Origin of the sequence: Sanguibacteroides justesenii (genome assembly GCF_003204205.1) — a bacterium.
GTDB classification, from domain to species: domain Bacteria; phylum Bacteroidota; class Bacteroidia; order Bacteroidales; family Marinifilaceae; genus Gabonibacter; species Gabonibacter massiliensis.
In genome coordinates, this window is sequence record NZ_QJPL01000009.1 from 57,672 (window position 1) to 113,205 (window position 55,534).

The following is a 55,534-nucleotide window of genomic DNA, read 5'->3' on the forward strand; positions in this document are numbered from 1 at the left end:
GACGCAGTCAAAGCGCTTTCTCCGAAGGAGGTCTTCCTATCGGAGCCAGCTTGGAAGATTTAGGGAAAGGACTTCGCAGCCAGGTAGGAACCATGTTCGGTACGCGAGCCAAAGGAACCCGTTATTTAGAAATGGCTGAAGGATACGTTACCCGCATGGGATTAGACGAAGAAGGTGAGGTCATCGGCTACGAGTTCATCCATCTCGGAAAATTCACCGATATGTTGAAGAAAGGTATCGAACCCAAAGAGGCACTCGAAAAAGCAAAAGGATCATACGGTCGTTTCGCCGAAGCCGCTAAATACATCGATCCGAGACACGAATAAAAACGATTAATCGATTATGAGATTAAGTAATTGCAAATTACAACAAATCACAGAATCAGGTAATCACAAAATCACAGAATAATAAAAATCAACATGGCTTTATTTGAAAGTTACGACCGCCGGATTAATCAGATTAACGCGGTTTTAAACCATTATAACATAAAAAACATCGAAGAAGCGAAAGCGATATGCGACGCGAGAGGAATCGATCCTTACAAAATGTGTAAAGAAATTCAACCTATTGCTTTCGAAAATGCAGCGTGGGCCTACGTGGTAGGAGCGGCCATTGCCATTAAGAAAGGTTGCACAAAGGCGGCAGAAGCGGCAGAAGCCATCGGAGAAGGCTTGCAGGCATTCTGTATCCCCGGTTCCGTCGCCGCCGACAGAAAAGTAGGATTAGGACACGGAAATCTGGCAGCCATGCTGCTTCGGGAAGAGACAAAATGTTTTGCTTTCTTGGCCGGACACGAATCTTTTGCTGCCGCAGAAGGAGCCATCGGGATCGCAAAATCGGCCAATAAGGTACGCAAGCAACCGTTGAAAGTCATCCTCAATGGCTTGGGAAAAGACGCCGCTATGATCATCTCCCGTATCAATGGATTCACCTATGTTCAAACGGAATTCGATTACTATTCCGGAGCATTGAAAATCGTGAAAGAAAAAGCCTATTCCAAAGGGGAACGAGCCCAGGTAAGATGTTACGGGGCAGACGACGTCCGAGAAGGAGTAGCCATTATGCGTCACGAGGGAGTGGACGTTTCCATTACAGGCAACTCAACCAATCCGACACGATTCCAACACCCGGTAGCCGGAACCTACAAAAAAGAGTGTATGGAAACCGGGAAAAAATATTTTTCAGTAGCCTCCGGAGGCGGTACCGGACGTACCCTCCATCCCGATAATATGGCAGCAGGCCCTGCCAGTTACGGTTTTACCGATACGCTTGGCCGTATGCACGGAGATGCCCAATTTGCGGGATCCTCGTCCGTACCCGCTCACGTGGAGATGATGGGATTCCTCGGCATGGGCAACAACCCCATGGTCGGTGCAACAGTCGCCGTCGCTGTCGCTATCGAAGAAACAAAATAATTTACAATTAAACTATTCAGCCTGCCACAGCAGGTATTTTGTGGCAGGCTGAATCTCAAGTAAAAAACCGGTTTACTTCTTTTTACCGGTCTCTACCCGGAAAACCTTTTTACCTTCTTTGGTTGCCGACATGTTTATGGATTCGATTCGATCGTAAGAGAGTTGTATTTCTTCTTCCTTATTTGTTAACCCTTTCATAATTTTGACTCATTTATCTCAAATACAACTAAAACTTTTAGTTTGCGAACTAATTTATTTAGTAAAAAAACTAAAAAAGATTATTTAACGATAAGATAGACTTTTATATTTTATAATAAAAAAAGATCGTGATTGGTCGAATTACGATCTTTCCTATAAAAGCGAACGCACGTTTTAAATCCTACTTCATTTGCTTTGAGGGACCGTTATTTTCCGCTCCTTGCGTTCCATTCTTAATTCTAATAAAAAAGCGGCCAATAATCCTATACCACCGAACAAAAGGACAGAGGCACTATAAATGACAGTTTCTATTTTCATGTTTAAAAAACTGTCATTACCCGGAGCATACAAGTCAAAACCTAAGGAACAGATCAAAAAAGCAATAAAGATACCCAACCCCAAACCGATCAACAAGCAGCCTCCTTTTAGGGCACTAAACGAGAAACTGGAAAAACCCGGCAATTGAAGTTTTTTGCCTGACCATTCAGCTTCACCAAGCACTTCAACCTTATCAAGCACCAATAAGCGTTCGCGTCTTTTGGCATACAACTCGAACAATTTATAGATCAACAGAAAGAACGAAAGGGCGTAAATAGTGAACGGCGAGTTTCGGAACGCCCACCCGACGGATTGTTTGAGCGTAGCGAGTCCCGGAGGGTAGTGAACGAAACTCGACTACACGATCGGTGAGAACGTCCCCGCCCCGAGAGGTTGTCCCCCGTCGCGATTGTAGATTGACGATTTAAAATTGTAGATTAATCAGTAATCAATTTAAAATTTACAATCTACAATTTAAAATTAGACGGATTAGGAAATTGGGAGTAGACTTACGATTTTATGACTTCATCTCTATGAACTTTGGCTCTACGGACTTTCCAAAATATTTCCATTCTTTTCCGTCATTTTTAATATCTTTGCCGAGTCTGATAACATATACCAAAAGACAATCTGTTGTAAAACAAAGAACATGACAGGAATAAAAAGCTTAGCAAAAGATACGGCGATCTACGGAATGAGCAGTATTATCGGAAGATTTCTGAATTGGTGTCTGGTACCCCTTTACACGTATAAACTGGCAACCGGAGAATTTGGAGATGTAACCAATCTTTACGCGTGGATGGCGTTGCTACTGGTCATTTTGATCTATGGTCTGGAAACCGGTTTTTTTCGTTTTGCCAACGACGGCGCAGAAAGAGATCCCAAAACGGTTTATTCAACTTGCCTTTTCTCTTTAGCCACGACTTCCGCTATTTTTATGGGACTTGTCTTTTTGTTTCAATCCCCTATTAGCAGGCTTCTTAAATTATCGGAACATCCGGAGTACATTTTGATTACGGCTGCTATCATCGCCATGGATGCCTTTTGCGCACTCCCCTTTGCCTATCTACGCTATTTGAAACGCCCGATACGCTTTGCCGCCCTGAAACTTCTGTTTATCGCTTTAAATATCATCCTCAACCTGTTTTTCCTTGTCGTATGTCCTTGGATATGGAAACATGCCCCGGAATGGATCAATTGGTTCTATGACCCGACCTATGGTGTAGGCTATATATTGATATCCAATCTATTAGGAACATTCATTGTCCTTTTAGCTCTCGCTCCCGAGATCGTACGTATCCCCTGGCGTTTCCGCCCGGATCTATTAAAGCGAATTCTACGTTACTCTTTCCCTCTACTTATCTTAGGTGTTGCCGGAATCATGAATCAGACCCTCGATAAAATCCTATATCCCATGTTGATTTCTGATCCCGTTGCAGCCAAAAGCGGATTAGGAATATACGGGGCCAACTACAAAATAGCCATCGTCATGGTGATGTTCACGCAAGCTTTCCGGTACGCTTACGAACCGTTTATTTTTGCCCAAAACAAAGGAGAAGATAAACGGGTAGCTTATGCCGAGGCCATGAAATATTTTATCATTTTCGGGCTTTTCATATTTTTAGGAGTGATGTTCTACCTGGAAATACTCCGTTACTTTATCGATCCGGACTATTTCTCCGGTTTACAGGTTGTCCCTATCGTGATGATCGCGGAACTCTTTTTCGGTATATTCTTCAACCTCTCTCTCTGGTATAAATTGACGGATAAAACCCAATGGGGAGCTTATTTTTCTCTTTTCGGTTTAGCCATAACCCTGACCATCAATATCGCTTTCGTTCCCCGCTACGGCTATATCGCCTGTGCCTGGGCTGCCTTCACCTGCTATTTTGCAATGATGATCGCTTCCTGGTTTATCGGACAACACTATTATCCGATCCGGTACGATTTAAAAGGAATCGGGAAATACCTTCTGTTAGCCTTGGTTCTATACGTTATCGCTCTGTGGATTCCCATTGAAAATCAGATTTTACGCCTTAGTTTCCGGACTATCCTTCTTGTCTTATACATTTTATACGTGATAAAAAAGGATTTACCGCTCAAACAAATCCCTTACCTCAACCGATGGGCTAAAAAATAAAACTTAACGACCCAAAAGGTTTTGCACGAACTGATGCCACAAAGCAGGTTCTACCAGGATCGGAAAGATAAAACCATAAACAGCCCCGTAAAAGTGAGCATTGTGATTTATATTATCACTATCCCGCTTCGCCATATACTGGCAATAAAAAAGATAGAGGAAACCGAATAATATTCCGGGAATAGGTAAAATAGCAAAGAAATAGATCTTATCCCAAGGGTTTAGGAATATAGCCGCAAAAAGAACAGCGGAAACCGCACCCGATGCCCCGATAGAAGAATAATACGGATTTTTATTATACTTGAACAAATCATAAACAGAAGCAGCAATCATTCCCCCGAAATAAAGCAACAGATAGCTTATCGAACCGAAACCGTTTACCGCAAACCATTGTTCCAAATAAGAACCGAAAGAGTAAAAAGTAAACATATTCACGAACAGGTGTACCCAATCGGCATGCACAAAACCGTGCGTGATCAGACGGTACCACTCTTTAGCTCTTATCACCCGGTAGGCAGAAAAAGCCAGTTTATCAAACAGTTGGTGATTATTAAAACAAGCCATCGAAACCACCACCGTGGCAATAATGATCAATAATGTCAACATAATTCTCTTCGTTTAGGTTACGAATGTACAACATTTTACGTTTTCTCCCATTCTTCCGGCTAAAAAAACAGGGAGAACAATATTTCTCCCTGCCGTAAAAAATGATAATGATACAAAATCTTAACCGAATTTACCTTTCGGTCTATTTACGCTCTTCTATATCAATATACATATCGCCTGAAAAATCGTTTAACAGATATTTGGCAAAATATCCCCGCATCTTATGTTCCAACAATCGGTTCTCTCTCCCATCTATTGCATGTCCGCTTCGAGGGAGAATCAGCATGTCAAAGTTTTTTCCGGCATCTATTAATGATTGTACCATCCGCATCGCGTGAGCCGGATGAACATTATCATCCTGCATTCCGTGAACGAGCAAAAGATGTCCCCGGCAATTCTCAACCAATTGCATATTGGTACGAATTTCCCGAACCTTAAAGTTCGTCCTTTTATCATAGGGTTTATTATCTCGGACTACGCTATCGACGATCTCTTGCACTCCATTGTTTAACTCCACCCAATCAAGAGCATAAATCCGGTTATCATGATTCCCCGATACGGAAACGGCTACCGAATAAAAATCCGGATAGGTTAGTAAAGCAGCCGTAGACATAGCACCTCCCCCGGAATGTCCGTAGATTCCAACCCGAGTAGTATCGATAAACGGATATTGCTTCGCTAAATCTATAATTGCTGCCCGATCATCCGCCAACGGGTAATCTCTCATGTTACCATAACCAAAACGCTGATACTCTTTTCCTCGGATTGGCGTTCCTCCCCGATGGCCGACCTGAATAACCACAAAACCCAACTGAGCCAATTTGGTGGCGTAACTTGAGCTTAAACCAAACGATACCGGTACATATTCTCCCTGCGGTCCGGGATATACTTCCGAGATGATCGGATACTTCCGGTTCGGGTCAAAGTTCATCGGCCGCCACATTACCCCGTAAAGATTTGTAATCGAATCGGCCGCCTTCACCTTAAAACGAATCGGCATATTCCATCCTTTTTTAAGGTAAGGATCTATATCGTGTTTAACCAACTCCAACACAATCCTACCTTTAGCATCCCGAAGAACGCTACGGGGAACCGTGTCGACCCGGGAGAAATTATCAATTATATATTTTCCGACCGGAGACAGCTCTATCTTATGCGTGGCATTCTCCGGAGTAAGGATCTGAAATCCGCCTTTATCAATATTTGTCTTACATAAAACTTTATAATAGGGATCTCTGTCCGGAACAACACCATAAGCATAAAAATAAAGATCCCGTGTCTTTGAATCGATTTCCTGAATATGTCCCGTCACATACTCTCCGGAAGTCAGTACTCGTTTCAATTGTCCCGTCTCCCCGTCATACAAATAAAAATGCCCGAATCCCGTACGCTCCGATCGATAAACGATCTCTTTTCCGTCATTCAAGAAAAAAACCTGAGCCAAAACATAATCGAAAAAAGGTTTATCCACCTCATGAATCAATACCCGTACGCTATCCGTATCCATATCATACACGCACAACTCCTTCTCGTCCCACGTGCGTTTGATACGTTGGAAATAGATCTTTTTTCCATTTTGAGAAGCGTATAAAAACTCGACGTATTGATCTTTCCATTTGGAAACATCCAATTCCCGAATAGCGGGAATCGTCACATCGACCAGCTTCAAACCATATTGACAGGCCAAGCTGTCTCCGGCGACGGCATAGCGATAGGTTCGCAAACTCGGGCGTTTCCAATGAAGGTAATCCGTAAGATACATCTCCCCCAAGCAGCGTCGATCTTCAGATTGGATTACAAAATGAGTCGAATTCGGCAACCAACAACCGTTAGGCCTTACCTCCCGTTCTTCCATTCCTTTAAAATACTGACCGTAAGAGTTGAATCTCGAACCATCATCCGAAAGTCGAACAAGCGTAGAATCACCGCTTTTTTCAGGATTATGCGCCAAAAACAGATTATGATCCCTTACAAACAAAATGTATAAGCTATCCGGAGAATACTCCCAGGCAGAAGGCTGGCCGTAATATTCCCACTCTTCCGCTTCCGATTTCATCACTCCGGTTTTCAAATGATAGGAAAATTTTTCATCACCTATATAGAATGAGATCTTTTTCAACGAACGATCAAAAGTTATCCCGTCCAGCCCCAGATTATCGGGATTTACCTTGTTCCCCGTCAATCGATTTACCTTCGTTGCTATATCCCGGTTATCAAACAACAGCTCTTGTTTTCCTCGTTGCGGATAGACAATATAGTATTTCATACTACCGCCATCTTTGTATCGAAACCAAAAATTATCCGTGCCGTTAATAAAATAAGGAACAATAGAAAATCCACCCCCGAATCCCTTAAACTCTTTTTCAAACCGAAAAACCTGTTCGTAGTCTGCTTGCGCGACAGCCGAAGCCATCACCGCCATACAAGCTAACAAAATAAATACCTTCCTCATCTTACCTTCCGTTAAAATAATAGTTTCCGACACCCAATTTCCAAATAACATCGCGTATCTTTCCGAAGCTCCGAGTCGAACCGTAAACTTTATTGCTGAACTTATACAAGCTACTCATATCCTTACCGTCGTACTGCAATTCGTATATATCAAAGAATCCATCTTTAAATGCGACTCCGATATGATGTTCGAAACTCTTTGCCCCATAACCGAACATGGACTGAGTGGCCATAGAAACGATCTCCTTATCGAACGTCCGGACAATACCGAATTCATATTTATGGAAGGTCTCGTCGACTTCAAAATAATAGATATTCTGTTTATCGCAAACATATACCATATTGCAATTCCGAAAAGTACCGAGTTTTACAAAATCGGTAATTCCGTGTTCCCGCGTCAAATTAATCTTCTGCGAGCTGTATATTTTCACGTGCTTCGCGGAAGAAGGCGCTCCTCCGACAAACAGATGTAACATATATTCCCCTTCCGGACTTTTAGAAACAACTGCACTCCCGGAAACTCCCTCTTCCTTTACCCTAAAATAATCCGATTCCATAACCTCATCCGTTAAATCCGTAAAATGCGCGGCAAACTCCTCTTCTTCATAAACCAACTCCATCTCCGTAAGATTCCGTCTATTACTGTAATAATCGGAATAGATCCCCAAGTACCTCTTTTTTCCGGCAGCATCTTCTTCTATGGCATAAATCGTTCCGGACTCCACGTAATCGCTAAATATAATATTCGATATTTTTCGTTTTCCACCTAAATAAACCACATCTTTGGAAAAATATCCCAAATGATAACCCGTGGCGGGATTACACCTTCGAGTATACAATAAACCGTCTTTATCTAATAAAAAACTATCGAAACAGGTATGAAGCAAATCCACGGGATGGAAAGCAACAGGTAATAACCCGTTACTAAACTCCTCTTCTATAAATGTCTCTTTTTTCAACGACTCTCCATTCAACTCCATAAATTGATTTCTTTCGGGTAGGGCCGTTTTAACAGTAACTTCCCCGAATACCCGATTATAATCGTCGAAAGCGTAATGTTCCCTTAATTGTAAAGGTTTTCCATTTATAGGTTCCCCGTACAAATCACTGTAACAATTGATATAATCCGCTATATACACAACCGTATCATTTGTCCCGGTCTGAGAATTACTCGGAATCCTACCCGCCTTCACAAATCCCAAATCACTATTTTCTCCATTTTCCGTCAATAACAAAAATCCCATTTCATAGAGGGGTTTCACCTCGATCGAAAACTCCTTGTAAAATTTCGCTCCGGTTTTCTCATCCTCCACGGTCAGCAATCCTCGTAAAGAACCCAACTCTTTTGCCAAATGCGTATAGACAGAATCATGTGAAACAACCTTACTCTCTATTTGCCATTCGTATCTTACGCCCGCCGGATTTTTCTCGTCAAAGGTGAGTTCCGGTTTAAAAGTACGCGATTCGTTGACGACCATAGTAACACTATTAGGCAACTTTATCCCTATGGTATAAATTTTACCGTAATCATAATTCCCTTTATCCTCAAAACAGCTCATGCAATTCAAAAGGCAAGCAAGGATAAATATGTATTTTATCGTATTCATAATGTTTATGTTTTAAATGACTAACCTATAACCGGTACTGATATAAATCCACCGTTCTCTTCATCCGGGATAGGCTCCCGATCAGCTAACCAATGCTTAAATCTCAAGGCGGCGATACGTCTCTCGCCGTCGCTCATTTCACTCATATCCGTTATTCCAGTTGCTTCCATGAAAAGCTCAAATTTTCTTTTGGAATAGGTTCCCAAGTAAAACCGTTCGACGACCCTTTCATCCCACCAGGAAGGTCTTATAGCAATATCCGTAACAGAGAGAATCGAATGACTCCAAACGCCTCCTGTAGATAAAAAGATCTCTGATTCCTCCAACTTCAACTTTAAAAATAATTTTTCCGTTCGCAATAACGGATGATTTTTTAATTTTATACTGAACGTATCCGATACAACTCCTCGCCTGAAAACAAATCGCTCCGGTAGTACAAACATATCACTCGCGAGCGTCGATGCTGTATCCACCTTCACGATAAATTCTCTATCTTCCTCAAGAAGGTCACCGGTCAAATTAACAACAACAGGATATTCATACTCTTCGTCTAAGGTAAAGAAAAAGGAAAAATAGAGCGTATCCTTTTCATTCGACTCGAAAGAAAGATACCGGGGAGAATTATAAAGCTCTATTTTCCGCTGTTCGCAAGCCCAAAGCATAAGGGGAAAAATCAACATTCCCATTAATTTATATTTCGTTTTCATCATCCAAATTTTTAATTATTCATTTCGTCTATTTCCGGCGAGGGTAATACAAACTCTTTTTCCAACGTCTTCTCGGTCCAAGCATCTATAACGACAGGCATATGATGACGTTTATAAAAAAAGAACAACTGACCTTCTCCGTACACTTCCCGACGCAAATCTTTCAATATAATATTCTTTATAAACTCCTCTTTCGTGTTATACCCTGCCACACCTGCACGGGAACCTCTTTTACGAACAACATAATACACGTAATCTTCAGCTAATTCCGGATCTTCATCAAAAACGGCTTCGGCAGCAATATAGTACATCTCGCTTAAACGAATCATGGGTATCATTTTACTGCAATACTTCCCTTTACCTTGTGTCAGTTCTTTTAATCTTTTGGGAAGCGGTTGATCTGATCCGTATAGCGGGTGGTCTTCCCACGCTTCATAGCGGTAATCGTATTTTTTATCACTATTAGAAAACAAGCCGTCTACATCTTGCATACATATATAATTGTTCTCCTCGAAGTATCCGGTCGAATAATCCGTCAAATTATTATTGTATAAAGCAAAAAACACATCGTCATAATATTTGAGATTACTTTGAGACTCCACATCGTCTCTCGTTGTAAATTCGATCCAATCCTCTTGTTCATGCAGATCGATCAACTCTTTAGCATAAGCGAATGCACTCTTTTCATCTCCCTTGTACATATAGACACGGGCCAATAAACATTTAACAGCCCAATAATTTAACCGGTATCCCCGGAATTCTAAAAAACGATTGCTTTCAAAACTCGTTAATTCCAATCTCGCTTTAAGTTCCTTTACCCTTTCCAATTTACTCCGATCATACTCTTGTACCAATTCATGCGCTTTTTTCAAATCACTAACAACAGAATCCAAAAAGACGGAACTTTTTACCTTATCCGGAAAATAAACAGGGAACTCGGTTACATAAGGTAAAGCCTTAATTTCACCATCTACTTTTATACTGGGAGCAAACAAACGTAATAAATCGAAATGCACGAGAGCCCTGACCGCATAAGCTTCTCCTAAAATAAGATCCCGTTCTCTCTCTTGCAACGAGAATAGATTAGGATCGGCGATTAGAATATTCTTTATTAACACGTTACAATTGGCAATAATATTATATCCTTCTGTCCAAAAAGTCTTGATTATCGTTTTCACCCGGGTATATTCGTAATTATATTTGGACGCCTCTTCATAAGCATGATTCTTCGTGTTCTCCGTATCATAATATTGTGCCAAGATATCCAAGAATCCCCAAGATAATTCCTGCCCGTACATACCTTGTTCAGCCATCGACTTATAAAGTCCATCCAATTGAGTATAAAATCCTTCTACCCGGGAGAATAGATCTTCTTCTGAAATCTGTTCTTTAGGCTCTATGGTTAACCATGAATTACAAGACATAAATGCCAAGCATATTCCTAAAACACACCATCTATTTAGCATAATTTAAAAATTAATCATTAGGTTGAAATTAAAACTCCGGGCAAAAGGGTAATCCAATCCTCTCTCCCGTTTCACGCTACACAGTTGAAACAATTCTCCGCATCCGATTTCCAAACGCACTCTTTCGAGTCCCAATTTTTCCGAGGAAGATTTACCCAATTCGTATTGCAAAGACATCGAGCTTAATGAAAACATATTATAGTCCTGCATAAAACGGGACGTAGGTCGTGTCTGTTTATATCTCTCCTTAATATCTTTTAACGGAGCTTTATCGCCGGGATTTTGCCACCGTTGGCTCAACACCCGCTTATCCACATTTTCAGTTTCTATATTCGCGTTCTCGACATAATATACCAACGTTTCATTGTACCGCTCGCTACCGAACTCATAAGAAAAATTGGCCGTCAAGGTAAAATTCCGATAGGTTGCATGTAATCCTAAAGACCCCGATCCCAAAGGCTCCGTATCTCCGATAACGACATACTCCTTCGGATCATTTTCAAATACCACGGCCCCTTTTTTATCTAAAAACACCTCTTGTCCGGTAGCCGGATCTATTCCCAAAGAACGCATCCCGTATTTAGCCGTTAAAGAACCTCCCTCGTAAAATTTCGTCCAGATTTTCCGTTCATCCGACTGCTCCCCCAAAGCTTTATCCGAGTTGTCATAATACGCTTCTACTTTCCGATTATAATCTTCCAACGATTTACCGATTTCAAGCATCCTGTTCTTATTCCGGGCGATGTTACCGTTCAGAGCTAATGAGAAATCCCGTCCCTGATACACACTCGCGTAGATATCGAACTCCACTCCTTCGTTCCGAACCTTGCCCAAATTATCTTTATACACGCTAAAACCGGAAGTGGAAGGAATAGTGACATCATTTACCATATCGACGGTTGTTTTATTATAATAAGATAACTTCAGATTGATCTTACCCCTCAAAAAAGAGGCATCTACCCCCACATCTACAGTACTTGTTTTTTCCGGCTTTAAAGAGTGATTCCCCAAATAGGTGATTTTAGTCCCGAAACCCGTCACATACCAATCATCGAACATATTTACAAAATAGTTCCGGGCAGCATAAGCCGGAAAATTAATATTTCCGATCATCCCGTAAGAACCTCTCAACCTCAATCGATCCAACCATTCCGTGTTTTCCAAAAAACTGTATTTATGAATATTAATTCCAAGGCCACAAGCCCAATAAGGAGAACCTTTTTTCTCCGTCCCGAAAACCGAAGAACCCTCGTAACGAAAAGAAAAATCCATCAGGTAAATATCGTTCCAACTATAATTCAAAATACCGTTTATTCCGGCAGAACGGGAGGTTGTTTCTCTCTTACTGGGCTTCCCGTTAACCTCCGACGCATAATTCACGGAAGACAAATGCCCCGAAGGAAAACCGACATAGTGTGTATATACCGAATGACTTTTATTCTCTGTCAACTCTCCGTTAATAGCAATATTAATATCGTGTTTCTCTATCGTTTTATTTAAACTTATCCCCAAACGAACATTGACTCTACTGGAACCTCCGACATCGGTATACAAATCTCCGGCAACCAAATTATCTACCGAAATCTTCCGGGAGCTGTACTTCGAAAGCGGATCTATAAAACGACTGTCATCATTCCATCTTCGAGTCACTCCCAATGATCCCTGAATCATCAAATAATTCGTCACGTTACAACGCAACTGCAAATTATCCATCAGTTCATGTTGAGTCGTTTTCGCAAAACTCTCCAATCGAGCTTCATACATCGGGTTAGGAGAATCCCCCCCCGATGCGAATGTCGTGAGTTCTTTCAACAAGTTCCCGTTCGCATCTTTATACTTTACATAAGGCAATTGATGGGAATAATCCCGAAACGCTCCATAAGGAGAATCGGCCGTTGAAGTATAATGGTAAGAAACAGAATTACGTAAGAATAATTTTCCGTATTTCAAATGAATATTAAACTCGCCTCCCCAAGTATTTCGCTCGGAACCTTTCATTACGCCATCGTTTTGCGAATAGTCCACGATAAGGCTATAACGAATAGCCTTCGAACCACTTTCAATCTGCAAACTATGATCGTGTCGAAAAGCCGTACGCAAAGGCAAAGCCATCCAATCCGTATCTACACCCTCCACATAGACGGCATTCCACCTTTTCATATACAACTCCTGCCCATCATACATGGGAGAGTTTGAATTCGGATCATAATCAAAGACACCGGAACGTTTCTCAGCCTCCAACTTTTCCCTCGCGTTCATCAGATTATATCCGGACAAATCAGGAAATTCCACGGATCCCGTCACGTTATAGCTGACCTGTAACCCACCTTCTTTAGGGGTACGGGTCGTGATAACGACTACCCCGTTTGCAGCCCGCGAACCGTACATGGCCGTTGCTGCGGCATCTTTCAGGAGAGTCACCGACTCTATCCGGTTCGGGTCCAAATCGTAAATCTTACGTATATCCACCTCAAACCCATCTATCACAAACGTGGGAGTATTCGGGTTCGCCTCCAATGAAGATTTCGCAAACGGATTCGCTCCCAACTCATCCAACTCCATTTTACCCAAGCTCGAACGCCCCCGAATCGTTACTTCTGGCAATTTATTCGGATCGGAACCGGCTAAATTATCCTCCGTAATCTTAAACGACGGGTCGAATATCTGCAAGGCTTTTATAATATTCGTTCTCGATACTTTTAACAAATCGTCTCCCCGTATCGTTCTCGCGTTTCCGGTAAAACTTTTGGTATTGATATTTCCATAACCCGTAACCACGACCTCCTCCATCTCTTCAACATCATCCTCCATTTTTACAAGAATAGGCTCTCCGGGCACAACCGCATGTTCTACCTTTTTCATTCCGATAAACGAAAATACCAATACCGGATTTTTCGATTTTTTTAGTGCAAACGTAAACTTACCCTTTGCATCGGTTGTAATTCCCAAAGTCGTCCCTTTCAGTACGATGGTGACTCCCGGAAGCGGCCCCCCCTTGGAATCGGTCACTTCTCCCGTCAAAATCATCTTCTCAACAGCAGGCGATACCGTCTTCTTTTTAATAATAATCGACTGCATTTCAAATTTGTAGGTAAAAGAAGTTTTTTCAAACAATCTGGTCAGAACCGAATCCACCGTCACGTTTTTCAAGTTTAAAGTCACCGATCCGATCTCTTTCAATTGTTCCGCATTATACACGAAATTCAACCGGGTCTGTTTGTTGATCTCTTTAAATACATCCTGTACACCTACCTTTGTCAGATGAATCGTTACTTTTTGCTGTTGAGCCGCTACCACTCCCGGTAGTAAGATCACGGACAACAACAAAATCACTTTAAAAACCCTGGTTTTTCCATTTTTTAAGCATAAAAGCCGTCCAAGACAAAACCATCTTCGATTTTTTTCCATAAATTTGTATATTACTATTTAACACTCGGATGTGTAAACATCCATCTTCTACCGAAAGTTGCTGGAACAACTTTCGGTTTTTTATCTTACTACAATTACATGATTTTCAATATCAAATTTTACAGTAGCCGTCTCTTCGATCAAATGAAGGATATCCCGGACATCCGAAAAACGTTCCATAATACCCGTAAAAGTCCGATACCTTATCTCCTGATTCTCATAGACGACCTCAATGTCATACCAACGACTTAAACGTTTCATGATCTCCTCGACAGTCTCATTCTCAAACACGAACTTACCCTCTTTCCAGGCAGTATAAACAAACGGATCGACTTTTTCTTTGGTGACTAACCGCGTACTTCTACAATACGTTGCCATCTCATCCGGACAAAGTAGGGTCTCTCTATCCGAAAAAACATCCTTTATGCAAACACTTCCATCTACCAGCGTCGTCCGTATGGTATCCCGATCATAACTATTCACGTTAAATCTCGTCCCCAACACCTTCACTTCCATCCCTCCGACATTTACAACAAAAGGATACCGATTATCATACGCCACTTCAAAATAAGCCTCTCCCCTCAAATATACCCTTCTCTCCCTTTCCGTGAATCTCACAGGGTAACGGAGACTCGTTTCCGAATTCAGCCAGACTTTCGTTCCATCCGATAATTCTACCGGGTAAAAACCTCCTTTCGGAACATTCAGCGTATTGTAAATCTCCTCACTGCCCGAGTCAACCTTCACCTCCGCGTAACTCAAACCGTGCAAGGAGTCATTACGAATTCCCGTTGCCGACAAATCTTTACATCCACTCCCCGTTCTACTCAATTGAATCGTTTGACCATCCGCTAATATCAATTCAATTACCGCACCTTCCGGGCGAAATGCTTCGGTTCGTATCGTCGATTTTTCCCCATCCGTTATTTGCAACTCCTTTACAGCCCATATCGCAAAAAATCCCAATAACACGATAGAAGCCGCTATGGAACGATACCAAATCAACCGACGCCTCTTTCGTCGGCCAATGGTTTGTCGCAAGTGAAAGTAAACAGCCGACTTATCCTGTTCGAAATCGACAGTCGAACTCTTTTGCCGGATAGCAACCAGCTCTTTCAATAACTCCACATGTTCGGGGACACTCATCCACCGATCGACCTCCCTGTTTTCTAACTCTTTCCTGCAGGAAAGAATCTTGATAGCAAATCTTATATCTTCCTCGTGATAGCTCATCTTCTCTTATTTTTACATCTAATACCCCTACCCCCCAAAAACGGGTGACACGCAAAACCTACTTTTTTCAAAAAAAATTAAACCCATCCGACAAATAATAAGCAAGCATCAATCAAAAAAGATATAACGCCATGAAAATAAGAGTTTTTATCGGGACAATATGCATTACCTGTAATCAAAAGCATCAACAATATACACTTACTATCTTATTAACAGAAAGTTATAAGCCTACAACAAAAATTTCATTACTTTTTCTTACCTTTGTATAACTCCTGATCATATTATCATTAGCAGAACATAATAATAATCGAAATCCACGTGCAATTAAATCAAAAAAGATATGCAGTATCATAAAGATAAAGACATGAATGAACGTACCACTTTTCTTTATAACAAAATATCCTCATTAATTCAAACTACTCGGGAAAAAGTGGCAACAACTATAAATCTTGCAATGGTATATACTTATTACGAGATTGGAAGATATATTATTGAATATGAACAACAAGGAAATGAAAGAGCTCAATATGGCAAGTCTGCGCTAAAAACACTCTCCATACGGTTGACGGAAAACTTTGGAAGTGGGTTTTCGTATCCGAATATAAAAAGGTTCAGACAATTTTATTTAACATATTCGGAAAGGCTCAACAGTGTTGAGCCTATTACGGAGAATAAAATTCCCGAAGAAAGATATAAAGTTACACCCCAAGCCTTAGGTACTAATTTTCCTTAAGTTGGTCTCATTACCTTTATTAATGCGTATTGAAAATTTAGAAGAACGTAACTTCTACGAAATTGAATGTACAAAACAACCAAAACAATTAAAATTCTACATTAAATAAAACAGAATGCGAAGCATAAACCGGATTATTTATACCGGATGAAAAACATAATCACACGGTCTTCTAATTCATTGCGCAAAAATCTTAACGCTCGGGCAAGATGTGTTTTAACGGTATTTAAACTAATTCCGAGTTCTTCCGCGACCTCTTTGTATTTCTTCCCTTCCACCACACATTTGATCAAAACATCATGTTGCATTTCCGATAACAGACACAATTGCTCTTCCAAGCGAACAAGACGTTTCTCGTGTTCATCCAATTCCCCGGCTGCCGAATCAAATAACGTTTCCAATTCGTATTCGCTTGTTTTCACCACGCTTAAATGCCTTAAATAATTCAATGCCTTATGCTGCGCCAAAGCAAACAGGTAAGATTTTACAGGATATACCGGATTCAAACATTTCCGTTTATTCCATAGCAATAAAAAAGCATCGTGTACGATATCTTTCGCTATCTCCTCATCCCTTACATAATTATACGCAAAACCCGTAAGGTTGGAAAAATGCTTACTAAATAGCTTTTCGAAAGTTTGACCGTCAAAAAGTTCTTCCATTATGCCATGCTTATAATAAATTATTATATTATATACATGCAAATGTAAGCTTTTTACCGAGTATTACAATAATATTAACACAAGGAACAGAGACCTGTTATAAAACGACGAGGCCGTTTGAGTTTTTCAAACGGCCTCGTCCATCTATATTATACCGTGATTAGGCGGGAATCAAACCGGAAATAAGAATCAATACCAACAATCCCAAGATCGCGTACAACTCGGGGAACACGGCCAATACCATCGTAGTTCCGAATACATTGTATCCGCTACCGATAGCGATAATACCGTTCGCACAAACCTGTGCCTGACGAATAGCCGAAAAGAAGGCTACCAACCCAAGACCGATACCCGCACCGAATATAGCGGAAGCAACGCCCCAATCCATAGCAGGATTCAAATGACTACTCAACAGGAAGTATCCCACGAATCCGTACAATCCCTGAGAAGAAGGCAAAGCGGACAGACCGATATATTGACCGGAAGCCGTCGGGTTTTTCTTTAAAGCCCCCACGGCAGCATTACCGCAAATTGTAACACCATAAGCACTACCAACACCTGACAATGCTACCATCAATGCAATTCCTAAATAAGCTAATAAAATTGGTTCCATAATTTAAAACGATTAATTTGTTATTTCTAATAATTTCTATTTTCTAATTAAGCTACTTTTTTCCTAAAAGGTTCATATTGTTTACCCCCTCCTTCAAAACTGGCATTCTTGTAAAACTCCACGAAAGTGAGTCGCATCGGATGCACGAAAGCCCCGATCATACACAAACCGAAATTTATCGAGTGTCCGATCAGCAGGATCAAAAAGGCGGCTATAAATTGAACGACAAAAGGTAATGACGAGGTCAATTCGAAAGCAAGCGTATTAAATACACCGCCTAAAATACTACCTGTCAAACCCAAAGCAAAAAGACGGATATAAGACAAGGTATCTCCCAACAAGCCGGTTGCCATATTGTAGGTTCCCCATAAAGCCGAACCGAGATTCGTGAACACTCCTTTGCCCGGAGAATTCATAAAGAGAATAACGATAGCACATATACCGACGATACCGTACAAAACATAGGTCAACACGAGAGGTAATGTCATTCCCAATGCCGGAAGACCGAGCAAAACGATCCCCATAAGGATCACCACGACCCAGGCAATTGTCGACATAGCGTACTTAAAGCCGTACTGCTTCGTCAATTTAGCCGCACTGATGCACATTCCGAAAAGGATCTGTACAATCCCGACTACAACTGCAAGTACCATCATCGGATTATAGCCCCCGAGGTATTTTCCATAATTCGCTTCCGTCAAAAAGTACTCTTTCACGCCTTTCAGCCAAGGCCATTCAACGGAATCAAGGGCGATACCGAAAAACGATCCGGTAAGAATACCCACTACAATGGTGGTAATACCCAAAATTTGTCCTAACACGAGATACCCTTTCAGCTCCGGTTTAGCCTTCCGCCCCAACCAGAAACATACGGCCCAAATCAACAAACCATATCCTCCGTCTCCCATACACAAGCCGAAAAACAGCATGAAGAAAGGAGCTAAAAACGGGGTAGGATCCAATTCGTTATAGTTCGGTAAAGCAAACATCCGGGTGATCGGCTCGAATAAACGGGTATAAGCATTATTACGCAATAAAACAGGCACATCATCCTCTGGTGTCGGCCGGCTAAATTCGAAATAAGTATCCTTGGTCTCTAAAAATTTTTTCATCTCCTCTTCCTTCTCTGCCGGAATCCACCCTTCCAAAGCGATGACTTTCTCTTCAACCAAAGCCCTCGCCGCATCTTCAACCTTCAATTCGTCCACGATCTCACCGACATGCAACCGATAATCCTTTAAACGATGGATCGCATCCTCCGCTTCCCGATCTAATTTCTGATTCAACGTTAAAGCCTCTTTTCGTAAACGCTCCATCTCTCCAGCCAATTTTTCCGCCGATTCCGTCGGAAACACGAAGGGATCTGCCTCCAAATCCACTTTCGTTCCAACAGGTGTCACCGTCACGAAATACTTCTGTCCCATCATCTCGTTTACCACAACGGCATTGTAAAGCCCTTCCCATGCGGTATCGAATTTCTGGTCCTGTACCGTAAAGAAACGAAGCTCCCAGCCTGCCTTTTTCAATCCCTCGATCCGGTCTCTGGAAAAATCTCCCCAAGGACGATATTGCGCGTATTCTTTCTGGACATAGGCCAATTCCTGATCGATTTGCTCTAAACGACGATAGCTGTTATCCAAATACTCCAACAACTGATCGTCGGCAACGTCGACTTTTTCCTTCTGATCGGTCGCGTTCCGATTTTCCAATCGCATAATCATCTCGCCAGCCTGTTTGATCAGCATCAACTTGGTCTGCAAGGCTTTATCCTCGGCCGAACGCTCTACATTTTCATGGATATGAACCACTCCCTTTTCCCGAAGTTCCTCGAGAAATTGCTGATATTCTTTATAAAAAATCAACAGGGATATTTTTTTCATAGGTACTATCATGACTCTGCCTCCATCATTTTACGGTTTTTCACGATCTTTTGCGAAGACTTGGAAAGATTCTCCTCATCCTCCAAGAAACGCTTAATCTTCCGGATTGCCTCCTGGAATCCGGGGATCTGTACTTTCTCGTACAAATTCACCTTCTGAGTGGTCTTCTTCCTCGCCTTATCCAATAACTCCATTTTACGCATGTAAAACTCCCTTTCCAAAGCGATATCGACCACCTCTTTGATGTATTGTACCCCGTCAAGGAACCACCCCGGCCGGTTAAACAAGCTGAAATCCTTTACCTCGTATTCCACCCCGTCCAAGACAGGGGTTTTTACTCCGGCAATTTTCTTTACAGACATATTTACCTCCTTCACCACGAGAATATCTTTCGAATACTCGTCGTAAAGTTGTAACATATCATGTAATTGATTCAAAGTCTCTTCCAACTTCTCGTCAAACTCGTCGGCAACTTGCTTTGCCTTTTTCACTTCCGACCGTAATGCGGACTCCTTATTTTTGATGGTAGGCAACGCCCGCACCCGCATCTTCAGTTGTTTATCCAACCCCTGAAGCGAAGTTTTATTGTATTGAAATTTTATTGCCACCTTTCAAAATATTAAATTCAGATTTCTATTCCATATATCATGATTCTTTGATTGGATGATATAGTGATTCCGTGATTATCTATTCATACCGGCATTTTTGGTTCGAATAGAAATTACCACCATTGATATTATTTCATTAATCTCCGTCTTCAATGCAATTAATTCCTCAACAGGCAATAATTCAGATTCTTCGATTATTTCGAACCAATAGGCAGTTTCATCCGCTTCTTCCTCTACAATCCTCATTTTATTAATGAAATCCTTATCAGATTTAGCCCGACAAACTGCTCGATAATTGGCTCCTACCGACAAAGCAGATCGTAGAATTTGATCTTTTACAATCCATGCCAAACGTGTTTCCGGAAATTTTTCAACCATCCGAATGACATCTAAGCCTAATTGCTTGGTTCTACGTTTAAACTCGATCTGATTCATAATCACCTAATAACATAATCCCCTAATCACATAATCACTTAATCACATAATCTTTATATCCGCCAAATTCTTCTACTATTTCCGCCTTGATTCCCAATTCCGAGCGGTTGAAATACTTCCGGAACAAAGTCCAAGCCGTATCCAACATCTGGTCGGTGGAGATGTTGACGTCGATGGCCAACAAATCGTTCGAATACTCTTTCGCGAAATCGAGAGTCCGGCGGTCATAATCCGTCAAATCGAATCCGTTCTCCATTTTGGTCCGGGCATTGGCAGCATCGGCATACAGACGAATAGCGGCATTCATAACCTGCGGATGGTCCTTACGGGTTTTCTTACCGATCACCAATTGTTTCAAGCGGGACAAGCTTCGGAAAGGATCGACGATAACCTTACCGATTTCCGTATCTTTACGCAAGAACAATTGTCCCTCCGTAATGTATCCGGTATTGTCAGGGATAGCATGTGTAATATCTCCCCCGGAAAGAGTGGTTACCGCGATAATCGTAATAGAACCACCTGCCGGGAATTGTACGGCTTTCTCGTAAATTTTCGCCAAATCGGAATAAAGCGAACCGGGCATAGAGTCTTTAGAAGGGATCTGATCCATACGGTTGGACACGATACTCAAGGCATCCGCGTACAGAGTCATATCCGTCAACAATACCAATACCTTCTCATTTTTATCCACGGCAAAATACTCGGCAGCAGTCAACGCCATATCCGGAACCAACAAACGCTCCACGGGAGGCGCCTCCGTCGTATTCACGAAGCTGACGATACGATCCAAAACCCCGGCGTTGTCAAACAAATTCTTAAAATACAAGTAGTCATCATTCGTCAATCCCATTCCCCCCAAAATAATCCGGTCGGCCTGCGCACGCAAAGCCACGTTGGCCATTACTTGATTATAGGGCTGATCCGGGTCCGCAAAAAACGGAATCTTCTGTCCCGATACCAAAGTATTATTTAAGTCGATACCCGCTATACCCGTGGCTATCAATTCGGAAGGTTGTTTTCGGCGTACCGGATTCACGGAAGGACCGCCGATTTCACGTTCATCGCCGTCGATAGCCGGACCCCCGTCGATCGGATCTCCAAACGCGTTGAAAAAACGACCGCATAAATCTTCTCCGACTTTTAAAGTAGGTGCCTTTCCGAGAAACGTCACTTCTGCATTTGTCGGAATCCCTTCCGTTCCGGAGAACACCTGAAGGGTTATATCATCTCCCCAGATTTTCACGACCTGAGCCAAACGGCCGTTCACGATAGCTAACTCGTCATTTCCGACGCCCTGAGCTTTCAGTGAACACGTGGCTTTCGTGATCTGGGTGATCTTCGTGTAAACTTTTTGAAAAGCAACTGACATAATCAAATTTTAATTTTTATAACCTAACGATTCGGTGATTGCAGATTCTGCGATTCAGTAATTCAATCACAAAATCTTTTAATCATTTTTTTTTCTCTCGTTAATAATTTCCTTCACTTCTGCCTCGTATTTCTTAAAGTGTTCAGACTGGAACTCGGAATAGTTCATCTGTTTAAACCCGTTAATGATACGTTTGAAATAGGGATTTACCTCTTCAAAGGAGTCAAAATCAAAATCGGAACGCACGACATCCAACACGGCATTCAACATATACTTCTGACGCTCCATAGAGGTCGAACCGTCGATATTATCAAATGCATCTTGTTGCAAAATAACAAAGTCTATCAATTCCGATTTCCAGTAAATCAAATGATACTCCAAAGGTACACCGTCATCCCCCAGGATATCGATCTGTTCGGCAGTTTCCCGTCCACGAACCAACATATTCCGCGCTTCGTTTACATCGGCGATCCAATGATCCGAAATATTCTTCTTTGCAAACTCCATGAACTCCGGATACTCTAAGTATTTGGAATAAGACTCCAACGTATCGATGGCCGGATAACGCTTGGCATCCGCACGAGCCTGCGAAAGAGCGTAAAAACAACGGGCTACCTTCTTCGTAGATTCCGTAACCGGCTCTTTCAAGTTACCTCCCGCGGGAGATACCGTACCGATAAAAGTGACAGAACCGGTTTTCCCGTTATTCAGGTAGACCATTCCGGCACGAGCGTAGAAATTTGAAATAATGGCAGACAAGTCCATAGGGAAAGCATCCTGTCCCGGAAGTTCCTCCATACGATTGGACATCTCACGCAAAGCCTGAGCCCAACGAGAGGTAGAGTCCGCCAGCAAAAGGACTTTCATCCCCATGGAACGATAATATTCACCGATGGTCATAGCCGTGTAAACCGAGGCTTCACGGGCAGCCACGGGCATGTTGGAGGTATTGGCAATGATCGTCGTTCTCTCGTATAATTTACGTCCCGAGCGAGGGTCTTCCAACTCGGGGAACTCCGTGAAAATTTCTACAACCTCATTAGCCCGTTCACCGCAAGCAGCCATGATGATAATATCCGCATCGGCAAAACGGGAAAGAGCATGTTGCAATACCGTTTTACCCGTTCCGAACGGACCGGGAATAAATCCGGTACCTCCCTCTAAAATCGGATTCATCGTGTCGATTACCCGTACTCCCGTTTCCATCTGACGGAAAGGACGCGGCTTATCCACGTAATTTCTTACGGCGACCTTCACCGGCCACTTCTGTGTCATCGTCAACGGAAACTCTTTACCGTTTTCGTCTTTTACGATGGCAATCGTATCTTCAATCGTATACTCTCCGGCATCAGCGACGGAAACTACCGTGTATTCGCCTTGCATCTTAAAGGGAACCATAATCTTATGGTCCAACCAATTCTCTTTCACGTTTCCTAACCAGTCTCCGGCTTTTACCCTATCTCCCGGTTTAGCCAAAGGAGTAAAACTCCATTTTTTATCGACTTCCAACGGATTCGTGTATTCTCCTCGTTTTAAGAAAACTCCGGTCATCTTATCCAGGTCATTTTGCAAACCGTCGAAATTCTTCGATAGCAACCCCGGTCCCAAGGTGACTTCCAACATATGGTTTTCAAATTCTACCAACGTACCGGGTTTCAAACCACGCGTACTTTCAAATACCTGCACATAAGCAATATCTCCAACGACCTTGATGACCTCCGCCATCAGCCTCTCGTTACCCATCAGAATGAAACAAATCTCATTCTGGGAAACCGGGCCTTCGGTACGCACAAGCACGAGGTTGGATATAATACTATGAACTTTTCCTTGTGTTTTATCCATTTTTCAATTTTTAATTTTTAATCTCTCCATCTTAAATTTCCGGGAATTCTTCCCTTGTAAAATTTAAAATCATTTGAACTCCTCCGTGAATTCAAAACTATGCCTGAACTTCTCGACCATCTCCATGAATACCTTACGTCCGGACTCCGAACTCATCTTGCTCCATCTTTCAATAATCATCAATTGCAACATAAAGCTCAAAACCTTCTCCACGGAAAAATACTCGAAAACAACGGCTTCCTCTATAAAGTCCCAATGCAACAAATCCAACCCCCGCTCCCTTTCCACCAAATTAGGATTAGCCATTAAAGATATCACCTTATCCACGTAAGGATAATCCATAGCCAAGCCAAAATCTTTCGAATTGGACGTACGCAACGCTTTAGCGAAAGCATTGTTCCCGATCACCTCTTTCTCTATCTCTTTTCCGTATTTCCGACAATTCAACGCGGTGATCAGATTCTTGACATTCATTGAAAATTCCGCGTATCGTCTCACAAAAGAGTTTCCGGATTTCAATAAATAATCGTAATACATCCAACTCAACACATTTTCAGGAGCTACATCGTATTTCAGATGTTCTCCTTTAAAATCAGCTATAAATTGATTCAAATAAGGAAGTAAAGAAGAGGTAGGTTCGGCAATCTCATCTTCGAGTTGCTTTAAAGGATATACCGTCGAAAGAGTAGGGTCAGGCTCCTGCTTCGTCAACAGACGAAGAATCTGTACATGATCTGCCGGAAGAAAGAACAGATTCAAAAGTTCCATATCTTTTTTGCTCAAATCGTTTTGAGCCAACTCCCGCAGATTACTGACAGATATTGCCAATTTCCGATCATCCCAAGCGATCTCCGGCAAACCGGCAATCAAACAGTAGTAACCATTTTTTAATATCATCCCTCTCAGTTTTATTTTACGATTCTGGATTCTGCCATTTTATGATTTCATGATTAAAACGCATAATCTCCAAATCATTCAATCACATAATCACACCATCTCATGATTCATTAATTTTTATAAAGAAGTTCTTTCGTGAAACTCCTCATGTATTGAGAGAAGAATGCCTCAAACAGTTCTTCCGAGAAAGTAATCTGATAACCTCCGTCTTTCGGCTGAATAACAAATTCACCTTCCACATTGCCGGCTTTTACACGTAAGCCCTTATCCAGAAGTTCTTTGTATTTGGTCGCAACAAAAGATTCAAATTGAGTTTTCTCATCATCCGAAAGGATCACTTCCAAATTTAAATTCCCGGATGAGATATCCCATTTTTTTACGATTGTCATCAACAACTCCTGAACAAATGTCTTCTCCTCAAATCCGACTTTTGCCATCTCTCCGGCAACTTTCCCCGAAATCAGCTCCGTAACGGACAATTTTAACGCGGCAATCGCTTGTCTCACGCTTAAATTCATCTCGGATTCTGCCTTTTTCTTCAAATTACTGATATCCGTATTGGCTGTAGCATGCATTTCGTCTGCTTTAGCCTTGGCCTCGGCTATAATCTTCTCGGCCTCTTGTCTTGCTTTCGCGAGGATCTCATCCGCCTCCTGACGTGCTTTATCCACCCCCTCGTCGTAAAGTTTCTTCGTTAAAACATCTAATTTATTCTCCATATATATGTGTATTGAAATAGTATTTTTCCATCCCCATTTTTTAACTTTTCATTGTCTCTTAACTCTCTGAAAAAACGGCCTCAAGGTATTAAAAATTATCGGGAAAAGCAAATGAAAATTAACACGCCGAATCGCTGATTTCTTCTAACCGCCAAGCAGATCGAATCTAATAATTCGGATAATCGTAATCTTCAAATATCATACCAAAAATCAAAATACATGAATATAGATAACGTTTGCGGTGCTTATAAAGTTTATGAAATCTTTTTATTTCTCCATCTATTGCTTTCGTGGTCGATCAAGCAGAAAAGTCGATTCGATAGCACTTTAACCCCGTCCCAAAGTGCTACCAAAGTGCTAACGTGAATAATTTATGGAGAAATACCGATCATAAGATCAGCGGTTATTTTGAAAATAGTATATTTGTTTCGAATAAATAAAACTTGAAATAAGGACTCTGTTAAACAAAACCGGTTAAAAAGTCTTGCGTTGCGTAATTTAATTCGACTCATTATGTTAGATCACAAACTCACGATATTCTATCACACGGCAAAATACCTGAGCACGACAAAGGCTGCCGAAGAGCTGCATCTTTCCCAGCCGGCCATATCCAAAAGCATAAAAGAGTTGGAAAAAGAATTGGAAGTCACTCTTTTCGAACGGGAAAAAGGACGTTTCGTGTTGACTCCGGCAGGAAAGTATTTATTGGAAAAAAGTGAAGATTTATTGGATAAAGAGCGGGAGATCGAATTCGGCATCCATCAAATGAAACATGAATTTTCCGGTACTCTGTCTATCGGTGCCAGCACGACGCTGTCACAATACATCTTACCGGGAATGTTAGCCCCGTTCCGCGAGCGTTTCCCGCATATCAGGATTAACCTGATCAGCGGAAATACCAACCAGATCGAACAGGAAATCCTACACCGCAACATCCAGTTAGCCTTTATCGAAGGATCTCCCTCCGAACCGGATATTCACTACATACCTTTTTTACAGGACGAGATCGTATTGGTTACCTCAACCCGAAACCCGAGCAAGGAGGTCATCACTTTGGAAGAACTAAAACAACTGAAATTCGTGTTCAGGGAAAACGGTTCCGGAACTTATAAAATCATTCAGCAACAGTTAGCCAAATCAAATATCCGCATGGAAGAGTTGAACCAGCAGATTACGATCGGAACAACCGAAGGAATCAAACAATACCTGAAACATTCGGATTGCTATGCTCTCGTTTCAGTGTTCAGCATCCGGGAAGAGTTAGCTTCCGGAAAACTAAAAATCATCGATATACAAGAGTTGGAAATCTCCCGGGAATTGTATGCGATTCATAAACAGGGCTATTTAGATCCGTACGCCAATAAATTATTGCAATATTGTGTAAAAAACAAGAAAAAGAGTTGGTAATACTTTTATAGTCCCTCCCAATCCGCACGTACAATTCCATAAGGGAATTTGTGTTTTCGCAAAAACCACATTATCTTCGCAACACTTTTAAGAAAGATTATCAAAAAATAAGTGCATGAACAATTGGATAATACAAATAGCGGCCCCGGCAGCAAAAGCGGCAGATATGGATATGAGCCTATGGGGGTTGGTTGTCAAAGGGGGATGGTTAATGATCCCTATCTTTATTCTATCGATTATCGCCATTTACATCGCTTGCGAAAGATTTTGGATTCTTCGGAAAACAGGAACGGGAGATGAAGCATTCATGCAACTGATTCAAGAAAAAATACAAAAAAAAGACATAGAAGGAGCTTTAACCGACTGTGATACGGAAAATACCCCTTTGGCCAAAATCATAAGAAAAGGTATTCTATTGAGACGGGAGGCGCCGGGAGAGATTCGCGAGTCCATGGAAAATACGGCAAACTACGAGGTAGCAACCCTGGAAAAAGGATTAGCAACCCTGGCAACTTGCGCAGGTACAGCTCCCATGATCGGATTTTTAGGAACAGTAGTCGGAATGGTTCAGGCATTCTACGACATGGCCATGGCCGGCAACAATATCGACATCAGTCTGTTGTCGAGGGGTATATATACGGCCATGATCACGACCGTGGCCGGATTGATCGTCGGGATCATCGGATACTTGGCTTATAACTACTTAGTTTCCCGGATTGATAAAATCGTCCTGCACATGGAACGGTATAACTCCGAACTCATCGACCTGCTGATCCGGTTAAAAAAACAGGAATCACCCCATCACTAAACCTTTTAATCACACAATCATTAAATCACTAAATCACAGAATCACAGAATCACTAAATCACTAAATCAATTATGTCCATCAAACGCAGTAGCAAAATAAATCCGAACTTCAACATGTCGTCCATGACCGACATCGTGTTTTTGCTATTGATCTTTTTTATGGTCTCCTCGACACTGATTAACCCCAATGCTTTACGCCTGGAACTGCCCGAAAGTACAAATCAGACTTCTGAAAAACCGGTTACGGTTGTTTCTATCGATAAAAACCATACTTTCTACCTAAACGAAAAGGTAATTCCTTTTTCCAAGCTTGAAAGTAAGTTAGTCGAAGAGCTGAAAGATCAGGACAAACCCTGTATTTCCTTGCAGGCGGACAAGTCTGTTCCATTAGAACAGATCGTCAAAGTAATGAATATCGCCAAAGATCACAACTACCGCCTGATTATAGCAACTACCCCGGAATAAGGCAGATCGCTCCTATCCTATTTCAAAAAAAAATTCTGCTTTCTGAAACCAATCGTTAAGGCAAGCGTATACAACCAAACAAGTGCTAATGGTAACACTTGTTATAACACATTGGAATTATAGAATAGCAACAATTGTTAAACTAAAACTAACTAAGTATGAAACGTTTATTATTATTATCTTTCATTGGATTGTTTGCACAGCTGATGATTTCATGTTATCCGGGAGGTGCGGATGACGTGGATGAGATGGATGTTGCCATAACGAATTATGACAAGAGTGCAGATTTTACGAAGTACACCACCTTTTCACTCCCGGATACGATTGTTTATTTCGTGGCTAAGGGAGAAACTCCCAATCACAAGTTCGATGCCCAAATTTTAGATTTGGTAAAGAAAAATTTTGAAGATAAGGGATATACCTACATGGAGCAAACCGAGATAAATCAACCGAGTTTTATCGTGACGGTTTCTGCCTTCTCAAATGTAAATTACTATTACGGAGCCAACTATTGGTATGATTACTGGGGATGGTATCCAGGATGGAATTGGATTTGGGGTTCAGGTTGGGGTCCGGGTTGGGGTCCTTCTTACCCGTGGTATCCTGTTGCTGTCTATTCCTATAGAAGCGGATCTATCGTGATTGATATGATCGCCACCGATGCTACGACGACCAGTACTAAAAAAGTTCCCGTTCTATGGAGCGGCGTAGCCGACGGAATTTTACAAGGTTCTGAGCAATCTATTCTGAACCGGATGACCTCCACTATTAATCAATGCTTCACTCAATCGCCTTACCTGAAAAGTGGTAACGCCCAGTAAAAGAACATCCTTATTGTCAATTTTTAAAGCAAAAGATTATGAGAAAACTATTATTTATATCATTGATATTATTCGGTCTTAGTCCCCTTGTAAAAGGACAGATGCTGAATTTAAACTACCAGATGTCAGTTCCAATCGGAAAAATCAACGACTTCACGGGTAAAATGAGCTTCAGAGGTATTGATTTGGAATACCACTATTTCTTAAGTGAACAATTCTCTATCGGAGGTATGGTGGGTTGGAACACGTTTTACAAAAACAAAGGTGTACAAACAGCAGATTTCTACTTTAAAGGAAATAGCGATATACACACCATTACCGGTCATCAATACCGTTATGTAAATACGGTACCCATTATGGCAATCGGCCGCTATTGGTTCACGGAAAGCAACACCCTTTTCAGACCCTATTTCGGTATAGGAATCGGTACGAGCTGGACGGAATTGAAATTAGACGTGGGACAGTTCTCTTCGACGGAGTCCAGATGGCAATTCGCCTTTGCCCCGGAAATCGGAACTTTGATAGAATTAAACGATCAATTCGCCTTTAACTTGGGATTCAGATATTCTTACGGCACCAAAGCCGGAAACGGCAGAATTCCCGCGACACAAAGTTTTGCCATCAGCGTAGGTATTGTTCTGCAAGGTGTTAATTAAAACGCAAAACTCTATACAAAAACAACTAAGCAAACAAGAGCTGCCGAAAATTCGGCAGCTCTTTTCATAATCTACAAATGCAACATACCGGAATTTTTTAATACCAATCGTGATTACTGGTATGCCAACCGATCTGTTTTACCACGGAAATCTTCCCGTTTAATTTCTTTTGGAACAACAGTCTCGGATTTTCGATATTATTGATATCGTAACAATAGATACTTCCGTCCTCACATCCCACGAAAATCTGATCCGTTTGGTAAAAAGCATACGCCAAAGCCGTAATCTTGGAAGGGAAGGTGGCGTTAAAGGTCATAAATTTTCTTTGATCCGCACTCTCGATATAGGAGGTCGAACGTTGCAGGTAATAGAGTTTGTCGCCTACCGTGTAGAAATCGCGGTACATGGCCTTTTCATTATAGTTAAGTGAAGGACGGTTATTGGCACTTACCAAAAACACCGACGAGGCATCCAGTCTTACCGGAAGATAGAACCAACGCTCGAAGGTCGTACGGAATATTGTTTCAGACTGCGTGCTGAAAGAAAAATCTCCGACCAACGTTCGATTATCCATCGTGGGATCGTTATAATAAACGGTAAATAACAGTTTCGGTCCGCCATATCCCCAACTGATATGGTTTTTTTCCGTCAAATACAACACCTCCGTACCTTCGGGGAATCCGGACACGGGGGCTCCATAATGTGTTTTCGCGGGAACCATCCGCGTCCGCCAAATGGGAGGATTGTCGCCTTGGAAAGACCCTCCATCCCGCCAGGTCGTCGCCATCACCACTCTCCGGTTTTTTTCATCGTAGCAGGGAATAACGCCCCCGTACTTAGAATGCCCGAACTTGGTGATTTTATACCCTCTATCGTCTATCACGTACGGTTCCGACAGGTATTGTCCTCCCAAATAATTGGGAGACTTTACCCGGTAAAACACCCTTCCGTCTACCGTGGCCACAAAGGTACAGGCACTCTCCTGTCCTGAAGTTTGGGGTGCTTTTTCCCGTAAATCGGAAACCATGAAGTTCGGGGGTGTACCGTCTAAAAACTGATCCTTTATCTCTCCCACCTTCTCCATGTTCTGGATATTCACCTCGTAAGCCACCTGGTCCGTAATCACCACGCAGGCTCCCGAGGGACTGATATCCCGGGCGGTCTCCATTCCCAACTGAACCGGTTTACCGGGGAGCTTTCCGCCATTAATCTCCTCGTAAGCGTTGTCCTTTAACACATACACCACTTTTTGTTTGCCTTGTTCCGTCACGATCCGTCGGCAGATGGCCGAAAACTTCGTGTTATTTCCGTCTTCCGACAAGATAAACCAGTCATTCGGGGCAAAAGCAGAATAAATCGATACAAACAACCGGGCCGGGAAGGAGACGCCTGTCTCTTTCTCGATCACCGTAAAAGTTCCCCAGATAGCGTCCGAATTGGTATAAGCATCCAAACCCAACTTTTGAAATACCGAATCCGTGGGAAGCTCCATATCCAACTGATCGCCGATCACGACTCCGTTTAGTTTCCATTCATACCGAACCTCTTTCGCTCGAGCGGCGGAATCCGATCCCCAGGTAAACATATGACTCCCATGGAACACCATGGTTTCTCCTTTACCGGCCCAACCGGATATATACTCCGGTGTCTTACTAAAATCCTGTATCCATTGAGGAGGGTTTAACTCCGTATAGGTATAATTGCCCTCGTCATTAAAACATCCCGACAAAAAGCCAAGAAAAAACAACAGACCGCATAGTTTTATATAATTCATACCATCTTATTTAACACGTTAAACATTAACAGACATCCATTCATTATTCTCTTCATCCCATATCGGATGGTCGGCCAACCATTCTTTAAAAGCGATAACCAATTTCCGGACCTTATCCGGACGATCCCTGACCATCTCCGCGTTCAAATCGTACGCCCCCTCGATGTTCTCCAAGAAAGTCCTGTATTTTAAGGACGAATAGGAGCCCAGAGAGTAAAATTCCACCTCCCGGTCCCACCATTCCGGTTTCACGGCGTCTTTCGTGAAATGGATCACCGCCCGGGAACGCTCGAACTGGCCCACGGCCAACCCGTCGCCCGGTACTAACTCCACGACTAAACGTACCCCATTCTCCATACTGCCCAAACGATCGCTTTTATTCATCCGGATTCGAATCGTGTCTTGAAACATATCCAAATCTTCCGCGAGCGGTCCGGCATGAAACGTGTAGGAATCCGCCAGTTCGTATTCGTCCTGATTAGCCGTTGTCATCTCTTTTACTACCCTCAACCCGAAATTCAAGTCTTTGGTCAGGGGTCTTCCGGCAAGCACCACTACCAGCTCCGCCATCACGTACGTATCCGTAGGCTTGGCAAAAAAGAAAGTCACGTTCGTGGAATCGGCCTTTGCCGTTCCCGGAGCCTCTTCATCTTTAAAAAATCGCTTAAAATACACCTCGTGCCGATCTCCGAAAGGCTCGATATATTGTTCCTCACAAGCCGTAAAGAAAGCGATCCAAATCATCATACTGTATAACAAATATTTTTTCATATCTCGTGTCGTTTTAGATTACATACTTTGATTATCCGGTAGCGGAAACATGTACTCGGATTTACTCAATTCCCGTTCTTCTCCCTCTTGCATAAATAGCTTGGCTCCTAAGCGCTTGTAGAGATAGAACAACTGTCCCTCGGATATCCATTCCCGTTGCGCGTCGCGAACCAAATCCCGCTGAAAAGCGGCGTAGTCGGTAGCTACCGGAAGATCATTCATCGTGGCCCAGACACCACCTCCGACATCGGCAAAGGTACTTCTGTTGCGGCGAACGGTATTCAAGATATCGTATGCCTGGGTAAATTGCCCCTTACGCGCATAACACTCGGCCATAATGTAGCGCATCTCCGTGGCCCGGATAACGGGAAGGACCTGAACATTCTTCCGGCGTATTTTCGTGTCATCGCTACAATACCATTTGGCTGATATTTTATATCCCCATAAACCTCCCGGTTGAAACAGAAGATAGCGGGAACGAATATCCATCTGAGATTCGTCATAGGAATCACTCGGGTTCAGAAATATCTTTTGCTTTCTCTCATCCAGAGCGAGCCAATTGCCTTGTGTCATTCCACTGGCCTCTTTCCGGAAAAAATCTCCAAGGTTATAGTCGTTGTAAGCCTCCTCGTTATAGAGAGCAAAGATCAGATTGGAGGTGAGTTTCAAATCCTCCTTTCGTTCGTTATCGTCATTCTGAATCGCCCAAAACTGTTCGGTAGAGAACATGTCATAAGAAGCCCCATTTACCCCTTTCGCTTTAAATTTCAACACGGTATCCGCCATCTGGAAAGCCTCCTCGTACATCCCGGCGTATTGGTACACCCTTGCCAACAAAGCGGTAATCGCGTAATAGCTCAACCGGTATCCCCGCCCGGTATAAAAACCGTCTATCGTGTTCTCTTTATTAAACCCCTCCATTCCGGATTCCACGATGCCCTCGAAACGGGTTTTTCCGGTAGCGCTCATGCTCATGCCCAAAGCCGAAGTATCGAATTGAACGGTCAACGCACGGGCGGTTTTCAAATCCCGGATCACCTTATCCAGAAAAGGTTTTAACGCGATTCCATCGGGCTGGATATTGGGAGTCTCTTCCACGTAAGGCACCCGCTTTTCGCCGTCGTCATGGATCAATGCCGGGGCAAAAAGCCGTACGATATCGAAATGCATCAAAGCCCGGCAGGCATAGGCCTCACCCATGATCAATCTACGCTCCGTCTCTCCCCCGGCAAACAGGTCCGGGGAGGCCTTCTCCACGTTTTGTAACAAATTGTTCGCGTTGGCCACCACGTTAAAGCCGTCTTTCCAAATCGCATCGATAGTCGGCCTTAACGAAACATTGTAATAGTCGAAACTCCTGGCGTTCCGATACATGCTTTTCCCGTCGTCCGAGTATTGCCAATCCCAGGTATATTGCCGGGAGATACAATCCACGATACCGAATTGTAGTTCCACCCCGTACAAATTTTTGGACGTCATCGCCTGATAGATCCCGGCCAAAACGGAACGGTAACCGTCGCCGGTAGCAAACAACTCGTCACTGGTTGCCTCTCCTTCCGGTTGCAGATCGAGCCAATCCCTACAAGAACCGAAAAACAGCCCGGAGATCAAAAGAATGATTTGTATCTTTATTTTCATGATTCTTTCATTTTAAAATTAGAAACCTAACGTCAAGGTAAAACTGTAATTCTTGGCATAGGGATAACTGGTTCCCCGTTCCTGCCGTATCGTCGACCACCGGCAAATATCGTTCGCGTTAAAGCGCAGTCCCAAAGAGGTCAAACGGAATTTGCGAATCAGCTCCTGATTGAAATCGTAACCACAGGAAAGACCGCTAAAGGCAACGTAATCATTGTCCTGAACAAAACGGGAAGTCGGCTGTGTCTGCTTTTTCGCTTTCAAATCAAAGAAAGGAGCGATATCGCCCGGCCGTTTCCAACGCTCCGTCAATACCCGTCGATCCACGTTTCCCCCGTCGATATCCGCCTCTTCCACTTTTTTGATCAACGTCTCGTTATAATCCTGTGCTCCCCACTGGTAAAGGAAAGTGGTATTCACGTAGAAACCTTTCCAACCGATGTTGATCCCGAAAGATCCTTGCGCATCGGGGCTTTTATCTCCCACGACCACCTCATCCGCCGCATTCCAGACATAGGTACTCCTCCCGTTTCTTTTCCGGAACAACTCCTGCCCGTTCGACGGATCGATACCGTAGGAAGGCACCGCATAAATAGCCGTGGTGGAAGCTCCCACGTAATACTGGGTTAAAGGGATATAAAGCAACTCTTTATATTCTCCCTCTCCTCCCATCTCATTTTTACTATTATGAAAATCCTGGATATTTTTGTTGTATCGCTCGGCTTCCTGTCCTAATTTCGTGATTCTATTCGTGTTGGAAGCTAAAGTTCCGGTTAAAGCCACCGTCCAATCCCTGGTTTGTAAAACCGTAGCATTCACTCTTATCTCGAATCCCTTGTTCCGGACAGAACCGGCATTCGTGTAAAAACCGGAGAAGCCGGAAGAGGTACGTATCGAGAGTTGTTCCAACTGATTTTTAGTATCTTTCCGGTAATAGCTGAATTCAAGATAATACCGCTCGTTAAACAACCCTAAGTTCATTCCGAAATCCACGGTATAGGTCTTCTCCCAGGTTAACTTCGGGTTGCCCAAGGCGATCAGGGTATTGGAAGGGGTGGCATAATACCACTTGTCCGAGGTCTTATAGGTCGAGATGGCCGCGTAAGGAGGGAAATTCACGTTGCCGGTAACCCCGTAAGTTCCCCGCACCCGCAAGGTACTGATCAGCCAATGATCTTTCAACCACTCGGTATTATGCACGTTCATACCCGCCCCGACAGACCAGAAGGGAGCAAAACGCTTGTCCTTACCGAACTTGGACGACCCGTCCAAACGGAAAGAGCCGTCGAACAGGTAGATATTATTGTAGGAATAGTTGACGGAAGCTAAAATTCCCAACAAACGACTCTTATCGGAAGAGACACTTGCCTTACCGTCCTGCATGGCCGCATAGGTCGGAGAGTGCAAATTACTCAACTGAAATCCCTTGTACCGCATAGAGGTACTTTTCCCGTGAGTCTCCCGTACGTTTAAACCGGCCGTCGCGTTGATAAAGTGTTTCCCGATAGAACGGTTGTAATACAGCATGGCATTTACATTCCAGTTAAAACTTTTATCGTCGGAAACAGACAAAACACCCCGTTCCCGGGTCGGAGCCGTGCTGAAAAAGGGGTCCTTCGGATCCCGGAAAGATTCCGTTTCCGAATCGGTCTTTGTCAACGAAAGTTGACCTTTAAACGTGAATCCCTGTAAAATCGTAAGATTAATACTGAAATTATTGGTCAAATCGTTCAAACGCGACCTACCCGTGTAGCTTCCCAATCGCTTGGCCTTGTAAAGCGGGTTAACCTCATCGTTCTTTAGCCTGACTAACAACTCCCCGTCGTTCGAATAAGGAGCGTAATAGGGTTGTAATTTGGCATAAGTATCGAACGATCCGTAAGGAGAGTCCTGTGAGCGTGTCACGTTAAATGAAACGGAGTTCATGATCTGCAACCACCCTTTATTCCGGTAATCCAACGTCAAATCGGCCCCGGCATTGTCCCGGTAAGAACCGATCATCGCCCCGTTATGCGTCCCGTAATTCAGGTCCAAACCGTAACGGATACTTTCCACTCCCCCGGAAACATTCAAACTATGCGAGTGATTGAACACGTTTTGCAGGGGTTGGGCCAACCAATCGGTCTTTACCCCGCGACGTACCTCGTTTACCAAATCGTTGTAAAGAAGATCTTTTAATAATTGCATCCCGGCGTCGCCATCCTCCTGAATGTATTTTCCGGATAATTTTTCCACCACTAACTTCTCCTCGGCATTACATAAATTGTAATCCGAAAGATCCGGGAACTCCGCTCCCCCGGTAAAATTGTAAGATACCCGCAACTCTCCGGGTACAGGAGGTACGGTGGTAACCACGACGACCCCGTTGGCCGCCCGGGAACCGTACATGGCCGTGGCTGCCGCATCTTTCAAAATGGTCATGCTCTCGATCCGGTTCATGTCCATATCGTATATTTTCTGAACGGCAACCTCGAACCCGTCTAAGATAAAGATGGGCAGATTCGGGTTATCCTTCAACGCGGTACGTTGTGTTCGACGATTTTTTTCCACATCCAATCCCCGCTCGATTCCGAGACTTCCCTCACCCCGGATCGTGAACTCGGGTAGGGCATTCGGGTCCGATCCGAACAGTTTATTCTCCTTGATCCGGAAAGAGGGATCGAACGCCTGAAGTGCCGCAATCACGTTCTTGTTATTGGTCTTCAGCAATTGATCCCTCGTTACGGTCGTCGCATTCCCGGTAAAACTCTCTTTTTTCAATTTCAAATAACCGGTTACCACCACATCCTCCAACTTCTGTAAATCCTCTTTCATGACCACGTTAATCGTATCCTGTCCCGTGTACTTGATCTCCTGGGTTTTCATGCTTAAAAAGGAAAATACCAACGTGATATTCTTCACGTCCGGTAACGACAAGGAGTATTTTCCATCCACACCTGTGGCCGTTCCCAAAGTCGTTCCCTTTATCAATACCGTGACTCCCGGCAAGGGTACTTTTTTCTCGTCAGTCACCTTTCCAGCAACTTTGATTTTCTTGGTTTTTTTGTCTTCTATCACGGGTTTCAACACGATCACGGCGTCCTGAATCACGTAAGTCAATCCCGTACCCTTCAGGCAAACGTTTAGAATCTCCTCGATATCGGAAGCCCGTACCTCGACATTCACTTTACCGACCTTATCCAGATCCTCTTCGTTATACATGAAAATGAATTTCGTCTGGTGTTCTATCGCCCACATGACATCTTTCAAAAAAACATTTTTCATGGACAATTTCACCTCTCGATCGAGTTTGAGACTCTCCGCACCGCGAACATTCAATACACCCGACAAAACGAATAGTAATGCCCAACCGAAGATGACTCCCCCTTTTTTTAATCTCCCGGGATTCCTCCGGTACAATGTCAGAATTTTCTTCATAAATTGTTTGTTTTAGTTATGCAACTTGTTTATAAAAAACATCAAATAATGGCCATAAACCATCGTTTATTGACACAGTAAAACAACAAGTATAGAATTTGCGTGAATATATATTAATTAGCTGGTAATTAGGTAAATGGTATTTTTTTTGGAAAGTATCGGGGAATTGTATATCAAAAAAAGCGTAGCATCAATAAACGATCCTTTTAAGAATAACTCATCGTTCGCTACTTATATAACACAAAAAACCGTTTTTATGGGGAATGAAAAACTCTTTTTTTTATAAAAAATATATTATATCTCTAATAATAAACATATTACACATAACAGAAATGAAGAATCAATACTCTCAAACAGATGAAACCTTTACCATATGATCTTGTTTTACTCTTTCTCCATAAATAAAAGTTATACCGAATAACAATTTATATCTTATGTTTCGTAAAAAAATTTAGTTTCTTCGCACCGGATTTAAAAAGAGATTAAACCAACAATATTAATAAGTTCAATACAATGAAATTAAGTGAAAAAAGAGGCAATATGCTCCACGGCGTTTTATTGATCGCCTTATTCTCCTGTGCAGCATTTTACATTAGTGAATTTCCCTTCGTAAAAAAACTGTCTTTTAGCCCCCTTATCGTGGGTATTATTTTAGGTATGCTATATGCCAATAGTTTACGAAACAGATTACCGGCGACGTGGGTCCCGGGAATCTTATTTTGTTCTAAAAAAATCTTGCGCTTAGGAATTATTCTATACGGATTCAGGCTGACGTTTCAAAACGTTGTAGCCGTAGGCTTACCGGCCATTTTGATTGATGCCGTCGTCGTAACGATTACGATATACGGAGGCGTACTTATCGGCAAACTGCTCAAAATGGATAAAGGCATAGCTTTGCTGACCTCTATCGGAAGCGGAATATGCGGAGCGGCCGCCATTCTGGGAGCCGAATCGACCATAAAAGCCAAACCTTACAAAACGGCCGTGGCCATATCTACTGTCGTTATCTTCGGAACCATCTCCATGTTCATCTACCCCATGCTCTATAAAAGCGGTATCGTGGATTTAAATCCCGAACAAATGGGAATATATACCGGTTCAACGCTGCATGAAGTAGCTCATGTCGTGGGAGCAGGAAATGCCATGGGAGAAGAGATCGCGGCAGTTTCCATTATCGTCAAAATGATCCGGGTCATCATGCTTGTTCCCGTTTTACTGATCGTAAGTTATTTGGTAGCCCGGGCCAGAAAAAATAAAAACAAACAACAAACCGGAGGACAAAAGATCACAGTGCCCTGGTTCGCTTTCGGTTTTCTGATCGTGATCGGATTCAATTCTTTTAATCTCTTGCCTCAACCGGTCATCGGTTTTATCAATGACTTCGATACCTTTTTATTAACCATGGCCATGACGGCTCTCGGGGCAGAAACGAGTATTGAAAAATTTAAAAAAGCAGGAGCAAAACCGTTTATTCTGGCATTAGTCCTCTATGTCTGGCTTTTAGGCGGCGGTTATTTATTAGTAAAATATTTAAGTCCATACCTTATTTAATGGACGATTCAGTGATTAGGGGATTTAGTGATTAACAGTCAATCCCCTAATCACTAAATTCTTTTATCTGTTTAACCATTGCTTAAACTCTTGTATTCGATCCGTACTGACAATCGATTCTATACCGTCGGGAGGGAGCGGCGACAAAATAACTTTGATCCGGCTATTGGAATAGCGAACCATCTCTTTAATTGCCGCAAAATTGATAATAAATTTCCGGTTTATTTTGAAGAAATGAAGGGGATTCAACTTGGTTTCTATGCCGCTTATGGTCTGATCCAGAATATAGTTCTGTCCATCCCGGGTAAAAAGGATAAGGTACTTCCCGTCTGCCATAAAATAAGCGACCTCCTGTACCGCAACAGATCTCATCTTGGCACCGACGGTTACCAGAAAACGCTCCTGAAAAACAGACAAGGAGGCTGTCGGGAAAGGGGCGGAATCGGAACGAAGTGTGCCTAATTTCGACAAGGCCCGTTGCAGTTCCTCTTTGTCGAACGGTTTTAAGATATAATCAATTCCCTGATATTTAAAAGCTTTCAAGGCATATTCATCGTAAGCCGTAATAAAAATGACCGGAACATGGATCTCTACCTGCTCGAAAATATCGAAACTTTGTCCATCACCCAAATGAATATCCATAAAAATCAAATCCGTCCGGTTCTTTTTCAACCATTTCACACTATCCGCCACCGAATCTAATTTCACCTCTATTTTAATGTCCGGAGCAACCTCTTTTAAAAGCGTTTCCAATTCAGTTGCAGCCAAACACTCATCTTCAATGATAACAGCATTCATATCTATCGATTTTAATTCAGAGCCTTTACCCTCCCTATTCACAAAAATAGATAAAATAATAACGATTGACAATCGCAAATTAAAAAAGCAGTGAACTTTCGTTCACTGCTTTTCCCTCTTGGTTTTTAATTACTACTTATCTTCCACCCAAATTTGGATTATTCTGGATAGCCTCCTCCGGGTACGGAATAATATATTTAGGATCATCCTGTTGCAACGTAGCCGTATGCATATCAAAATTGGCATCAAAATAAACTTTCACGATCTCGGGGCGAGTCGTACGCCGCAAATCGAACCAACGATGTCCCTCGAATATCAATTCCCGGGCACGCTCGTTCATGATCTCGTCGATCAATTGCTGTTGATTCATAGCTTCAATTTCAGTAGCCTTTTCATTGTAATAACTATTTTGCAACCGATTTTTCAGCAAAGTCAACAAATAACTTTTTGCTATCGACAATTTACCGTCTTGGCGAGCTGCAGCCTCTGCGGCAATCAAATAGATTTCCGAACTGCGAAAACTTACCTTTTCTCCCTGTGTCCCTCCTTTTCCGGCATAAGCGGCTACATAACCGGGTCGTAGATAGAGTCCTATACGCGCATCTTTATATACCTCACCCTCTTTATCCATATTGTATTTACTCAAAACGTTATCCAAAACATACATATCCTCCCGAATCACCGTACTGGAAACTTGTTCCATAGAAAGGATAGCCTCCTTAGACTCGCTTGTCCAAGGTTTTACCGTCCCTGTTACAATATCTTCCAAAGGACATTGAGGTAAAATATCTTCGGCAGCTTTTTGTGCCAACTCCCATTCGCCCCGATATAAACGTACCCTTGCTTCAAAAGCCTTTAAGGATTTCTTGGAAAAACGATAACGAGTAGCCGCAGGCTGTTCCTCTACCTGCATATATTTCCCGGCCTCCTCGATATCGGATACGATCTGCTTGTATACATTCTCTACGCTTGAAGGCACGAATTCCTGTCCGATATCTATCGTCAAATAAAGCGGAATGCCTCTGTCCGAAGTTGCAGTTTCCGGGGTATACCATTTCGCGTAAAGATTCAACAGGTCGAAATGCACGTAAGCTCTCAGGCAATAGGCTTCTGCCAATAATTGTTCTCTCGTATCCGTTTTCACATCCTCTTTGGCATCCATCACGCCTTCGATAACACTATTGGCATAAAATATCGTCTTATAAGCATCCGTCCAAGGATAAGTCGGGGTAATCGGATCCGGATTTTCGTCATTCCAAGTCGCCAGGTCAATATGGTCTTCGTAGGATAACCCGTACGCATCCGGAAAAACTTCATCCGAACGAACCGTCAACAAACGTTTATATTGGGGATAAGTACCGTAAGCCGTGGTCAATAATGCACGAAACTCGGAAATCTCATCAGGAATCACTTTCCCTACCGGTTCCACATCCAAATAATTACATGATGTAAACAGAACCAGTGAAACTACGATATATTGTATATATTTCATCATATATTCTTCCTAATTAAAATGTTAAATCAAGGCCACAAGAGAAGGTTTTTGCCAACGGTTGAGCATACATACTTCCATAGGTCTCCGGATCGAAATACCCTTTATAACTTCCGCCGAAAACAAATGGATTACGAGCCTCGAAGCTTACCCGTGCGGAAGCAAAACCGATCCTTTTCATGGCATTCTCGGGTATTGTATATCCCAGGCGGATACTGTTGATTCTCATATAACTCATCTGCTTAAACCAGATATCATAATTTTTAAAAGAAGAACCCTGGTCCATTCCTCCGATCCATTGGTAAGCCCAATTATCCGCTCCCTCCGTGTTTGTTCCTAAAATCCGGGGGTATTTCCCGTTCGGATTACTCGGAGACCACACATCCAGCATTTTCTTGGAATAGTTTTGTCCCGGAGAGGTCGAAGTCGGATTGTAGAACGGGGTTTCCTGAACGGTCTGGTCCAAAATAAAGGAAGCGGATACCGTCAAGTCAAAATTCTTATAATAGAACCGGTTGATCCATCCCCCGGTAAATTTCGGTTCCGTTGTTCCTTCATAGGTAAACAGATTCCGGTATTCTTCCGCCGTCAAATTACTCTTCAGGAAAGGAATAAAACCTCCCATCATATATCCGTACTCCAATCCATAAAAATCGTAGAATGAAACTTTTTCTCCTTGCTTATTCAAAAATACGGGTAAACCGTTCTCGTCCAATCCGGCTGTTTTCAAGGAGAATACAGCTCCCACGGAATAACCCTCTCTTGAAGGTTCGTACGAATTTTCCCTCACGTTGATTTTATTGATTTTACTTTTGTTATGAGCGATATTGAAATCCATCGCCCATCTGAAATCTTTGGTCTTCACGTTAACCGTAGACAATGAAAACTCATATCCCTTGTTGGTCAGCTTCGCCCAGTTCATCGTCGAGTAGTTAAAACCGTTTTCTCCGGGTAAAGCCCGTATACCGATCAAATCATCACTCACCCGATGGTATACATCCACGCTGAGAGCGATCCGATTATTCAAGACGGCTACATCCAATCCTCCGTTCCAGTTCTTTGTTTTTTCCCAACGCAAATATTGATTAGGCGGAGAACTCACGGTAATATTGGACTCGTTATTCCCGGGAAGAATCGTTATGTTACCCCATTCTCCTACAATCTCAGGTGAAGTATTTTTATCCACGTTCCCCTGAATTCCGTAAGAGGCTCTTAATTTCAAATCGGATATCCACTCCACGTTGCTTAAGAAACTTTCCTGATTGATGTTCCAGGCAGCAGAAACAGACCACAACGGTAAATATTTATATTTCCGGTCGACACCGAACATATTGGATCCGTCATAACGCAAGCTGCCGAAGAATGTATAACGATAATCATACGTGTAGGATGCCGTCATATAATAAGAGAGGAATCGATCTTCATTGAACGTCTTCTTATATTGACGGAAAGAGGCATCGTTTATCATCGTATTTCCCTCTGGAAATACCAGCGGTTTGGTCGTCAAAGAGTTCGGATCGTAACCGAAGCCTTTCGTTTGAATATCGGTTGTTTTACTTCCCCGCATTTCCAATCCCATCATCACATCGACAGCATGTTTATCGGCAAAAACCTTATCGAACTCTCCCTGAATTTTCCACTGATACTGGTTCATATCCGTCGTCGCATTCTGGATAATACCTCCATCCGGCAAGAAAGAGACTCCCTCGCCATTTCTGGCCTTCTCCCTGTATTTTCTAACATAATAGGTATTTTGATCGGCAATTTTTTCCGAAGCGGTATGTTCCAACTGCATAGAGAATTGAGTTTGCAGTTTTAACCAGGAAGCCACCTTGTAATCGATAGAGATCATCGGCTTTATGGAACGGTTTTTTAAGGTATAATCGGTATTGTTCATCTCCTCGACAAAATTAAAATCCAAGTGCCGTCCGCTATATCCCTCTATATCCTTATCATACACGTAGTCTCCATTTTCATCTCTTACCCTCAGATACGGATTGGCCGTACGAGAGTAATAAGCAGGATTAATAAAAGCGTCTGCATCGGTCAAATAACTTTTCCTTTTACTGTCTGTAATGAACAAAGAGACTCCCACATTGAAATTTTTAAACAAATCGAAATCGGTCTTCATCGTTAAATTATAACGTTCGAAATCGGTACCGCGAGTTGTTCCTTCCTCGTTATAATATCCTCCTGAAAAATAGTATCTGGCTAAATCAGAACCTCCGGATACGCTTAAATTGTATTGTTGGTTCACGGCATTCCGGTATATCACATCTCCCCAGTCCGTATTGATATTACGTAACGCATTTATCTCCGATTGAGCATCAGAGGATATACCGCTGAAACCATTCTGACGAAGAGCATCCAATTGACCGTACCGGGACAAGATACGGGAAACTTCCCCGTATTCGCTCCTATAATCCAAATCACTCCGGGAAGCGATATCCAGTTCAAAATCCACTTTCTCGGAAGCATTCATCAACCTCAACTTACCCAAATCCGGCTTCAAGGTATAAAAAACACCTCCTGAAAAGTTTACCCTCGGTTTACCTTTAGCACCTTTTTTAGTGGTAATAACGATCACTCCATTAGCGGCACGAGCGCCATAAATAGCCGTAGCCGCGGCATCTTTCAATACCGTGATATCCTGGATATCCGCCGGGTTCACTCCCGCGATGGAAGTATTATACAGTTCGTCAATATTATCTTTATCACTAAAATTGGCCGGAATATCGTTCCCCTCCAGAATCATTCCGTCCATCACCCATAATGGATCGGTACTTCCGGTCAAGGAAACCGTACTGCGGATACGCATTTTATTAGGAGCACCCGGAGCGCCATTCGTAGGAATTGACGTCATTCCGGCAACTTGTCCCTCCAACAACTGATCGACACTGGCAACCCCGACTCTTTTAATATCGTCCATATCCACTTTTACCATCGAAGAAGTAACCTTTCTCTTATCCAACTGTTGATAACCGGTCGAATAAACGACCACTTCATCCAACTGCTTCTGATCCAACTTCAGAAGAATCTTAAAATCCTCTCCTTTGCTGACATCCACCTTCTGGGTAAGGTATCCTATATAACTAACCATCACGTATTTCACCGCTTTCGGTAACTTCATCTCAAAACGACCTTCCAAATCCGTAGCCGTCCCCTGCGGGGTGAAATTTTTCGCCTCGACCGCTTCAGGGTCAATAAATACTGTCGCTCCAATCAAAGGTTCTTTGGTGATCGAATCCAACACCTCGCCTTTAATTATTCTGATATCCTTGTCCTTTTGGGCAAATATCATAAGCGGACAGAACAGAGCAATTAACAATAAAATTTTTCTCATTTTCGTTTGTTTTAAATTGTAGTTTTCTGAACGCAAGTACACATCTTGGTTATTCTTTTCTATTATCGCATATTCAACGCCTCTTTTACGCGTATAATCAAGTCCTCATAATGGTGTCGTGTCGCCACATCACCCGTAGCACGACGGTTCTCCGCCAATTTCAATACCTTCAGCAACTCTCCCCGTTTCACAGATACGGCCTCGGAAACTCTTCCCATGGAATAGAAATGCAACACCCGAATCCGTACATCTTCCTGCAGATCTAACGTGAAAGCGGGCCTCCGGGATGCAAAACAACACCCTGTTTCATCCCCGCGAAGAGCCTTTTTCGTAGTTTTCTCTACTGCTTTGTTTGAACTCACGATGATGGCATCGATATAATTTTTTTGAGCCATACGTTCATAAACGGACAAACTACGTCCGGCTAAAGTTCCTTTGAAAACAGCTTTGTGCAAATCGGCAAACAACTCTTCCGGTGTATAACATTTCTCTCTACCTAAAGTCGCTTCCGCATCATACATTCTCATCAAACGATCGTCTTTCAACAAATTATAAAAAGTAGCGTACTGCAACTCCCTGACAACCGTGTACGGAGAGTATTCGACTCCCGATTGTATCGGGTAGCTTTTTTTCCATACTTCCGCTCCGAACAACCATTCGGGAACCGTAAAGACCTCTTCGATAAGATATTTTACGCTCTCTTTCTGGATGCCTTTGGGCACGGGAATATAACGGTCTTCCGAACTTCCTTTTACGGGATTGTTAATGTAAATCCCCCCTACATTTGCCGTTACATGATCCCCGTACATTTTCCATTGATTAATCACGGCCATCAACAATTTACCTGCCTCGAAATAACCTTGTCCCTCTTCCTCCGTCCACTCCTGAATATGGGGAACGATCCGTTTCAGATTCTTTATTCCGTAACGGTTGGCTTTCACGATATCGTCTCCCAAATCTTCATCCTGAGAACGGGGATCGATCGGATCCCGGGGATCTTGTTGTTCTCCGTACCAATACATCGGATCGCCCTCATGCTCCCGTATCCAATCGTTCAAAACAGGTAATTCCTCTTGAGGAGTCGCAACATCCAACCAACGATAAGCCCACCGAATGGCAAACTTATCATACATGCCGATCTTCGGGGTAATCTCCGTTACGCCATCCTCCGGTTGCGCCACATAATTAAAACGAGCGTAATCCATAATGGAACTTGCCGTACCTCCCATCTTAGACGTAAATTCGGGCGATCTTAACGAATCTACCGGGAAAGAAGAGGAGGCTCCCATATTATGTTTCAATCCGAAGGTATGTCCTACCTCATGGGAAGAAACAAAGCGAATAGCACTTGCCATGTGTTCATCGCTCAATTTATTTCCGCGGACGCTCGGATCGATTGCTGCTGTCTGAACTCTCATCCAGGTATGTAACAGACTCATTACATTATGCCACCATACCACATCCGCTTCAATAATCTCTCCGGAACGAGGATCGACAACCGAAGGTCCCATCGCATTTGCCTGTTCCGAAGCGGCATAAGTGATTACAGAATAACGTACATCCTCGATATCAAAATCCGTCGCATCGGCAGGCACTTCTTTGGCAACAACGGCGTTTTTAAATCCGGCCGCTTCAAAAGCCGCCTGCCAGTCATAAACACCGGCTATTATCTCTTCACGCCATTGCTTCGGCGTGGCCGGATCGATGTAAAATACAATTTGTTTCACCGGCTCAACCAACTCTCCCCGTTTGTATTTTTCAACGTCTTCCGGTTTCGGTTCCAATCTCCAACGATGTACAAGCTCCCGTCGTTCCACCGCTTGTTGTTTGTCATTAAAATAAATACGTTCCGTACTGAAAAAACCAACTCTCGGATCCGCAAAACGGGGCTTCATCGGCTCTTTATCCAAAAGCACAAGATTTGTTGTCGTTTCAACGGTTAATGGGACCGAAACGGCCCCATCTGTCACCTGCGTCGTCATTAACGCCTTTACCACCACATTTTTCGGAAAAACTTTCACGCTCAATATCTTCGATAGATCTCTTTTTACAGACGTTCCCAAAGAGATACTATTATACAAATCATTTATACTTTTCTCGCTACCGTCAAAAATCTTGTTCACTTTAAATACGACCGTCGTCGAATCTTTTCCATAAGCTTCGATCGGAAAGTATTCGATCACAGACTCCCGGTAATTATCTTTGACCGACTGACTGATTGCATCCCCCTCCGGAACGCTTACCCTCGGGTCGTAGGTCGTTACCCAAACCTTATTTAAAGCCTCGTCCTTATAAAAACGAACAATCTTGTCATCGTACTCCATTCCCTTATTCAGTCCGGCGTCATTCAAAGCTCCAGGAACTCCGGATACTTTGTTTACAATCAGAATATCCCGTCCCAATAAAGAATCGGCTATCTCAAAATAATAGTCATTACCGACTGTATGAATTTTTATCATACCTTCCGCCGTCTTGGCTTTATTCAATAATTCATCGTATTTGTTTTTGGTAACCGCAGTATCCGTTTTAACCTCCTTTTTCTTATGCCTGTTTCTAACCGCTCCTTCGGCAGGAAGAAAGAAAAACGACGTCAATACCGTCATACATACAATAAAGGTTTTCGTTGTAATCATAGTTTTTGTCTTTATAATAGTTATCATGAGCCTATTCATCTTTTACAATAATACCCTATTATTGAAAAAAACGAAATAAAAAAGGAGTGAATGCCTAAAACGAAGGAGTGAATAACAGAAAAAATACCACGAAACGAAAATTCATTGTTTCTCCTTATGAATCAACGCTTAACAATGGCAATTTGCATATAAAATAAGCACCTGTACTACTGAATTCAAAGCCGGAACGCCCGTAAAATTCATACATTTTTCGAATACGTTCCAAGCCTACACCTATCGATTCAACCGTAGATTCGGTACGAGGCTGGTAATTATTTTCAACGACGACACAATCGTCGAACACGTATATTTTTATCCAGAGAGGTTTTTGTACGGTTACCTGGTTATGTTTTATCGCATTCTCGACCAACGTTTGCAGACTCATGGTCGGGATCTTCAGGTCGAATACATCGGAATCGATATCGAATATCAACTCCAAAGACTCGCCAAACCGTATTTTCTGTAAAAAGTAGTATTGACGGGTAAATTCCAATTCGTCTCTGACGGTGGCCAAACTGACATTTCTTTTTTCCAAAAGATAACGGTATACTTTTGATAACTTCAAAACAAATTCTTTGGCCAATACCGTATCGGTTCCAATCAAAGCACTCAACGAATTTAAAGAATTAAAAAGAAAATGAGGATTGATCTGATTTTTCAACTGTTGCAAGTTCAACTCGACAGACTCCCGCTCCACCTTACGCCTCAATCGATACTCCTTTCGCCATTTATGTTGCGCGAGGAAGAGTAACACCGTAAATATCAAAATAGTAATCAACGCGATAATAATAGCATAACGATGGAATTCTTCGGTTTGTTCGCTATAAACAAATTGAGGAACATTCACTCCTATGATCCAGCGTTCATTTCCTACTTCCAACGGAAAATAGACCCTTACTACAGGAACCTTCAAATAAGCAGAGTTCGCCAAAATACGCAACTCCTTCTTTTCTTTCAATACCTGCTTTATCGAATCCAACTCTTCTTTCTCCATCAGCTTTTGCCCCAATAAACGTTCATCCGGATGAGAGAGAATAGTACCCTTTTCATTGACGATAAAAACATAACTCCGGAATATGGCCGTTATCTCCGAAAAATAGGTATGCAAATCCGGTAAAGAGATATCAAAGCCTAAAAGCACATCTCCCCATTTTTTATTCCTAATAACATCTACCGTGGTCCAATAAATTTTTCCAGCATCATTATAGGTCCCGCTATAACGATCATTCTGGAGCGTATCTATCATCTCTCTAAATTCCGACTGCTTCCTTTCCGACAATTTATATTTATAAAAAGAGGTCGTATCTTTATCCAATACATTCAATATATTCTCTCCATCCACAAAATACCATATCCGGCTCAGTTTCGTGTCCAATTGAGGTATAATCATCAAAGAAGAAAACAACTCCTCCTCCTCCTGCCACTTTTTGGAAGTAAAAAATTCCCGGACTACCCGTTGCAATTGCTCCGTCTTCTTAAATTCATAAGCAATAGTTTGCGATCGATAACGACATTGATCCATAACAAAATCATTACTCAACCGATTCCATACGGAACCTATCTTGTCTCCGATCAAATAAATGGCCACAAGGAAAAGGGCTAATAAAACAAAGCCCATCAAAATAATATTGTTGGTCCTAAACTTCATTTGAAATCAAAGATAAAAGAAAAAAATGACAAATGACAAATGTTGGTTAATGATTAAAAGATTAAGGAATTTTTGGGATTGAATGATATAATGATCGGAGGATTAAAAAGATGGACAAATCATGCCACGACGCTTTGTTGCACAGACGATGTTTCTCAAAAGTCGGGCGGCCAGACAATGGCCGCCCGAATGATAAATCATAACGCTAAATCCGCTTTATGCAGCGTGAGTTTAAAGAACTCATCCTCTTCGGCCGCGTAATCATTGAAATACACCGAGCGGGCATCATTCGATATCGAAAAGTACCCCTTGGGACCTAAATCGGGCAAATCGAAACGCTTGATCGGATTCAGGTTCCAGTCGAACACGAAAATGGCCTCTTTATACACTTCATACTCTTTATCTTCTGCATTAAAATAACCACCCACCTTGCACACGATGTACGAGTCGTTCGCTTCCATGGCTAAAATACTCTGCCGCATGTCGTTGGTTGATAAGAAACAGAACTCTTCATTAGCGTATTGAACCAGCGTGTATCTCTTCTCGTTCACCACCTTACCCGTGGTCACGTCGAACGTGTATAACATGAACTGGTCGCTGGAGGCGATCACGGCCAAGTCGTTACCTCGTGTCTCGATAAAGCCTTGCGCGTAAGTCCACTTGATGAGGTCGTTCGCCGGGATCTCGGTGCGCTTCCTTTTCTTGACATCGAAACTGGCGTAGTCGATGGTCTGGTACCCCTTCATTGCTTGATGGTCCCAAACCACCACCGAGTTTTTATTGATCCCGTTCACGTTGTTCTTTTCAAATTCAAAAGGCGGGCGAATGGTAGCTATCACCGTGCCGTTCGGCAATTTCGTCATTCGGGATACCCAAACCGAATCCGGGAAAGTCGTTACGCTGAACTTCCTCTCCTCCATGGGAACATCCCGAATAATCTCTTGCTTGTTAAAGGTCTTGACCGTGTTCCGGCCTTCATAAAAGTAGACGGAATCCCCCGCAATCTTGAACCCCGTTAATCCTTCCATCTGGTAGGGTGCTCTCCCCGGTGACGCACTCGACGCCAACGATTCCCCCGTGTTCAGGTTATAACAGATACAAGCATCGTAATCATCATGGTCAAGGGGCTCGACGAACCACAACACCGAGTCTTCTATCACGTTAATATTGCTTGTCGTTATCACGTCATCCATAAAGTTGTCGTGCTTGACTGTCAAATTTTTATAGCGTTGAAAATCCAGCTTCCCGACAACAACAAAATCCGTGTCTATGCTCGACAGCGGGAACTTTTCAGCGTTGTCGCAACTGAACATGAAGAGGCCGATTAAAGGAACTAAAAGTGATTGTATTATCTTTTTTCTCATGATTACTTGATGTTAAATTCAACGAACCTTGAATCTTGATGAATCTATTAAATTTTTATAAAACTGGTAGACACTGTTGACCTTTTGCTCATACCGGCCGCATTGGAGGCGGTCCCGCGATATTCAGACAAAGCTCCTTTCCTTATCGCTGTCACCTCGTATTCGGACGTCGAGGTCATCCCCCTGAACTTCCATGCCAGATTCCAAGGGCCCCGGGATTCGACATACCGGTGGGAGACGGGTTCCTCGCCGTCTCCCTGGAGAGGTTTGAACGTGATATTGATACTCGTTTCTGTCCGTCTATATTCCGGAACACCGGATCCCCGGGGAGCTCTAAGCACTCCACTTACCCCGGCTATTGTCACGATCGTGAAAACCATGCCTAAGCAAGTAAGTAACCATGATTTCATGTTGTTTCTCTTCATAACGTTATTTTTTATCTATTCATTTTCTTTATCATCACTCTTGCTTCACCCATTTGACAGCGTCAGCCACCACCAGCTGAACATACGTTGCTCCGTTCTTGGCCGTGATGGGAGGAGCTCCCCGGTCGTCCAATACCACGCGGGAGACCCCGGCCGGCAAGCTGAATACACCGAGCGATACCCAGGCGGGATCTCCCTCTTCAACCTCCAGGACAACCTCCTTTTCTCCCTCGGGAGTGTGTACCGTGTAGTAATTTCTCATCCCCGGGTAGTCGGCAAGAAATGTCTCGTTCTCGCGGGTATGGCTCAGCAAATGAGGTCGATGAATAAAGATCTGGTACCTGCCCGCTTCCGGGAGGTTCGCTACCCATTCGGCCTTGAACTTCCCGGTACCCGCTTTTTTGATATAGAGACTACGTATACATTTCCCGTAACAGTTATTTACCAACATGGGAATAGTAGGAGAACCCCACGTGTTTATTTTAGTATTCCAAGAGCTCAAATTATATTCTCCCTCGCCTCTCTTTCGGTTCATAAGATCCGCCAATTGCATCCGCTTCTCCGGGGAGTCGATCAGATGGAAATTTTCATCTTCATTATCCACGATAATCTCTCCCGGGGGATAGAATTCGTCCCGCTTCAGCGGGGTAACCCCCTCTTCGGGTATCGTGCCGGATTTAATCGTTTGCCCGTTTTGAAATGAAAAAGTTCCCGGCAGGTTCCCCGAGAAATTTGTCGTGAGCATTAATTCATACCTTCGATCTTCATGAACGACGATTCGCTTGTATTCCCCGGGGTTGACCGGGTAACTCCGCCAACGATATATCCGGTTTCTTCCAAGGTCATCAGTCGCGTACGAGATGACGGAGACGATACCACCCGTCTCGCTGATATTACCCACCTTGAAATCCATAATTTTTAATCGATCCGTGACTTTATTGTATTGATCCTTAACGTGCAACCGGGGAATCTCACGACTCGTGTACCACTCGTCCAAATAATCCCGGATATTTTCCCCGAAACGTTGTTCGAACTCGTCGATAAACGAATCGAAATTCACTTCCTGGAAGCAGGTACGCGTGTTAAACTCTTCCATGAACCGGCTCAAGGAGTCCCAAGAGGTTATCGTCGTCAAGTAACTCAACAAGTGGGAAACCTTTAAAGAAATAGCAACCTCCTGTTCCTGGCTGTACTCTCCCGTGATACATCCTTCCAGGCCGTTTTTCTCGATATACTTGAGCATGGATGGTTTTACCGTAAGCCTCAGCGATAGCGGGTTCATCATTTGCCGGTACAGGAGATCCATCCCCCGGAACTTGTCGGATGTCACGCTACGGGTGTGTCCCGAGAAAACCTTGTCGATACCCGTGTGTTTCAAGGCGTAGGGTAACTTGTCTAACAACAACTCTTCCCAATCGCCACCGGGTTTTTCTACCTCTTGAGGCCATCGTTCATTAAAGAAAACGATTTCCGGCTGGGCGTTATCACGATACAGAGAATGCCCGTTGTAATGCAGGAAAGAGGCGGGTGCCTCGATTAATTTCAAATACTTGTAGGGATAGGGGTAATCCTGGCTTTTCTCGATGATATCTTTACAGGAACGGAATATGCTCTCTATCCTTTGCTCCCGTCCCGGCGCCCCTTTTCGCAGGGGTTTATACGCGTCAACGGTTTTCATGTAGAAGTCGTTTCCCGGGTAGGTGTAAAGCTCCACTGTCAGGGAATCCACGGTGACCGTTCTTTTCTCGAATTTACCGATACACAAGCTTATCCCGGTCAGGTTTTGCAGGTTCTCGAACGTGACATACTCCCCCTCCCGGGAGGTTTTTCCCTGGGATAAAACGACCTTGTTCCCCGCATCCTTCACCCGTAGCCTGTAACGCGTGAAATTCATCTCCCTGGAGGCCATCAACCCCACGGGGGGCACGGCCATGGGGTACCACATCACTTCCGGTACCAGCAACGTGAAATCTCCCGACACGAAAGCCAACCGCCTCCCCAAATTCTCGATGTGCATGGTGTAACTAACGGGAGAGAAGAACTCCTCGTCGGGGAGGTTCACCTGGTATACCTCCTCGTCGATGCCTCCCGCGTATTCCATCGTCACCTCGACACGCTCGCCGGGCTCCAGGGGGCGTTCGATGACCACGACTTGATGTTCCCGGTGCCAGGGGATGTTGAGCCCGTCGACTTCCACCTTGTTGATCCGAAGACCCGGGTTCAGGAAGAGTAAAAATCGCTCCATTTTCACTTTCCGTTGATTTTGTATCTCCATCCGGCTTGTTGCCGAGAGGCGGTCTCCCCCGGGCTGACACGCGATGTCATGGGTGAGTACGCGGACGGTGGGGTACTTGTTATACCCGGCGAAAGTTTCCCGGTACGCGTTCCTGTTCTCCTTCCGGTTTTGGAACTTGTTCAAGTAGATGCCCCCCAGTCCCACGGAAAGCACGAGGAGGAGGGAAGCGGCCGCAGCAAAATAAATTTTTCGACGGGGTTTTCCGGGTAATCTTTTAGCAAGAGGGGCGGCAAAGCAAAGTAAGGAAATTCCCAGTAGCAAGAAGGCACCCCGGTGTAGCAACGTTTCGTCGAGGTCTATGAACCCCACGAGGGTGGAAAAAGAGTCCGTGAGCGAACTTCCCCGGAAATCCAGCATCCCGTGCAGGGGTTTTGTCAGGTAAGCACACGAGAAGTAGAGCGCCCCAACCAGGATCATCCAGCTGACAAGGGGGTGTTTGGTCAACCGGTTCACGAGCGACGCTAACCCGGTGATAAAAACGAGCGCGGGAATCACGCGCACCAGCAGGTAAAACAGGTACACCCCGGGATTCACGGGTGAATCGGGAATGATGACATGGATAATCCCGCAGGAAATCATGAAGATAACATCGACCGCGAGAAACGGGATCATTATGCCTAATACCTCCCCGAGGAATACCTTCTCGTTATCAACGGGTCTGGTGAAAAGAACTTCTCGCGTTTCGGCTTTTTTCCGCTTGCGCTGGATGTCACAAACTAAAAAAGTGATCACTATGGATTGAAAGAGGTTCAAGAAATAAAACCCGTACGCGGGGAGGGACGAGGCGAGGACCACCTGCCACCACTGGAGGCTTCGGGCATTCCAGGGGATCAAGAACCCGACCATGAATCCGAACACCCCGAGAATAAACAGGTAGAATAACCAGTTTCTTCTCACCAGTTTGCTCTCGTGAGTGACAATTGTTTTTAATGCGGTTTTCAAAAGTTTATGATTTTTGACTATATGTCGTTATATTTTCAAATCGGCTTTATACAACAGCGTGTTTTTGTCGTTTTCCTTGTCGACTTGTTTGAAGTAAACCGCGCTTCCATCCATGGGAATCGTGTAGTACCCCTTGGTTAGCTTTGGCAATTCAAACTTCTTAATAGGTTTCAGGTTCCAGTCAAACACGAATACGGCACTTCTGTCGGTCTTCGATTGTTTATCCGCCTCGCTAAAATAACCGCTTACCAGGCAGAAAATATGGTTATCGGTCACTTCCAGGCACACGACACGCAATCCCATGTCGTTACCTACCTCATTTCCACCATTCAAAGGTAAAATATCCGTGTACCTTTTCACGTTTTTGACCTTCCCGCTGTTGAAATCGAACGTGTATAACATGAATTGACCATCCACGGCGAAAACAGCCATATCGTTGCCTCTCGTTCTAAAAAGACCTCTCGCGTTAGAACGTTTCATCGTGACGTACGGTGTAAACTTCGAACCAAGTGAAGGATTATATTCCGGGAAACCGTCACCCGGGAGTGTTTCGTGATAGGTTACCCCTTTCTGACCGAGAACCATCAGGGTTTTCTTCTCCATACCCGTTCGGGCATCTTTTTCCAGTTTTTGCAAGTCCGGAGCAGGAGGAGGCATTATCGCCACGATAGCCCCGTTCGGGAGGATCGTCGCCTGCTCTACCCAAACGCTGTCCGGAAACGCGGGAATGATCACTTTCCTGTCTTTCACGGGAACATTGTTGATCATATCTTTTTTGGCGAAAACCTTTATCGCGTTTTCTCGAACAGGAATATATTTATTAGAGACTGTCTTTGCAATCGTTTTAGCAGGCACAAACACGATAAAATCTTTTGTCACGTGAATGGTCTTGTAGGATATCTTATCGGATAATTCGTATGGAGCTTTCCCGTGTTTTGCAAGCACGGATAATTTTTTTCCCGTGTCGAAATCATAACAAGTTCCCAAATCATTCCATGGATCATGGTCTATGACATACAGCAGGGAGCCGTCGATGATCCAGGTATGCCACGCTTTTAATCCGTCGTATGTTTTGAAAGGCTTCAGTTCCACTTTTTCAACCACCGTGAAATCCCTTTTCATATCCAAACGCGTAGGGGGAGAAGAACAAACGGCAAGGTGACTATCGAAAATAAAAATGCCGAACAAAAGCCATAAAAACCGGTACCTCTTCTTCATGATTATAAATTTAGTTTACTTTTGGAAATCGTATCACTATTTTATCTGACGGATCGCTTAGTCCAGCCGCATTTTTAGCTTTAACTCGAATTTTCATAAGAGAACCCGACTCTCTATCCCTAATTGCACATTCAGTCGTGGTAACTGAATCATAGCTTTCCCAAGATAAATCCAAACGCGCATCCTTAACTTCAATAATATAATCTGTTACAGGTAATCCGCCATCATCTGCAGGCGGTGAGAAACTTAGTTTACAGCTGGTTGGCGTTATATCATCAATCCGAAGCGCTCGAGGAGGCGAAGGAGGAGAAAGTACATACACGGCGGCAGCAGCAACGATCGTAAGGGTTAGACCGATACATACGGTCAAGATTAATTTTAACTTTTTTGATTTCATAATCGTAAAGTGTATAAGTTTATAATAAACATATCACTTGTAAAGTTAAAAAAAATATGTTATTCGCAAATAAATTCCATTGAATTTTATTCCAAATAATAACAAGTATAGATTGAAAAAATCTGATATTAGAAATATTGATGATGGTAGATTAAAGGATTTAGGGATTGGGAGATATAATGATTAGGAGATTTGAATCACTGAATCACTCGATCACCAAATCATTTAATCACTTAATCATTTTAATCTACAATAAAAAAAGCCACGATCTCTCGTGGCTTCTCCCTAAATTCGGCATCGACCTACTCTCCCACCTCGCGGCAGT

Annotated in this window: 42 protein-coding genes (1 of these 42 running past the window's edge); 10 read left to right on the plus strand and 32 right to left on the minus strand. The window is 43.1% G+C overall.

Translation table 11 applies throughout. The annotated features are described in order from the left end of the window. Nucleotides 1–326, plus strand: the end of a protein-coding gene (locus DMB45_RS13070; protein ID WP_110688840.1) for an iron-sulfur cluster assembly scaffold protein. 367 nt of this gene lie to the left of the window's left edge; 326 of the gene's 693 nt are visible here — the last part of the coding sequence; its start codon lies off the left edge, out of view; it ends in the stop codon at nucleotides 324–326. A gap of 93 nt (nucleotides 327–419) precedes the next feature. Further along, on the plus strand, nucleotides 420–1,415 hold the full coding sequence (locus tag DMB45_RS13075; RefSeq protein ID WP_059025323.1) for a GGGtGRT protein: 996 nt from the start codon (nucleotides 420–422) through the stop codon (nucleotides 1,413–1,415). 72 nt (nucleotides 1,416–1,487) lie between these two features. Here the strand turns inward: DMB45_RS13075 and DMB45_RS15015 are convergent, their stop codons facing one another. Together DMB45_RS15015 and DMB45_RS13080 are read right to left on the minus strand one after the other, a co-directional pair. Next, nucleotides 1,488–1,613 (minus strand): hypothetical protein, encoded by a 126-nt coding sequence (locus DMB45_RS15015; protein WP_262509671.1) that lies wholly within the window; start codon nucleotides 1,611–1,613, stop codon nucleotides 1,488–1,490. 186 nt (nucleotides 1,614–1,799) lie between these two features. After that, a complete protein-coding gene (locus DMB45_RS13080) occupies nucleotides 1,800–2,207 on the minus strand; it encodes a DUF6249 domain-containing protein (protein ID WP_070807429.1) in 408 nt (135 codons plus the stop codon). Nucleotides 2,208–2,580: 373 nt separating this feature from the next. On the opposite strand from DMB45_RS13080, the gene DMB45_RS13085 reads away from it, so the two are divergent. Beyond that, entirely contained in the window at nucleotides 2,581–4,071 is a 1,491-nt protein-coding gene (locus DMB45_RS13085) for a lipopolysaccharide biosynthesis protein (protein ID WP_041501919.1), read from the plus strand. Between the two features lie 3 nt (nucleotides 4,072–4,074). Here the strand turns inward: DMB45_RS13085 and DMB45_RS13090 are convergent, their stop codons facing one another. The 7 genes from DMB45_RS13090 to DMB45_RS13120 all read right to left on the minus strand — a co-directional run bounded on the left by DMB45_RS13090 (nucleotide 4,075) and on the right by DMB45_RS13120 (nucleotide 15,549). Further along, nucleotides 4,075–4,677 carry a rhomboid family intramembrane serine protease gene (locus tag DMB45_RS13090; RefSeq protein ID WP_041501918.1) on the minus strand — a complete coding sequence of 201 codons (603 nt, stop codon included), beginning with the start codon at nucleotides 4,675–4,677 and terminating at the stop codon, nucleotides 4,075–4,077. Between the two features lie 142 nt (nucleotides 4,678–4,819). Next, nucleotides 4,820–7,129 carry a S9 family peptidase gene (locus DMB45_RS13095; protein WP_041501958.1) on the minus strand — a complete coding sequence of 770 codons (2,310 nt, stop codon included), beginning with the start codon at nucleotides 7,127–7,129 and terminating at the stop codon, nucleotides 4,820–4,822. Between the two features lies 1 nt (nucleotide 7,130). Then, nucleotides 7,131–8,735, minus strand: coding sequence for a PKD-like family lipoprotein (locus tag DMB45_RS13100; RefSeq protein WP_110688842.1), 1,605 nt, complete (start codon nucleotides 8,733–8,735; stop codon nucleotides 7,131–7,133). Nucleotides 8,736–8,755: 20 nt separating this feature from the next. Next, nucleotides 8,756–9,445: a DUF4843 domain-containing protein gene (locus DMB45_RS13105; RefSeq protein ID WP_082027463.1), complete on the minus strand. Its 690-nt coding sequence runs from the start codon at nucleotides 9,443–9,445 to the stop codon at nucleotides 8,756–8,758. Between the two features lie 8 nt (nucleotides 9,446–9,453). After that, the gene (locus DMB45_RS13110) at nucleotides 9,454–10,908 is read right to left on the minus strand and encodes a RagB/SusD family nutrient uptake outer membrane protein (protein ID WP_110688843.1); all 1,455 of its coding nucleotides are present in this window, start codon (nucleotides 10,906–10,908) and stop codon (nucleotides 9,454–9,456) included. 3 nt (nucleotides 10,909–10,911) lie between these two features. Further along, on the minus strand, nucleotides 10,912–14,316 hold the full coding sequence (locus tag DMB45_RS13115; protein WP_052634281.1) for a SusC/RagA family TonB-linked outer membrane protein: 3,405 nt from the start codon (nucleotides 14,314–14,316) through the stop codon (nucleotides 10,912–10,914). Between the two features lie 81 nt (nucleotides 14,317–14,397). Continuing rightward, nucleotides 14,398–15,549 (minus strand): FecR family protein, encoded by a 1,152-nt coding sequence (locus DMB45_RS13120; RefSeq protein ID WP_052634279.1) that lies wholly within the window; start codon nucleotides 15,547–15,549, stop codon nucleotides 14,398–14,400. A 340-nt stretch (nucleotides 15,550–15,889) separates the two neighbouring features. Between DMB45_RS13120 and DMB45_RS13125 the strand changes: the two genes are divergently transcribed. Next, nucleotides 15,890–16,282, plus strand: a complete 393-nt coding sequence (locus DMB45_RS13125; protein ID WP_052649354.1) for a DUF1016 N-terminal domain-containing protein — start codon at nucleotides 15,890–15,892, stop codon at nucleotides 16,280–16,282. Between the two features lie 134 nt (nucleotides 16,283–16,416). Here DMB45_RS13125 and DMB45_RS13130 read toward each other — a convergent pair whose 3' ends face one another. The 9 genes from DMB45_RS13130 to DMB45_RS13170 form a co-directional block, all read right to left on the minus strand. Next, nucleotides 16,417–16,944 carry an RNA polymerase sigma-70 factor gene (locus DMB45_RS13130; protein WP_235375020.1) on the minus strand — a complete coding sequence of 176 codons (528 nt, stop codon included), beginning with the start codon at nucleotides 16,942–16,944 and terminating at the stop codon, nucleotides 16,417–16,419. Between the two features lie 160 nt (nucleotides 16,945–17,104). Next, nucleotides 17,105–17,557 (minus strand): ATPase, encoded by a 453-nt coding sequence (locus tag DMB45_RS13135; protein WP_041501909.1) that lies wholly within the window; start codon nucleotides 17,555–17,557, stop codon nucleotides 17,105–17,107. Nucleotides 17,558–17,604: 47 nt separating this feature from the next. Beyond that, entirely contained in the window at nucleotides 17,605–19,437 is a 1,833-nt protein-coding gene (locus DMB45_RS13140; protein ID WP_160289119.1) for a V-type ATP synthase subunit I, read from the minus strand. A gap of 8 nt (nucleotides 19,438–19,445) precedes the next feature. Then, nucleotides 19,446–20,045: a V-type ATP synthase subunit D gene (locus tag DMB45_RS13145; protein WP_041501907.1), complete on the minus strand. Its 600-nt coding sequence runs from the start codon at nucleotides 20,043–20,045 to the stop codon at nucleotides 19,446–19,448. A gap of 75 nt (nucleotides 20,046–20,120) precedes the next feature. Continuing rightward, nucleotides 20,121–20,480, minus strand: a complete 360-nt coding sequence (locus tag DMB45_RS13150; protein ID WP_041501906.1) for a four helix bundle protein — start codon at nucleotides 20,478–20,480, stop codon at nucleotides 20,121–20,123. A 34-nt stretch (nucleotides 20,481–20,514) separates the two neighbouring features. After that, nucleotides 20,515–21,852: a V-type ATP synthase subunit B gene (locus tag DMB45_RS13155; RefSeq protein WP_110688846.1), complete on the minus strand. Its 1,338-nt coding sequence runs from the start codon at nucleotides 21,850–21,852 to the stop codon at nucleotides 20,515–20,517. Between the two features lie 75 nt (nucleotides 21,853–21,927). Beyond that, a complete protein-coding gene (locus DMB45_RS13160; protein ID WP_041501905.1) occupies nucleotides 21,928–23,691 on the minus strand; it encodes a V-type ATP synthase subunit A in 1,764 nt (587 codons plus the stop codon). Between the two features lie 69 nt (nucleotides 23,692–23,760). Next, nucleotides 23,761–24,588, minus strand: a complete 828-nt coding sequence (locus tag DMB45_RS13165; protein ID WP_041501904.1) for a DUF2764 family protein — start codon at nucleotides 24,586–24,588, stop codon at nucleotides 23,761–23,763. Between the two features lie 110 nt (nucleotides 24,589–24,698). Next, nucleotides 24,699–25,307 (minus strand): ATP synthase subunit E, encoded by a 609-nt coding sequence (locus tag DMB45_RS13170; protein WP_041501903.1) that lies wholly within the window; start codon nucleotides 25,305–25,307, stop codon nucleotides 24,699–24,701. Nucleotides 25,308–25,820: 513 nt separating this feature from the next. Here DMB45_RS13170 and DMB45_RS13175 point away from each other — a divergent pair. The 5 genes from DMB45_RS13175 to DMB45_RS13195 all read left to right on the plus strand — a co-directional run bounded on the left by DMB45_RS13175 (nucleotide 25,821) and on the right by DMB45_RS13195 (nucleotide 29,463). Beyond that, nucleotides 25,821–26,714, plus strand: coding sequence for a LysR substrate-binding domain-containing protein (locus DMB45_RS13175; RefSeq protein WP_041501902.1), 894 nt, complete (start codon nucleotides 25,821–25,823; stop codon nucleotides 26,712–26,714). A gap of 115 nt (nucleotides 26,715–26,829) precedes the next feature. Next, nucleotides 26,830–27,522 carry a MotA/TolQ/ExbB proton channel family protein gene (locus tag DMB45_RS13180; RefSeq protein ID WP_041501901.1) on the plus strand — a complete coding sequence of 231 codons (693 nt, stop codon included), beginning with the start codon at nucleotides 26,830–26,832 and terminating at the stop codon, nucleotides 27,520–27,522. A gap of 71 nt (nucleotides 27,523–27,593) precedes the next feature. Continuing rightward, nucleotides 27,594–27,986 (plus strand): ExbD/TolR family protein, encoded by a 393-nt coding sequence (locus tag DMB45_RS13185; RefSeq protein ID WP_070807428.1) that lies wholly within the window; start codon nucleotides 27,594–27,596, stop codon nucleotides 27,984–27,986. Nucleotides 27,987–28,144: 158 nt separating this feature from the next. Further along, entirely contained in the window at nucleotides 28,145–28,807 is a 663-nt protein-coding gene (locus DMB45_RS13190) for a DUF4136 domain-containing protein (protein ID WP_041501899.1), read from the plus strand. 38 nt (nucleotides 28,808–28,845) lie between these two features. Next, on the plus strand, nucleotides 28,846–29,463 hold the full coding sequence (locus DMB45_RS13195; protein WP_041501898.1) for an outer membrane beta-barrel protein: 618 nt from the start codon (nucleotides 28,846–28,848) through the stop codon (nucleotides 29,461–29,463). Between the two features lie 97 nt (nucleotides 29,464–29,560). Here DMB45_RS13195 and DMB45_RS13200 read toward each other — a convergent pair whose 3' ends face one another. From DMB45_RS13200 to DMB45_RS13215, 4 genes are read right to left on the minus strand one after another with little or no spacing between them, the layout of a single operon-like run. Next, nucleotides 29,561–31,237 carry a PKD-like family lipoprotein gene (locus tag DMB45_RS13200; protein ID WP_041504862.1) on the minus strand — a complete coding sequence of 559 codons (1,677 nt, stop codon included), beginning with the start codon at nucleotides 31,235–31,237 and terminating at the stop codon, nucleotides 29,561–29,563. Between the two features lie 18 nt (nucleotides 31,238–31,255). Continuing rightward, nucleotides 31,256–32,008, minus strand: a complete 753-nt coding sequence (locus DMB45_RS13205; protein WP_041501896.1) for a DUF4843 domain-containing protein — start codon at nucleotides 32,006–32,008, stop codon at nucleotides 31,256–31,258. A gap of 18 nt (nucleotides 32,009–32,026) precedes the next feature. Beyond that, nucleotides 32,027–33,646 carry a RagB/SusD family nutrient uptake outer membrane protein gene (locus DMB45_RS13210; RefSeq protein ID WP_041504861.1) on the minus strand — a complete coding sequence of 540 codons (1,620 nt, stop codon included), beginning with the start codon at nucleotides 33,644–33,646 and terminating at the stop codon, nucleotides 32,027–32,029. A gap of 18 nt (nucleotides 33,647–33,664) precedes the next feature. Then, nucleotides 33,665–37,063, minus strand: a complete 3,399-nt coding sequence (locus DMB45_RS13215; protein ID WP_110688844.1) for a SusC/RagA family TonB-linked outer membrane protein — start codon at nucleotides 37,061–37,063, stop codon at nucleotides 33,665–33,667. A 540-nt stretch (nucleotides 37,064–37,603) separates the two neighbouring features. Here DMB45_RS13215 and DMB45_RS13220 point away from each other — a divergent pair. Then, nucleotides 37,604–38,614, plus strand: coding sequence for a YeiH family protein (locus tag DMB45_RS13220; protein WP_059025305.1), 1,011 nt, complete (start codon nucleotides 37,604–37,606; stop codon nucleotides 38,612–38,614). Between the two features lie 63 nt (nucleotides 38,615–38,677). On the opposite strand, the gene DMB45_RS13225 is transcribed toward DMB45_RS13220, so the two are convergent. From DMB45_RS13225 to DMB45_RS13270, 10 genes are all read right to left on the minus strand, one after another. Next, nucleotides 38,678–39,412, minus strand: a complete 735-nt coding sequence (locus DMB45_RS13225) for a LytR/AlgR family response regulator transcription factor (protein ID WP_041501893.1) — start codon at nucleotides 39,410–39,412, stop codon at nucleotides 38,678–38,680. Nucleotides 39,413–39,548: 136 nt separating this feature from the next. Further along, entirely contained in the window at nucleotides 39,549–40,907 is a 1,359-nt protein-coding gene (locus DMB45_RS13230; protein WP_237143313.1) for a RagB/SusD family nutrient uptake outer membrane protein, read from the minus strand. 13 nt (nucleotides 40,908–40,920) lie between these two features. Continuing rightward, nucleotides 40,921–44,247, minus strand: a complete 3,327-nt coding sequence (locus DMB45_RS13235) for a SusC/RagA family TonB-linked outer membrane protein (protein WP_041504640.1) — start codon at nucleotides 44,245–44,247, stop codon at nucleotides 40,921–40,923. 62 nt (nucleotides 44,248–44,309) lie between these two features. Continuing rightward, nucleotides 44,310–46,880 (minus strand): zinc-dependent metalloprotease, encoded by a 2,571-nt coding sequence (locus DMB45_RS13240; protein ID WP_110688848.1) that lies wholly within the window; start codon nucleotides 46,878–46,880, stop codon nucleotides 44,310–44,312. Between the two features lie 154 nt (nucleotides 46,881–47,034). Continuing rightward, nucleotides 47,035–48,537, minus strand: coding sequence for a histidine kinase (locus DMB45_RS13245; protein WP_052634275.1), 1,503 nt, complete (start codon nucleotides 48,535–48,537; stop codon nucleotides 47,035–47,037). 227 nt (nucleotides 48,538–48,764) lie between these two features. After that, the gene (locus tag DMB45_RS13250) at nucleotides 48,765–49,931 is read right to left on the minus strand and encodes a hypothetical protein (protein ID WP_236684919.1); all 1,167 of its coding nucleotides are present in this window, start codon (nucleotides 49,929–49,931) and stop codon (nucleotides 48,765–48,767) included. A gap of 47 nt (nucleotides 49,932–49,978) precedes the next feature. Beyond that, entirely contained in the window at nucleotides 49,979–50,356 is a 378-nt protein-coding gene (locus DMB45_RS13255; RefSeq protein ID WP_146216451.1) for a hypothetical protein, read from the minus strand. A gap of 34 nt (nucleotides 50,357–50,390) precedes the next feature. Further along, nucleotides 50,391–53,594 carry a golvesin C-terminal-like domain-containing protein gene (locus DMB45_RS13260; RefSeq protein ID WP_041504642.1) on the minus strand — a complete coding sequence of 1,068 codons (3,204 nt, stop codon included), beginning with the start codon at nucleotides 53,592–53,594 and terminating at the stop codon, nucleotides 50,391–50,393. Between the two features lie 27 nt (nucleotides 53,595–53,621). Further along, nucleotides 53,622–54,812, minus strand: a complete 1,191-nt coding sequence (locus DMB45_RS13265; RefSeq protein WP_041504643.1) for a hypothetical protein — start codon at nucleotides 54,810–54,812, stop codon at nucleotides 53,622–53,624. Nucleotides 54,813–54,822: 10 nt separating this feature from the next. After that, nucleotides 54,823–55,209: a fibronectin type III domain-containing protein gene (locus DMB45_RS13270; RefSeq protein ID WP_041501886.1), complete on the minus strand. Its 387-nt coding sequence runs from the start codon at nucleotides 55,207–55,209 to the stop codon at nucleotides 54,823–54,825. Between the last annotated feature and the right edge of the window lie 325 nt (nucleotides 55,210–55,534).

Coding starts and splice junctions, on each gene's coding strand:
- DMB45_RS13195 (WP_041501898.1), top strand. CDS start 28,846: ATGAGAAAACTATTATTTATATCATTGATATTATTCGGTCTTAGTCCC.
- DMB45_RS13190 (WP_041501899.1), top strand. CDS start 28,145: ATGAAACGTTTATTATTATTATCTTTCATTGGATTGTTTGCACAGCTG.
- DMB45_RS15015 (WP_262509671.1), bottom strand. CDS start 1,613: ATGAAAGGGTTAACAAATAAGGAAGAAGAAATACAACTCTCTTACGAT.
- DMB45_RS13205 (WP_041501896.1), bottom strand. CDS start 32,008: ATGAAAAAATATTTGTTATACAGTATGATGATTTGGATCGCTTTCTTT.
- DMB45_RS13240 (WP_110688848.1), bottom strand. CDS start 46,880: ATGATTACAACGAAAACCTTTATTGTATGTATGACGGTATTGACGTCG.
- DMB45_RS13085 (WP_041501919.1), top strand. CDS start 2,581: ATGACAGGAATAAAAAGCTTAGCAAAAGATACGGCGATCTACGGAATG.
- DMB45_RS13120 (WP_052634279.1), bottom strand. CDS start 15,549: ATGAGCTATCACGAGGAAGATATAAGATTTGCTATCAAGATTCTTTCC.
- DMB45_RS13185 (WP_070807428.1), top strand. CDS start 27,594: ATGTCCATCAAACGCAGTAGCAAAATAAATCCGAACTTCAACATGTCG.
- DMB45_RS13215 (WP_110688844.1), bottom strand. CDS start 37,063: ATGAAGAAAATTCTGACATTGTACCGGAGGAATCCCGGGAGATTAAAA.
- DMB45_RS13230 (WP_237143313.1), bottom strand. CDS start 40,907: ATGATGAAATATATACAATATATCGTAGTTTCACTGGTTCTGTTTACA.
- DMB45_RS13150 (WP_041501906.1), bottom strand. CDS start 20,480: ATGAATCAGATCGAGTTTAAACGTAGAACCAAGCAATTAGGCTTAGAT.
- DMB45_RS13160 (WP_041501905.1), bottom strand. CDS start 23,691: ATGGATAAAACACAAGGAAAAGTTCATAGTATTATATCCAACCTCGTG.
- DMB45_RS13265 (WP_041504643.1), bottom strand. CDS start 54,812: ATGAAGAAGAGGTACCGGTTTTTATGGCTTTTGTTCGGCATTTTTATT.
- DMB45_RS13270 (WP_041501886.1), bottom strand. CDS start 55,209: ATGAAATCAAAAAAGTTAAAATTAATCTTGACCGTATGTATCGGTCTA.
- DMB45_RS13165 (WP_041501904.1), bottom strand. CDS start 24,588: ATGATATTAAAAAATGGTTACTACTGTTTGATTGCCGGTTTGCCGGAG.
- DMB45_RS13115 (WP_052634281.1), bottom strand. CDS start 14,316: ATGGAAAAAAATCGAAGATGGTTTTGTCTTGGACGGCTTTTATGCTTA.
- DMB45_RS13210 (WP_041504861.1), bottom strand. CDS start 33,646: ATGAAAATAAAGATACAAATCATTCTTTTGATCTCCGGGCTGTTTTTC.
- DMB45_RS13075 (WP_059025323.1), top strand. CDS start 420: ATGGCTTTATTTGAAAGTTACGACCGCCGGATTAATCAGATTAACGCG.
- DMB45_RS13255 (WP_146216451.1), bottom strand. CDS start 50,356: ATGAAGAGAAACAACATGAAATCATGGTTACTTACTTGCTTAGGCATG.
- DMB45_RS13250 (WP_236684919.1), bottom strand. CDS start 49,931: ATGAGAAAAAAGATAATACAATCACTTTTAGTTCCTTTAATCGGCCTC.
- DMB45_RS13130 (WP_235375020.1), bottom strand. CDS start 16,944: ATGGAAGAACTTTTTGACGGTCAAACTTTCGAAAAGCTATTTAGTAAG.
- DMB45_RS13125 (WP_052649354.1), top strand. CDS start 15,890: ATGCAGTATCATAAAGATAAAGACATGAATGAACGTACCACTTTTCTT.
- DMB45_RS13105 (WP_082027463.1), bottom strand. CDS start 9,445: ATGATGAAAACGAAATATAAATTAATGGGAATGTTGATTTTTCCCCTT.
- DMB45_RS13245 (WP_052634275.1), bottom strand. CDS start 48,537: ATGGGCTTTGTTTTATTAGCCCTTTTCCTTGTGGCCATTTATTTGATC.
- DMB45_RS13220 (WP_059025305.1), top strand. CDS start 37,604: ATGCTCCACGGCGTTTTATTGATCGCCTTATTCTCCTGTGCAGCATTT.
- DMB45_RS13170 (WP_041501903.1), bottom strand. CDS start 25,307: ATGGAGAATAAATTAGATGTTTTAACGAAGAAACTTTACGACGAGGGG.
- DMB45_RS13135 (WP_041501909.1), bottom strand. CDS start 17,557: ATGGAACCAATTTTATTAGCTTATTTAGGAATTGCATTGATGGTAGCA.
- DMB45_RS13180 (WP_041501901.1), top strand. CDS start 26,830: ATGAACAATTGGATAATACAAATAGCGGCCCCGGCAGCAAAAGCGGCA.
- DMB45_RS13175 (WP_041501902.1), top strand. CDS start 25,821: ATGTTAGATCACAAACTCACGATATTCTATCACACGGCAAAATACCTG.
- DMB45_RS13200 (WP_041504862.1), bottom strand. CDS start 31,237: ATGAATTATATAAAACTATGCGGTCTGTTGTTTTTTCTTGGCTTTTTG.
- DMB45_RS13095 (WP_041501958.1), bottom strand. CDS start 7,129: ATGAGGAAGGTATTTATTTTGTTAGCTTGTATGGCGGTGATGGCTTCG.
- DMB45_RS13110 (WP_110688843.1), bottom strand. CDS start 10,908: ATGCTAAATAGATGGTGTGTTTTAGGAATATGCTTGGCATTTATGTCT.
- DMB45_RS13225 (WP_041501893.1), bottom strand. CDS start 39,412: ATGAATGCTGTTATCATTGAAGATGAGTGTTTGGCTGCAACTGAATTG.
- DMB45_RS13140 (WP_160289119.1), bottom strand. CDS start 19,437: ATGAAAAAAATATCCCTGTTGATTTTTTATAAAGAATATCAGCAATTT.
- DMB45_RS13235 (WP_041504640.1), bottom strand. CDS start 44,247: ATGAGAAAAATTTTATTGTTAATTGCTCTGTTCTGTCCGCTTATGATA.
- DMB45_RS13100 (WP_110688842.1), bottom strand. CDS start 8,735: ATGAATACGATAAAATACATATTTATCCTTGCTTGCCTTTTGAATTGC.
- DMB45_RS13090 (WP_041501918.1), bottom strand. CDS start 4,677: ATGTTGACATTATTGATCATTATTGCCACGGTGGTGGTTTCGATGGCT.